Source organism: Pseudarthrobacter sp. B4EP4b, assembly GCF_006680095.1.
Classification (GTDB): domain Bacteria; phylum Actinomycetota; class Actinomycetes; order Actinomycetales; family Micrococcaceae; genus Arthrobacter.
Map to the genome: position 1 here is coordinate 56,681 of NZ_VHIJ01000064.1, position 56,373 is coordinate 113,053.

Here is a 56,373-nt window from a genome sequence, read left to right on the forward strand (position 1 = left end):
CCGCTTCGGCGATCCCGGACTGGCCAGTGCCATGGGCACCCTCTACCTGCTGGCCATGCTCGCCGTCGCGTTTGTTGCGGTGTCCACCATCTGGCGGCCAGGAAAGGACAGCTGATGCGCGTCGCCGAGCGAATTAAGAACGACGCCGGGAAGTCACCTGCAGCAATTGCGGGACCTTCCGTGCCAACCACCGGAAGCGGCAGCGGACGCAAGCGCCGGGGCGTCAACCGTGAAGGCCTGGAAGCAGGCCGCCGGAGCACCAGGACCCTGCTCTGGGTGCTTCTGGCAGCAGCCATGGTGCTCTACGGGTTCCCGTTCCTGTACCTGCTCTTCACATCCTTCAAGACCCCCATCGATACCATCGCGGTGCCGCCCACCATCCTGCCGAAGGAATGGACGCTGGAGAACTACGCCAACGCCTTGGGCCGCAGCGGTGTGCTGGCTTCCTTCATCAACAGCATCCAGACGGCCATCATCAGCACCCTGCTGTCATTGGTGCTGGCGGTACCCGCGGCGTACGGCATCACCAGGTACCAGACCCTCAGCGGCCGGATCTTCATCATGGCCGCACTGGTTACCCGCATGGTGCCGCCGGTGGCCATCGGCATACCGCTGGCCTCGATGATGGCGTCCATGGGCCTGGCCGATACACCCATCGCACTGTCCATCGCCCACACCACCATCTCGCTGCCGCTCTCCATCTGGCTGATGTCCAGCTTCTTCGAAGCGGTGCCCAAGGACCTGGAGGAAGCGGCCACTGTGGACGGTTGCAGCAGGCTCGGAGCCCTGTGGCGGGTGGTGATCCCGGTGGTGTCCGGCGGCATCGCCGTTACCGCGATCTTTGCCTTCCTGGCCTCCTGGAACGAGTTCCTGTTCGCACTGCTGATGACGGCGATCCGTTCCCAGACAACGCCGGTGGTGATTGCGAACTTCCAGACCCAGTTCGGCCTGGACTGGGGGTCCATGACAGCCCTGGCCGCTGTGTACTCCATCCCGGTCATCCTCCTGACCCTGCTTTTGCAGCGGAAGATCGTCGCAGGCATGACGCTCGGCGCGGTCAAGGGCTAGACCACCAATAACCAGTAGCCTACTGATGACGCCCAGGGGCATCACCGACCATAAGGACGTGGGAGACAGATGAGCAACAAGAACATCGGGATCAAGGACGTGGCCACCGCCGCCGGCGTGTCCGTGACAACTGTCTCCCACGTGCTCAATGAGGTGTCCTATGCCCGGATCAGCCCTGAAACCAGGGACAAGGTGCGGTCCGCCGCGGAACAGCTGGGGTACGGCCCAAACCGCCTGGCCCAGGCTCTCCGCACCCAGAGGACAGGCATGCTGGGCCTGGTGAGCGAAGATATTGCCACCACGCCCCACGCCGGCCGGATCATCCTGGGCGCCGAGGAGGCTGCCAAAGCGCGCGGGTACAACCTCATGATTATCAACACCTCCGGCTCAGCCAGCCTCGAATCCCGGCGGGACGATGTTCAGGCCCTCCTGGAACGCCGGGTTGACGGCATCCTCTACGCCACCATGTACCACCGCATCGTGGAGCTGCCGGCCAATCTCGGCAGCGTCCCCTCCGTCCTGGTGGACTCGGTGGCCGCCGGCGGAAACATCACCGCCGTCATCCCGGATGAGGAAGGCGGTGCCCGCACCGCGGTGGAAGCATTGCTCGGGTCCGGGCACCGGCGGATCGGCTTCCTTAACAACACCGACGATGTCCCCGCGACCCGCCAGCGGCTCCATGCCTTCCGGACCACGCTGAAGGAAGCAGGGCTCGACGGCGAAGCGGCACCCGTGGAGTCGGAGGTGTCCGAGGTGCACGGCGGCTATGCGGCGGCCCGCCGGATGCTGTCCCGGGATGACCGGCCTACCGCATTGTTCTGCTACAACGACCGGATGGCCATGGGCGCCTACCGCGCGGCTGCGGAACTGGGTCTCTCCATCCCCGCCGATCTCTCGGTAGTGGGCTTTGATGACCAGGAACTGATCGCCGCCAACCTCCACCCCGGCCTCACTACCGTGGCCCTTCCGCACTACGAGATGGGTGCCTGGGCCACCGAGCACCTGATTGACGCCGTTGAAGGCAAGACCGATCTTTCCCTCATGGCACTTCACCCGACTATTCTCAGCTGCCCGCTGGTGAGCCGCGATTCCATCGCGGCTCCCCGGCAATAGGCAGCCAGCCCCTTCCCTTTACCACTTCCCACTTCCCACTTCCGCAAGAGGAACGCCAGACATGACCAGTTACCTTCATGCCGCACGCCAGGAAACAGCCCCGGCCGGGACCGCCGGGTACCGGCCTGCCATCCACTTCACGGCAAGGGATACCTGGCTGAACGATCCCAACGGCCTGGTTTTCCACGACGGCGTGTACCACCTCTTCTTCCAGAACAACCCGTTCGGCAACGTTTGGGGCAATATGTCCTGGGGCCACGCCACGTCCCATGATTTGCTGCACTGGACCGAGCATCCTGTGGCCATTGCCTGCGACGAGACAGAGGACATCTTTTCCGGAAGCGTTGTGGTGGACCACGGCAACACGTCCGGTTTCGGCACGGCGGACGCACCTGCCCTCGTAGCCATCTACACCAGTGCCTTCAAAGCCGCGTCGGAACACAGCGGCACCCAGGCCCAGTCCCTGGCCTACAGCACAGACGCGGGGTTGACATGGCAGAAGTACGGCGCAAACCCAGTCCTCACCCGCAACTCAGCCCACTTCCGCGATCCCAAAGTGATCCGCTATCAAGGGCGCGATGGGGGGTTCTGGGTCATGGTCGCCGTCGAAGCGCAGCACCAAACGGTGGTCTTCTACCGGTCGGAGGACCTCAAGTCCTGGGAGTTCCTCAGCGACTTCGGCCCGGCCAACGCCGACCAAGGCGAATGGGAATGCCCTGACCTCTTTCCCCTGGCAGTGGACGGCGAGCCGGAGAACATCAAGTGGGTCCTGATCGTGAACGTCAACCCCGGCGCGGTGGCCGGCGGGTCCGGCGGCCAGTACTTTGTGGGCGGTTTCGACGGCGTCCACTTCGCCCCGGATCCCGGTTCCGTGGTGGCGCCGGCAGGAGTGGCGGCCATCGGCGACCCCACGGCGGCCGCTGAAGCCTTGCAGGAATGCCTCTGGCTGGACTGGGGACGTGACTGCTACGCCTCCGTGTCCTTCAGCAACGCCCCGGATGACCGACGCATCATCATCGGCTGGATGAACAACTGGGACTACGCCAACCAGCTGCCCACCGCCCCCTGGCGGTCCTCAATGACCCTTGCGAGGGAACTGCGCCTCACCGCCGTCAACGGTGCAGCCCGCCTGATCCAGCAACCGTTGCTGGCCGGCCCCGGCACCGGGAACGAGGTTCCTGCTGACAGGGACCAACTGACCTGGGATGCCTTTGAGCTGCGGGATTCGAACCTCCGATTGCCAGCGGCCGTAGCGGGCAGCGCCCACATCATCGAGGCGGAGATCCTGCCGGGAAGCACCGGGCACGTGGCCTTCCATCTCTTCGCAACTGAGGACGGAAGCACGGGGACCGTGCTCAGTTACAACGCCGCCACCGCCCAACTCGCCCTGGATCGCAGGCAGTCCGGCAACACGGGCTTCCACAAGAAGTTTCCTTCCGTGGAGTCGGCCCCGCTGGTCCTTGAGGACGGCGTGCTCAAGCTGCAGATCGTCGTCGACCATTGCTCGGTGGAGGTCTTTGCCCAAGGCGGCAAGGTGGTCCTGACTGATCTCGTCTTCCCCTCAGCCTGCAGCCAGGAAAACTGGTTATCGGCTGAGGGAGGCGCAGCGGCAATACTGAAACTCGCGGTCTCAACACTCGCCTAACCGCAACCCAAGGGGAAAACCATGTCAAGCAACAACTACTACGACGTGACCACGTGGCCGGTCGGCAATGCATCCAAAGACGTCGGTGAAGTCATCAACAGCATCATCGCTGACATCAAGGACCGGCAGTCCGCCACCGATGAGAACAACGGAGGAAAGCCGGGCGCGGTGATCTACCTTCCGCCCGGCGACTACCACCTCCGGACCCAGGTGGTGATCGACATCAGCTTCCTTCGGATCCAGGGCTCGGGACACGGCTTTACGTCCTCGAGCATCCGGTTCAACGTTCCCGAGGACGAATGGCCCGGCCTTCATGAGCTGTGGCCGGGCGGCAGCCGCGTTATCGTCGACCTTCCCAAGGGCGCAGACACGGAGGAAGCCAAGGGAGCCGCCTTCTACGTTGAGCGGACCGGGAGCCCGCGGATCAGCTCGGTGGAGTTCTCCAACTTCTGCATCGACGGGCTGCACTTCGAGGCGGATGGCTCAGGCATGCATCCGGAGAACACCTACGTCAACGGCAAGACCGGCATCTTGGTCGCCAACGAGAATGACTCATTCCGCGTCAACGGCATGGGCTTCGTCTACCTTGAGAACGCCCTCACCATCTACAACGCGGACGCACTTTCCGTGCACGACAACTTCATCGCCGAATGCGGCAGCTGCATCGAGCTGCGCGGGTGGGGGCAGGCATCAAAGATCACCGACAACCTGGTGGGAGCGGGCTTCAAGGGCCATTCGATCTACGCTGAAAACCATGGCGGGCTCCTGATCACCGCGAACAACGTCTTCCCCCGCGGGGCGAGCAGCGTCCACCTGGCCGGCGTCACGCGGTCAAGCATCACCAACAACCGCCTGCACTCGTTCTACCCTGGGATGCTGATTCTCGCAGCGGACAGTTCGGAGAATCTCGTGGCCACAAACCACTTCCTGCGTGACCACGAACCCTGGACACCCTTCGTGGGAGTGGGCAACGGACTGGATGACCTTCACGGGCTCCTCAGCGTCACCGGCAGCAACAACTCAGTGATCGGCAACCACTTTTCCCACATCATCGATGCAGAGAGCATCCAACCGGCCGGTGCTACGCCGGTAATCATCCGGCTGGTTGCGGGGGCCGGAAACTTCGTCTCCAACAACCACGCGGTGGCGATGGACGTCCACGCCACATCAAGCGACTCCTGCTTCTCCGCGCAAGTGGACGCCCTGCTGACCACCGAGGCTTCGAAAGTCCTTGCCGTTACGGCGGTCTCGGTGGATCCCGCATCGGCACGGAATACCATCCTGGATTCCGGAAGCGAGGCCCAGATTGTTGCGGACAGGGCCGTGAACGCCATCAGGGCCACACCCGCCATCGGCTCCTGACCAACAACGAAAGGTACATCATGCCCACAACCCAGCAGCCCAAATCCATAGATGTGGTGGTGGTCGGCGAAGCCTTGGTGGACATCGTGGTCTCCCCCGCCGGCACCGTGGAGCACCCGGGTGGATCACCTGCGAACGTGGCCTACGGATTGGGACGGCTGGGTGTGGGCACCGCCTTGCTGACTTCCCTCGGCGATGACCCCCACGGCCAGGCGATCGAGCGGCACCTCTCGAGTGCCGGCGTCGACCTCCTGCCCGGCTCCCGGGGCGGCGGCCGGACGGCGACGGCGACGGCCGTGCTGGCTTCCGATGGCTCAGCCAGCTATGACTTCGACGTCCGCTGGGAGCTGCCACGCACCGTTCCCGCGGCGCTGCCCAAAATCCTCCACACAGGCTCCATCGCAACGTTCCTGGCACCGGGTGCGGCTGCGGTACGGGATCTCCTGGAACAAGCACACGAGCGATGCCTGGTGACGTACGATCCGAACGTCCGCCCCGCATTGCTCGGCAGCCAGGCGGAGGCACAGCGCATTTTCGAGGACCTGGTCCCCCTCACCGACGTGGTCAAACTCAGCGACGAGGACGCGCGGTGGCTCTACCCCGGGCTGCCGGTGGAAGACGCCGCCCAGCGCATCCTTGGACTCGGCACCGGACTCGTGGCCGTCACCCTGGGATCGGATGGATCCCTGCTGGCAGCGTCAGGGACGCGGCTGGCCATTCCCCCGGTCAGCTCGGCCGTCGCCGACACCATCGGCGCCGGCGATTCCTATATGGCGGCTCTGATCTACGGCCTCCTGATGCGCGGAACCGACGGGCTCACCCCGGCAGCGCTGGAGTCGCTGGGCCGCCTCGCCTCGAAAGCCGCTGCCATCACGGTCCGCCGCCCAGGGGCCAACCCGCCCACGTTGGCGGAACTGCAGGGGGAGCTACCCGAGCACCAGCCCGTCCCATAAATCCATGCGGTGTGAAGGGTGTACCGCCAGTACCTGTCCAGGACGCGCAAATTGGGGTTACCTAGTGGTTGGGCCTGGATGCAGGCCCGCAGTCCCATCCACACAACGAAGAGGAACCACCGATGGCTACCTGGCTCATTACCGGCTGCTCCACAGGACTCGGCCGGGCACTGGCCCAAGCGGTGCTTACCCACGGGCACAACGCCGTCGTCACAGCCCGGAACCCCGCCACCGTGCAGGACCTGGCCGACGCCTTCCCGGACACCGCACTCGCCCTGCCCCTCGACGTCACGGACCGCCCCGGGATCAGCTCGGTGGTGGAAGAGGCGAAGCAGCGCTTCGGCGGCGTGGACGTCCTGGTCAACAACGCCGGCTACGGGTACCGGGCCGCCGTGGAAGAAGCGGACGACGCCGATGCGCGGCAATTGTTCGACACGAACGTTTTCGGCGCTGTTGACATGATCAAAGCGGTCCTTCCGGACATGCGCGAGCGCAGGTCCGGGTCCATTGTGAACATCTCCTCGATCGGAGCCCGCATCACCCCCGCCGGGTCCGGCTACTACTCTGCAACGAAAGCTGCGCTGGAGGGCATCTCCGGCTCGCTCCGCAGGGAGGTGGAACCGCTGGGCATCAACGTCACCGTCATTGAACCCGGCGCCTTCCGCACCGACTTCGCCGGGCGCTCACTGACCCAGTCCGCCTCGCCCATCGGTGACTATGCGGAAACGGCCGGGAAGCGGCGCAAGGAGAACGACACCATGGACGGCAACCAGCCGGGCGACCCGGCCAAGGCCGCCGAAGCAATCCTGACCATCGTGCAGAGCCCCAACCCGCCGTCGCTCGCGGTGCTTGGTGAGGACGCGTTCGGCGCCTTTGCCGCAGTAGCCGACGCTCAGCGTGCGGAACTGGACCAGTGGCGGGACCTCAGCCTCAGCACCGGCCTGGACCAGTGAGAACCAGGAACCGACGAAGGAAACCATGGACAACGTAACCCTCAACAACGGCGTCGAAATGCCCATCCTGGGCTTTGGCGTCTATCAGATTCCGCCGGAGGAAACCCAGGCCGCCGTCGAAGCCGCCCTCGAAGCCGGTTACCGGCACCTGGACACCGCCGCAGCCTACGGCAACGAGGAGGCGTTGGGTGCCGCTGTCAGGGCAAGCGGCATCGCGCGGGACGAACTCTTCATCACCACCAAGCTCTGGGTCCAGCACGCGCCCGCCGGCAGCGTGGAGGAGGACAGCCGCCGGGCTTTCGAGAACTCCCTCACCCGGCTTGGACTGGACTACGTGGACCTGTATCTGATCCACCAGCCGCTCGGAGACTACTACAGCGAATGGCGGGCCATGCAGAACCTCAACAAGGAAGGCCTGGCCCGGGCGATCGGGGTCTCGAACTTCCACTCTGACCGGCTGGTGGACCTCATCGACCACAACGAAATCGTGCCCGCCGTCAACCAGATCGAGACCCACCCCTTCCACCAGCGCAGCGCCGAGCAGGACCTCATGCGGGAACGCGGCGTCCAGATCGAGTCCTGGGGCCCGTTCGCCGAAGGCCGCAACAACCTCTTCACCGACCCCCTGCTCAGCGAAATCGCCCAGGCACACGGAAAATCCGTGGCGCAGGTGGTGCTCCGCTGGCTCATCCAGCGCAGCGTCGTCGTCATTCCCAAGTCCGTGCGCCCCGAGCGCATGGCAGAGAACTTCGAGGTATTCGACTTCGCCCTGAGCGACGAGCAAATGGGCAAGATCGCCAGCCTGGACACCGACGAAAGCCTCTTCTTCGACCACCGCGACCCCGCAATGGTGAGCCGGCTGGGCGGACACAGGGTGGACTGATCGCACGCCCTCCGCCGGCGTGAGAGGCCCGCCTAGCCCGTTGAGGCGGTGTCGTCGTGGGCAGCGCCCACGGGCTTGGACTCGGGTGAGCCGCGCTGGCGGAGGTAGATGGACAGGACCACCATGGAGCCGACGGCGAGGAATTCCGACTGCCAGTTCTGCAAGGTGCGGTTCCAGAACTCTGCAGACGTCACATACTCGGTCCAGGTCACGGGTTGCTGGAAGTTGCTGATCTGCTCTTCGTTGTAGGCGCTGGTGCCGGCAAGAGACTGGACCAGCCAGCACAGGACAAAGATCAGCCCCATCGTTGTCCCCAGCGAATTCGAAAAGACCGTGCGGCGCCAGCCGCTGGCCCTGGCCCAGGCCGGCGATTTCGGGTTGCTGTACTCCCCCACCAGCTGGTCCTTGTCGGATTCGATTCCGGTCTGGTCCACTTCCTTTGATTCGGGTGATCCTTTTTGCACCAGCCAGATGGTGGCAAGGATGTAGAGCAGGAACTGCAGGTACTCGGACTGCCAGTTTTCCGAGACGTCCACGGCGAAATTGGATGAGGTCAGGTACTGGCCCAGGCTTATTTCCTCAAGCCCGTTCGTAACCTGTTCCTGGTTGAACAGGGCATGGCCGGTCAGCCCTTGTCCCAGAAGGGCCAGGAGGAAGATCAGCCCGAAGAAGAGGCTCAGTCCGTTGTTCCTGAGTGCTTTTTTCACTGCTTCCTCCTATCCGTGGACGAGTCCGACGACAGCCATGTAGGCCAGTCCGCCGAAAATCAGGATCAGGTACAGGGCAAAGCTCCACCGCATGACTACTTGCCTCCCACTTCGCAGGTATAGGGCGCGTCACCGTTCGGCGTGCACCCGGCTGCCGTAATCTTCCAGCCGCCTTCAGCGGCAGCCAGGAAGACTGCGTCGTTCTCGAATTCCACGAAAGCGCCCCGTCCGTATACTTCGGTGCGCGTCACTGTTCCGGGTTCCTGGACATGCAGGTTCCTCAGGTGGTCCTCGCAGCTGCTCTCCTGCTCCCGGGCAGTCTTCTCGCGTGTATCGGACGCCAGCATGGAGCAGGCTGCGGACCATTCGGAGCCCGACAGGGCCTGGTGGAACTCCCGGGCGGCATCAGCAGCAGCCGTTCCTTCCGGGGCACAGCCTGTCAGGGCCAGCAGGGCCGCGATACCCACCAGGGCCATAACGCACACGCGGCGCCGTGTCTTCGTCAGCGGGACCATGTCAGCCTTGTTCCTTCCCGGGACGCACTCCAAAAAGGAGGTTCAGTCCCCAGCCCACCACGGTGATGAGCACGATGGCGCCGGCCATGGACGCCAGTTCCGCCGGAGCGGTCAGGATGCCCAGGCTCACGATCAGGGTGGTTGCCCCTGCCGGTGGGTGCGGGGTCTTGAGCAGTGTCAGCACCAGTGTGGTCAGCGCCACCGATAATGCGCCGGCCAGCAGGTAAGCCGGGGTGAGTCCGCCCACCGGGGCCGGCGGGCTGTCTTGTAATCGGAAGGCGTAGAGCATGGCGACGCCGGCCAGCAGGCCAACGGCGTGGCCAATCAGCGCGTTGGCCGGCCGCGAGGCCTGCTGGGACGGGGACTCGAAAAACAGCATCACCGTAGGTCCGAGGCTGGGGAAAAGCCAGGGCTGGCGGAGCACCAGGCCTGCTGCGCCGGCGGCAGCCAGCACCACCAGGGACAGCACGGCCGCATACAGTGCGGCTGCGGGGCGGCTTTTGGTCAACCGTGAAGCGTCGGGCACTGGGCGCCTCCTCTGTTGCGGGTCCGGGGAATGTTCTGCACGGTCATTCGGCGACGATCAGGGCCTGGGGTGCGGCTTGTTTCATGCGGGTGGACAGCCACTCGAGCTGGGTTTTGGTCTCGCCCTCGCAGCGGGTGACCACCTCGAGCAGCTCCGCGTCGCGGAGCCCCTGGGCGGCCTGCTTGACGGCGGTCCAGGTGATGTCGACGAGGGATCCCAGCAGATAAAGGTCCTGCAGATCGCGCAGCAGTCCCACCGCCCCGAAACGGGTTTTGGACAGCCCATCGGCATGCAGCCGCTCCGGTTCGTCGTCTTTTTCAACCTCGCCGTAGCGTTCCACGATGGGCAGCAGGGCTTGCTCGTGATTTTCGCACTGATCGGCCAGTGATCGGCAGAGGAAGTACACGTCCGGTTCATCGCCGTGGCCGTCGGCCACTTGCCGGAAGGACTCTGCCAGGGTGTGTTCGGAGCGGTGCAGCAGGCCGAGGTAGATGGGGAGCTTCATGACCTCACCTCGTCCCGGGGCGCCGCCGGCGGTTCTGTGGGGGCGATTGTCTCGCTCACCTCACCGGCTGCGCCGCCCACCGTCGCCAGGACGCGGCCGGCCCGGGCGGGACGGGACGCCGTGGTGGTGGGGGCGGGCGCCGGACCGGTGGCATCGGCGACTTTGGTGACACGCACCGCGGCGGTCTTGTAGACGGGCTGCTTGGACACCGGGTCCCACTCCGTCAGGGTCAGCTCGTTAGCCGCGCGCGGGCGTTGTTGCGGATCGGCCTCGGCTGGATCCGCAGCGTCCCAGTACCCGTAGTGGAAGGGAGCAAAGACGGTTCCGGTACGGATGTTGGCTATCCGCACGGGGGCGAAGAGGTGCCCGCGGCGGGACTCGACGCGGATCATGTCCCCCTCGCCCAGGCCCAGCGCCCCGGCGTCGCTCTCCGCCATTTCCACCCACATGGCCGGGGCGGCATCATGCAGCTGCGGGGAGCGGCCGGTCTTGGTGCGGGTGTGGAAATGGTAGGCCGTCCTGCCTGTGGTGTAGCGGAAGGGGTATTCGCCGTCGGGGGTTTCGTGCGCCCCCTGGTACTGCGCCGTTTTGAAGATGGCGCGTCCGTTCGGCGCCATTGCCTTGTAGGCCTGCTCCCCCACGGTGGCTCCGGTGGCGAGGTCGTGCCCGTAATCTTCGGCGGCATCAGCTTGGGTGGGAAAGACCCCGTCGCCGTACAAGCGGTCCGTCCCGTTGGGGTGTTTCTCGTTGACCGGCCAGGGGATGCCGCTTCCGCCGCGCAGCCGCTCGTAGCTGAGGCCGGTGTAGTCGCACAGGCGGCCTTTGCTGCATTCGCGCCAGGCGTTGAAGCCGTCCTCCGGGCCCTCCCAGTCCAGCAGCGGACGGCCAGACTTGGTGCGGAAGTCCATGCGCCGTGAATAATCCAGGAAGATCCGGAGGTCGCTCCGGGCCTGGCCGGGCGGCTCCACCGCTTGCTCGGACAGGTGGACAGTGCGGTTGACGTTGGTGAACGTCCCGGTCTTTTCACCCCAGGCGGCGGCCGGCAGGACTACGTCCGCATACTGCGTTGTCTCGGTCAGGTAGAGGTCCTGCACCACCAGGAACAGCTCGGGCTTGGCCAGGATCTCGCGGATCCGGGGCAGCTGGGGCATGGACACCGCCGGGTTGGTGGCCGAAATCCACAGGAACTTGATGGAACCCTGTTCGGCATAACGGAAGATCTGTGCTGCGTGGGTGGGCGGGGCCCAGTGCGGGATGACCAGTTCGTCCACGTCCCACAGTTCGGCAAGCTGTTTGATGTGCTGTGGGTTCTCCCAATTGCGGAAGCCCGGCAGATCGCCGTCGGCCCCTGCCTCGCGCGTGTTCTGTGCGGTGGGCTGCCCGTTCATCTGCAGGATCCCGCAGCCCGGCTTGCCGATCATGCCGCGCAGCAGGTGCAGGTTGTTGACCTGGCAGGACGAGGCGGTGGCCTGCGCGGACTGGTAGAAGCCCTGCAGCACCGTGGAGAGCACCCGCTGCGAGGTCCCGAAAATCCGGGCCGCCTCCACCACCGCGGCTGCGTCCACCCCGCACTCGGCGGCCACCGCCTCCGGCGTCCACGGCTCAATCTTGTCCGCCAGATCCTCGAAGCGGAGGGTGTGGGCGGCGATGTACTCCTCATCGATCCACCCGTTCCGGATCACCTCGCGGATCAGGCCGTGCATCAGGGCCAGATTGGTGCCCGGCCGGACGGGCAGGTGAACGTCTGCATGCCGGGCCACTTCCGTGGAGCGCGGATCCACACACACCACCATCGGCCTATTGGGCCCGGCAATCCGGTCCAGGACCCGGGCCCACAGCACGGTCTGGGTCTCGGCCATGTTGTGGCCGTAAAGGAAGATGGCGTCGCATTCGTCGATGTCGGTGTAGCTGCCGGGCTGACCGTCCGAGCCGAAGGACTCCTTCATCGCCGCCGCTGCGGTGGCCGTGCACAGCCTGGTGTTGCCGTCCATGTGGGGGGTGCCGAGCCCGGCCTTGCCGATGATGCCCAAGGCGTAGTACTCCTCCAGGAACAGCTGGCCGGAGGTGTAGAAGCCGTGGCTCAGCGGCCCCTTCTCTTCCAGCAATGCCTTGCTGCGCGAGACAATCCGGTCCATCGCGGTGTCCCAGTCAGTCTCCACGAGCTCACCGTTTTCGCGGATCAGGGGCTGGGTCAGCCGGTCCTTGTTGCTCACCCCCTGCCAGGAGGCGAAAAGCCCTTTGGGACCCAGACGGCCGTGGTTGACGATGTCCATCGCCCGGCCCCGGACACCCACCATCGTGCCGTCCTTGACCGCGATGTCGATTCCGCAGCCGTTGCTGCACAGCACGCAAGCCGACTGCACCCAGCGGTCCACGTCCTGCTCGCTCAGCCCCTTCGCAAGGACCTGGTCCACCCGGACCGGCCACCGGTCCCCCTGCGCGAATGGTGTTCGAGTCCCCCAAATGTCAGCAATCCGGTCCACCATGGCCGTTTTCCTTTCGTCCGGGACAGCTTTGTCCGAGTTCCGCCGTACTGCTGGATGACGGGTTGAAAGTACTGTTTATGCAGGTCAGCCGTGAGGTCATCCTTAGATCGACAGTAGCCTTACTATTCCGGCGAGTAAAGCGCCGCCATGTCCCACGTGACTGGCGGCGGCGGAAGGTTACGTGGGCGTTCTGTTCATGCGCGCAGGGCAAGCAGTAGGCTTCTCGAGTACTGACCTGTTGGGGCGGGGCTGGGGGAAGACGATGTTGTTTGAGTGGATAGCGCGCTATTTTCGGACGCTGGGGCCGAGGGGCCGGACGGTGATGTTCCAGCTTCCGCTGTCCATCACCATGCTGCTGGTGGTGGTCCTGGCCGCGATTCTGCATCCTGCTTTCGAGTGGACCGAGCCCTTCCTGTACACCTTGCTGGGCCATCTCCTCCTGCTGGCTGTCTGCGCCCTGGTGCCGTGGGAACGGCTTCCGGAGCGGGCAACGCTCAGCATCCCGATGCTGGACTGCCTTGCCATTGGGCTGACCCGCGAAGCAGGCGACCAATATTTGTCGGTCCTGGGCTTCCTCCTGGTCTTCCCGGTGGTCTGGCTGTCCTACGGGCCGCAGCGCAGCGGGGTAATCATCGCCGTACTGGCTTCCTTCGTGAGCGTCGCACTGCCGCCGGCGATCCTCGGCACGGGCTACACAAGCGCCTCCTTTATCCGCATCGTGCTCCTTCCTGTGGTCCTGGGAGCGATGGCACTCACCACCTACGGAGTGGCCAAGGCCCTCCGCCAGCAGCGGCTCCGGCTTGAGAACCAGGAAGCCGAGGTCCGGCGGCTGCTGGCGGCCAGCGAAAACCGCGAGCAGCTCCTGGGCACTGTTATGGATACCGTCAGCGTGGCTGTCTGCGCCCTCGACGACAAAGGCAGGACCATCCTCACCAACCAGCATCCGGGAAGCGGCCCCGCCGGCACGATCTTCATGGATACGCCGGCAGACGGGGGCGCGGGCCTTCCGGTCTATGGCATCGACCGCAAACAGCCCCTTCCCCCGGAGCGGCATCCGCGCCTCCGCGCCGCCCGGGGTGAGCCCTTCACCGACGAACTGGTATGGGTCGGCAGTGGGACCGGTCAGCGTGCGTACTCAGCCACCTGCAGGCTGATCACCACGGCGGAGGGCCGGCATTCCGGTGCCGTCATGGCCTTAACCGACGTCACTGCGCTGGTGGAGGCCCTCTCTGCCAAGGACCAATTTGTCGCAAATGTTTCCCATGAACTTCGAACGCCGCTGACGTCGATCCTGGGCTACCTGGCCCTGGCGCTGGATGAAGGCCTCGATCCCGACGTCGAACATTCCCTGGGGGTTGCCAAACGCAACGCCGAACGCCTGCTGACCCTGGTGGGCGACCTGCTCAGCACTGCCTCCGGCACCGTGACCATCACTCCCCGCCCCGCCGACCTCGCCGAGGTTGCCGCCCAGAGGGTGGAGGCCGCACAGTCGCGGGCCAAGTCCGGCGGCGTGACGTTGAATCTGCAGACGGACGGTCCGGCCACGGGATGCTTCGATCCCGACCGGATGGGCCAGGCCATCGACAATCTGGTGTCCAATGCCATCAAGTACACGTTGGCAGGCGGTACTGTCACAGTCCGCGTCAGCACCAGCGGAGAGAACCTCACCTGCGAGGTGGCCGATACCGGAGTCGGGATGACAGAAGAGGACCTGGCCCAGGCCTTCACCCGCTTCTTCCGCACGGCCAAAGCCCACTCTTCCGCCATTCCCGGTGCCGGCCTGGGACTCGCGATCACCAGGACCATCATCGAAAACCACCGGGGAAGCATCACCCTCAGCAGCACCCACGGAAAAGGGACCACCGCAACGATTACCCTTCCGGATGCGGATGCGGTGGCCCGGCCCTTGGTTTCATCCGAGCCCGGAGCAGGTTTGAGCAATTCTTGAGCGAGTCTTGACCGTATGCGCGCTGGCCCTTGAGGAATTCAGTGCACAGTATTCCGTGTAAGGCCTGAAGCGCGGCGCAACTGCAACTGGGATCTGGGCCCGGTAGCGCCAGGGCCTTGATTCGGGAACAACCGAAGGTCTTAGCGCTTGGCGGTGTCTAGAAGCTGGCACCGCCAAGCGGATCTTCCACCCACGGGCTCCGCAGCGGCCTCAATCAGCTGCAGTCATCCAACGGGATCATGCGGAGGCCCGGCTGGTGCAAACCATGTTTAGTCCCCGGTGAGCTCCGCGTGGAGTTTCTGCACACGGGCGTTGATGTCGTCCCGGACCAGGCGCATGCGCTCCATTCCCTCGATCCCGCGCTCGGAGGGCTCGTCCGTTTCCCAGACCTCGAAGCGCTTGCCTTCAACCGGTTCAAGCTTGGCCTCGGTGCCCAGCACGATGACAGCGTCCACGGTGTCCAGGACTTCGTCAGTGACCGGTTTAGGGTATTCACCGGTGACGTCGACGCCCAGTTCGGTCAGGGACTCCACTGCCTGCGGGTTCAGGTCCTTGGCCGGCTTAGTACCGGCGGAATAGACAGCAATGGCGTCTCCGGCAAGGTCTCGCATGAGGCCGGCGGCGAGTTGGGATTTGCCGCCGTTTTTGCTGCAGACGAACAGCACTGACGGAGTCTTTTTCTGGGTCATGGGTGGCATGTTTCCTTTTCGGGTGAGATGGCGGGTTAGTTGTTGATGCCGGAGCGGCCGTGGGCCAAGCCTGTGGGGAAGCCGACCAGCACCGGTTCTGGTGCAGCGCAGCAACCGGACTGTGCATCCGCGGAGGCGCCGGCTGCCGAGGCGGTGGCGGGGGCGTCGCAGCTGGTGCCGGCGTCGGTGGAGCAGACCCCGGTTTCCGGAAGTTCAAGGTGCACGGTGTCGGCGGATTCGTGGTCACCGGCAAGGGCGGCGGCGACGGAGCGGACCTGTTCGTAGCCGGTGGCGAGCAGGAAGGTGGGAGCCCGGCCGTAGGACTTCATCCCAACAATGTAGAAGTCTTTGTCCGGGTGGGCCAGGAGCTTGGCACCGTGCGGCGGGACAGTGCCGCAGGAGTGGAACTCCGGGTCGATGAGCGGGCCCAGTTGCATCGGAGCTTCGACGGCGGGGTCCAGGTTCAGGCGGAGCTCGCCCAGGATGTCCAGGTCAGGCCTGAAGCCCGTGCAAGGGACCACGACGTCGGCCTCAAGGGTGCGGCCGTCGACCGCACCAACGGTGACGGATGAGTCCAGGGATTTGATCGAGCTGATACCGAAACCGGTGTGCAGCTCGATCTTTCCGGCCGCGACCAGCCGGCGCACCCGGCCGCCGAGCTGCCCGCGGGCGGGCAGTCCGTCGAGGTCTCCTCCGCCGTAGACTTTGTCCGCACTTGCCCCCCGGACGGCCCACAGGATCTGGGTGTCCGGCTCTTCCCTGGCGAGGTCAGCGAGGTTGATCAGCATGGTGGCGGCCGAATGGCCCGCACCAACCACCAGGACACGGCGGCCGGCAAAGGCGGCCCGGTCGCGGCGGGTGACGTCGGGCAGCGGCGCAGAGATCCGGTCCCCTGCTGCCTGTTCGCCGATGGCAGGCAGGCCCGAGGTGCCCACCGGGTTACGGGTGGACCAGGTGCCGGAGGCGTCGATGACTGCTGCGACGGTGTGGTCCCGGGTTTCGCCGTCACTGTGTTCGATCCGCACCACGAAAGGCGTGGTATCGCGGCCCTTGATGTGGGTCTTGTCCAGGCCCTGCCGGGTGACGGCCGTGACGCGGGCGCCAGCCTGCAGGCGGGAAGAAATCTGAGGCAGCGCGGCCAGGGGTGCCAGGTAGTTGTCGACCAGCTCCCCGCCGTAGGGAAGCGCGGTGGGGCGGGGTGCTTCCCAACCGGCGGCCTCGAGGAGGCGGACGGCGGCGGCGTCGGTGTTGAACCGCCACGGTGAGAAAAGGCGGATGTGACGCCAGTGCTCGATGGCCGCGCCCGCCGTCGTGCCGGCTTCAAAGATCAGCGGTTCCAGGCCCCGTTCGAGGAGGTGGGCGGCCGCGGCCAGGCCCACAGGGCCGGCGCCGATCACGGCAACCGGGAGGTTCTTCGCTGAATCCAAGGTGTCCTCTTTCATCCGTAACGGTGGTCCGGTTCAGTTAGCGGCGGGGTTGCCCAACTAGGTAGCAGTAGGTGTCGTTTTGAGGCCCCAAAACGACAGTTACTGCTACCTAGTTGGGTGGGAGGGGTTAGCAGCAGCCCTCGTCGTCGCGGCAACCTGAGTCGCCGCAGCATCCGTTGGTCATGAGGCTCACCCCCTCCCCTGTTTCGGTTTAGGCGCGGGTCACTCTCGACAACGGCACGGCTACTTGGCGGCCGGGATCAGGGAGTCGATGAGGCCCTCGATGCGGGTCTTGATCTCGTCACGGATGGGGCGGACGGACTCGACGCCCTTCCCGGCCGGGTCCTCCAGGACCCAGTCCTCGTAGCGCTTGCCGGGAAAGTAGGGGCACTCATCGCCACAGCCCATGGTGATGACCACGTCAGACTCTTTGACGGCCTCCGTGGTGAGGACCTTCGGAACCTCCAAGGACATGTCGATACCCAGCTCTGCCATGGCTTCCACGGCGGCGGGATTGATCTTGTCCGCCGGCTGGGACCCGGCGGACCGGACCTCGATCCGGCCCTTGCCGAGGGTGGCGAGGAACGCGGCGGCCATCTGGGAACGGCCCGCGTTGTGGACGCAGACGAACAACACGGAGGGCTTCTTGGCGGTTTCGGTGCTCACGGGTCTCTCCTGGTATCGGTGGCGGTGGACTGTAGCCAGACAGCTCCCCACACCGAACATTGATGTTGATCGATATAGCGAGTATCTGGCCATACATTGATGAATGTCAATCTATGTTTTTTGAAAGCCGCTTGAAGGCTTCAGGCGGCGGTGACGCGTGGAGCAAGGTCGGTGACGCGACGGGCGATGTCCTCGAAAGTCGTATCAAACGCTTCGTCGGTGCCCAAGCGCAGGGGATCGGGAATGGACCAGTGGATCCCGCCCAGTCCGGCCAGTTCCTCGTGGGCGCTGTCGCATACTGTGACCACGAAGTCCGCGGCTCCCGCGACCTCATCCAGGGAGCGCGGGGCCTGGCTGGGGAGGTCCAGTCCGTGGCGGCGGGCAGCCTCCACAGCTCCGGGAGCGATGTGCTCCGCCGGGTGCGTCCCGGCAGAGATTGACGGGATACTGCTGGCGTGTCGCCACAGCGCCGCAGCCAGTTGGGAACGTGCACTGTTGCGGGTGCAGACGAACAGGACACGCTCCGCGCTCTGCACCGCACCCGGCACGAGTCCATCCAGTGCGCCCGCCGCCAGTCGGAGGTAGCTGCGGCGCTTATCCCCCTCAGAGCGGTGCCTGGTGGCCAGTCCAGCATCCTCGAGTGTCCGCAAGTGGTGCGCGAGCAGGTTGGAGGACATGCCCAGCTCCGCCTGCAGCTCCGTAGGGGAAAAGTCGCCCAGGGTCAGCAGATCCACAATGCGCAGGCGCGCCGGATCGGCAAGGGCAGCATGTCTCGCCACGCGCGCTTCAAAGCTGGAAGCCGACTCAATATTCATTGATTCAATTTTGACTGAGGTAATTTCGTGCGTCAAGCTTAAATCATGACTTCACACCAACCAGCCCTGTGGCGCCGTGCCGTCGCAGAGCTGCTAGGCACCGCCTTGCTCGTTGCCATCGTCGTCGGCTCCGGGATCGCCGCCCAGCAGCTCTCGCCCAACGACATCGGCCTGCAGTTGCTCCAGAACAGCACGGCCACGGTTCTTGGCTTGACGGTGCTGATCCTGGTGTTCGGCCCGGTCAGCGGCGCACACTTCAACCCCGTGGTGTCCTTGGCCGACTGGTTCCTGGGCCGGCGCACGCGCTCGGGCCTGACCCTGCCGGAGGTTGGCGTCTATGCAGCAGCCCAGGCTGCCGGGGCCGTCGGCGGCAGCATGCTCGCGAACGCGATGTTCGACGTCGGGACCTCCATTTCCGTCAAGGACCGGGCAACTGCAGGGCATCTTTTAAGTGAGGTGGTGGCCACCGCGGGCCTCATCCTGCTGATCTTTGCCCTCGCGGCCACCAACCGGGGCGCCCTCGCCGCACCCGCAGTCGGCGCCTACATCGGAGCCGCCTACTGGTTCACCTCGTCAACCTCGTTCGCCAACCCCGCGGTGACGGTGGGCCGCATCTTCAGCGACACCTTCGCCGGCATAGCCCCGGGCTCAGTTCCCCCGTTCGTGATCGCCCAGCTGGTGGGCGCCGCCATTGGCCTGGGCCTGCTGCTCCTGCTGTTCCCCACCGCCGCGCACGCCGCCGACGACGTCGTCATTCCACACGGCAGCCAGGCCGGCAAGCCCCAGGCGTAGGGCCACACAGCCCTATATTGATGAATGTCGATACTGCGGCATAATGGGTGGATGACCTCACTGCCCGTGCTTGAACCGGCTGTCGACACCGCATGCTGCCCGCCGGCAGCGCCCGCACTGGGTGCTGCCGAAGCAGTAGGCACCGCCGCCGTGTTCAAAGCCCTGGCCGACCCCAACCGGCTGCGGCTCCTGTCCATCGTCAAGGCTGCGGAGAGCGGTGAGTCCTGCGTCTGCGACCTCACCGAACCGCTGGACCTTGGCCAGCCCACCGTGTCCCATCACCTGAAAATCCTGGTCGACGCCGGGCTGTTGCACCGCGAAAAACGTGGCACCTGGGCTTACTACTCGCTCGTCCCCGGCGCCCTCGAGCGTATCGGGGAACTGCTGGAGAGCCTGTGACACCAGCGGAGCCGGCGACGACGATCCGCTCCATGCGCCCGGAGGATTGGCCGGCGGTCCGAAGCATTTACCAGGAAGGGATCGATACCGGCCACGCCACATTCGAATCCGAGGCGCCCGACTGGGACAGGTTCAACCTTTCCCGGCTTCCCGGCCACCGGCTCGTCGCGGAAACTGCGGCTGGCTGGATCGTTGGCTGGGCGGCCGTCTCCCCCGTGTCGGCACGTCCCGTTTACTCCGGAGTCGTCGAACACTCCGTGTATGTTGCAGGCGAAGCACGTGGCCTCGGCGTGGGCACAGCCCTGCTGCAGGCTCTGGCCGCATCAACCGAAGCGGATGGGATCTGGACCATCCAGGCCAGCGTTTTCCCCGAGAATGAAGCAAGCCTCAAACTCCATCTCGCCAACGGCTACGTCATTGTGGGACGCCGTCAACGTATTGCGCACATGGGACACGGGCCCCTGAGCGGGCAATGGCGGGACACGATCCTGATTGAACGCCGCTCCCCCACTGCCTGAACCTGCCGGACAGGCTGACGGGGCGGGTGTCAGTTCAGCCTGCGCTGCGGGGCGCGAACATGATGACCGCGACTCCCAGCAGGCAGATCACTGATCCCGCGATATCCCAGCGGTCCGGGCGGAAGCCGTCGAAAACCATGCCCCAGGCCAGGGATCCGGCGACAAACACGCCTCCGTAGGCTGCCAGGATCCGGCCGAAGTGAGCGTCCGGTTGCAGCGTGGCCACGAAGCCGTAGATGCCCAGGGCCACCACGCCAAGGCCTGCCCACCACCATTGCCTGCCCTCGCGGACGGACTGCCACACGAGCCAGGCACCGCCGATTTCGGCCGCCGCAGCCAGGATGAACAAGAGGACAGATTTTGAAATACTCACGGACCAATCTTGGCAGGGCCTGAAGATCCCGCTTCCGCCGGGGCCGGGCAAAGACTAGCGTGCTGCGTCGTCGAGCAGTTGGCGGAACTGCGCCTCGCTGTTCAGCGTGAGCTTCTGTCCGTCAAGGAAGAAGGTGGGGGTCCCGCTTACGCCCAGGCTTTTTCCGTCGGCGATGTCCCTGCGGATCCGCTCCTTGGTTTCCTCGGCGGCTACGGCGGCGTCAAATTTCCCCATGTCCAGGCCGATCTCTTCGGCGAATGTCCTGAACAGGGCTGCCTGGGAGTCCTGCTTGTCGCCCCACTGCGGCTGGGTCTCGAAAAGCCTGGCTGCCATGGCGTCGTACCTGCCCTGCTGGGCGGCCGCCTCAACGGCGAGTGCGGCTACTCCGGAGTTCGCGTGGCCCGGCAGGGGGAAGTACCGGTGAATGAACGTAATCCTGTCTCCGTACTCCGCCTTGAGCTCCTGGACGAGCGGCTCGGCGGCACGGCAGGATTCGCATTCGAAGTCCAGGAACTCCACCAGTTGGGCTTTTTCAGTGACGGGGTTCGTGACGCGGTGGCTGTCCTCCCGGACCAACTGGGCATCGACGGCCTGGGGCGCAGCGGGAGACGGTTTGTTGGCAGCGGACACGGCGTACCGGACCAGGCCAGCAGCGACGAGCGCCGCGAGGATGGTCCAGATGGCAATGCGGACGTTCCGTGCGGTGGAAACAGCGCTCATCGATCAGCCGGCCTCGTCCCGAGGGTGAGGCTCACCGGCGCCGGCCCGGCAGCGGCCCGGCAGCCGGGGCAGCAGGCATCTTCCTGTTCTCCAACAACCGGAGTTTCCGCCGCGGCGGGGGTTTGTGTGGCTGCTGGTGCACAGCAGTCATCGCCGGCTTCGCCGTGACCGCTCGCGTCGCTGGCGTGGGGAACTGCACAACACGCCTCACCCCTCCACGCGCTGATACCTTCACGGACCGCGATTCCGGCAATAACCAGGGCGGCGCCGGCATCGGCCCACCACCACCCCAGGGTGCCGTTCAGGACCAGGCCGATCAGCAGGACGGCGGAAAGGTAGGTGCACAACAGGGTCTGTTTGGAATCGGCCACGGCTGTCCTTGAGCCCAGTTCACGGCCCGCGCGGCGCTGCGCCCAGGACAGCACGGGCATGGCGGCCAGGCTCAACGCGGCGATGACAATACCGGGAGTGGAGTGCTGGGCCTCTTCCCCTCCGGTCAGGGCGCGTACGGCGTCCGTGGCCACGAAGGCGGCCAGGGCGAAGAACGAGATGGCGATGATGCGCAGCGTCAGGTGCTCACGGCGTTCCGGATCCTTGGACGAGAACTGCCACGACAGAGCCAGTGCGGAACTGACCTCGATGACCGAGTCCAGCCCGAACCCGATCAACGCGGAAGAATCAGCCACGTTGCCGGCCCAGAGTGCCACCACCGCTTCAATGACGTTGTAGGTGATGGTTGCGGCGGCGAACAGCCGGATCCGGCGGTTCAGGACGTTGCGGCGTTCCACGGTGGAGGCTCCCGGCAGCGCGGTCATGCGAAGCACTTCCCGTCCGGGGCGCAGCAGGCAGGATCTACGGCCAGGACAACACCGATCAGGTCGCTGATCGCGTGCCCCAACCGCGCGTCGGCAAGCTCGTACCGGGTCCGACGCCCGTCCGGAACGGCCACCACCAGGCCGCAGCCGCGCAGGCAGGTCAGGTGATTGGACATGCTCTGCCGGGAGACGCCCAGGGAATCAGCCAAGTCGGAGGGGTAAGCCGGGGCGCCGGAGAGTGCCAAGAGAACCCGCGCGCGGGTAGGGTCCGAGACCGCATACCCGAAGCGGGCCAATACTGGCGCCTGCGTGAGTGTTTCCATGCCACCAAAGTACAAGATCGGCTGTATTCACGCAAAGCTGTATCGAGACGGCCCGGACATCGCAGCCCGCCAAGTCGGACCTCCTAAAAACTACTTTTCGGTACGCCTAACTTTCGGTTATCCTCGTATCAGAACGCCCCGATGATGAGGATTGCCATGGCCGCACCCACTCTTGAACTCCGCCCCGCACCCCGCAAGGTGTGGTCCCGGCTCCTGCTGCTTGGCCCTGCCTTCGTCGCCGCGATCGCATATGTGGATCCCGGAAACGTCGCTGCGAACCTCACCGCTGGAGCCAACTACGGTTACCTGCTGGTGTGGGTCCTGGTGGTGGCCAACGCCATGGCCGTACTCGTCCAATACCAGTCGGCCAAGCTGGGCCTGGCCACGGGCATGAGCCTTCCAGAAATAATGGGCAAGCGGCTGGGCACCAAGCGTCGGCGCCTGTACTGGGTGCAGGCCGAAATCGTTGCCGGTGCTACCGACATGGCCGAGGTCATCGGCGGCGCCGTAGCTTTGAACCTGTTGTTCGGGCTGCCACTGCTGGCCGGCGGGGTGATCATCGGCGTGGCATCGATGCTGCTGCTGGCGCTCCAGTCCCAACGGGGCCAGCGGTCCTTCGAGTACGCAATCCTGGTGCTGTTGGGCGTCATCGCCGTCGGATTCATGACCGGACTGTTCGTCAACCCGCCCGACGGCGGAAGTGCTTTGGGCGGTCTGTTGCCCCGTTTTGAAGGTACTGACACCGTCCTGCTCGCGGCCAGCATGCTCGGCGCCACCGTTATGCCGCACGCGATCTACCTGCACTCCGCCCTGGCCCGGGACCGGCACGGTTTCTCAGAAGACGCCGCCGTCCGGACACGGCTGATCCGTGCCACCCGGTTCGACGTGGTCGGTGCCCTGCTGCTGGCGGGGGTGGTGAACATTTCGATGCTGCTGCTGGCCGCGTCCAGCCTGCGCGGCATCGAGGGAACCGACACCATCGCCGGCGCCCACGCTGCTGTCACGTCCGCGCTTGGCCCCGCCGTCGGTATCATTTTCGCCATCGGCCTCCTGGCCTCGGGCCTGGCCTCGACGTCCGTGGGCTGCTACGCGGGTGCCACCATCATGGGCGGGCTGCTGAAGGTCCGCATCCCCCTGCTCACCCGCCGTATCATCACGCTGATTCCGGCCTTGATCATCCTGGGAGCCGGGATTGAGCCCACCCTTGCTTTGGTGCTCAGCCAGGTGCTGCTCAGCTTCGGTATCCCGTTTGCCTTGATCCCGCTTATCCGTTTGACCGGCAAACGGGAGGTCATGGGCATCCATACGGACTCCAAAGCCCTGAAGATCGCCGGGTGGACCAGCGCCACGCTGATCGTGGGCCTGAACATTGTCCTCATTACCCTCACGCTCACCGGCCAGTCCTGAGCCGGCGCACATGTACCGGCCCCAGGCCACCGCAGTAATGCCCTGCTGAAAAGTCGAGTACCGGTTACTCGGGCGTTCCCTCTCCCCCACCCCGTATCGTGCAGCAAGAGATATCCTCGGGGACCGCTGCTGACGGGAGCAGGTTGTGGGAATTGAGCTGCGCCTGAAGCGGGCGCCCCACTTAGCGGGGGCCGGTGACGGCAGCAACGGAACGGCGCGGTTCCACAGCCGGTCAGCGGCCCCGCCCAGGCTCGGCGTTCTTTTGGACCTGCGTGCCAACACTGACGAGGCCTCCCTGCAACTCCTCGCCCTGGCCGCAACATCCGCCCTGTCGGAGCTGGCCGGATGCACCCTGGACTGTGCCGTGACACTGGTACGCCCACGCCATGCGGCCTTGACGGCAGGCACCAGCAGCGGCGCCACCTTCCTGGCACAATCCGATCAAAGCCGAGGGGACGGACCGGTATCCCACGCCCTCGCCGGGCATCTGGCGCTCATGGCCAACAGCTACTCGGCCGATCCGCGGTGGCCTTCGTACTGGCGCCCTCTGGGCGAGGCCGGCTACAGGTCGCTCCTGTCCGTGCCGCTGCAGCTTCACGCGGACAGCCTGGCAACCCTGACGCTTCTGGCCCCGCAGGACAACGCCTTCACCCCCTGCGTTATTGTCGCGGCCGGCGCCTTCAGCAAACTGGCAGCAGGCAGCTACCTTTCGGCAGCTGAGTTGCGGGCAGCACTGGCCAGGGCCGAACAACTCGAGGCGGCCCTGCAGGGCCGTACCTCGATCGACGTCGCCTGCGGGGTGATCATGGGACAAAACCGGTGCTCCTACGACGACGCTTTCCACATCCTTGCCCAAGCCTCCAGCCACCGGAACGTCAAAGCCCGCGTCGTAGCGGAAACCATGCTGCGGGAACTGCCGGGCGGCCTGCCCTCAACGCATTTCAAGGAATGAAGCGCGGCCGTTTGATGTCGCGCGGGCTCTAGCCGGCACATTACGACGACGGCACGCGCCGCTGCTGATCAGCTCCACCTGATCGAATCCGCGTGGGTTCGCGTCCAGGAACCGCAGCAGGGCTTCGCAGGCCAGCGAAACGGGGGGCGGGCGAGGCGACGCCGAAGGTGGCCGTAAGGATGGTTCCCACCCCTGGTGTGGAGCGGACTTCGAGGGCGCCTCCGGCCTGCTGGATGGTGTCCCCCAGGATCCGCAAGCCAAAGTGGCCCTCGGGCCGGGGCACGCTCGGGTTGAAGCCACAGCCGTTGTCCGAAACCGTGATCTGGGTGATCTGGCCGGCCTGCCGGATCCGGATCGTCACGGACTTCGCCGAAGAATGTTTGGCCGCGTTAACCAGGGCCTCACGCGCCACCCGGTACACAAGCACGGCTCGGTCCCGGTCCAGGACAAGCTTGTCCGGGATATCAACGGTCAGCCTGATGCCGCGCTCCACGAGGGGCGCCTCCAGCCTCGTGAGGGATGCCTTCAGCCCGAGCTCATCGAGGTCCGGAGGATAGAGCTCACTGGTCATGGCACGGAGGGTGCGGATGTTCTCCTGCAGCATGGTGCGCGCTTTTGAGAACACGGGACCTTGCTCAGCCGGGCCGCGTCCCTCGACCGATTCCAATGCATACGCGAGCCCGGACAAGTCCTGGATCACCTCGTCATGAAGTTCGCTGGCGATCTGCCGGCGCTCGTGGTCCGATGCTTCGATCGCAAGATGCAGCATGGAGTTGCGTGCGGCCTGGTGGACCTGAATCCTGCGGGCCAGCCGCACTGCCGGGATCAGCTGCGCCACCTGGAGGATGGCCAATGACAAGAGCATCGGTGGGATCATCCCCATCAGGACTTCCTCCTGTTCGCGTCGAACTCCCTCGCCCGGCGAGTAAGTTTCGAAGATCATTGGCGCTCCGCTTTGGGAGGCCGCACGTGCGTAGACCTCCACGAGTTCGCCGGCGCCGGCTTCATACGCATTCTCTTCAGCGTCCTGGGGTTCCAACGTGGCCGTGGCCGGCCCGCCGTCGAGCAGCCTTCGAGCCCATTCCTCTTGCTCGAACACCTGCCCTATGAGTGATTCGGCGTCCGAGTAGATCACCTGGCCGTGCTCGTCCCACACCTTGATCCTCGTTACGCCGCTCTCCGCCAGCCACGGCTCGAGCCGCTGATCCAGCAGTTGCAGTGCGGCAGGATCATGGGCAATGAGCTGGTCCGTTATCAAGGGCCCCACCACCCGGTCGGCCAAACGCTGGGTGACGTCCCTGGCGTTGTCCAAAGCGTGCCTTTCGGCAGCGGCCCGGATCCAGAAGGCAACGGGGGTGGCTACGAGGACAAGTGCTATGAAGCCTGCGGTAAGAAAACGCGCAACAGCAGCCCTGACCTCACGCCGCTCGGCGCTTCCAGCACCAACGCGGGCCGGAGAGGCCTCCCCGGAGTTTTGTCCTGGCATGGCGGGCCTTCTGGGCTACGCCGAAAGTCCCGGTGCCTGCGCCCCCATGCTGCCCAAGCCGGCAAGGAGGGACGGGTGCACAATCAGATTGCCGGGACGGGCGTGCCTCAAGGTGTCCAGCATGATTGCCAGGGCGCCGTCCTTCGGAAGGAATGCACACACCCCCATGCCGGCGGCCTCACGCAGGGCTTCCTGTGACGGGTTGCCTGTCAGCATGACGATCCTGGCGTCGGGGGCTTCAGCGAGAATGCGTTCGGACGCCGTAAGCCCCGAACCGTCAGCCAGGTGCAGGTCCATAATGACGACGTCGGGCTGCAGTTCATGGAACATGCTCACCGCTGATGCCACTGACTTGGCCGCTCCCACACTCGCGAGGTCCGGCTCCCGGTCCAGCGCTCCGGCCAGCAGGTCCGAAAACGTGGTGTGATCGTCAGCGATCAGGATCCGCATGCGTTCCGTTTCCTGCCGGGCGGCTGCGGGGGCAGGGTCGCGGCTTTCCTTGACCACATGAATGGGGCCCCGGACTTCCGCCGGTCCTGACGCTGCCGCGGTGTTTGACAGGAGCCTGGCCTGTGCCTCCCTCAGCAAAGGACCGGGGGCGCAGCCCAGTTCCTCATCCATGACCCTCCGGCAGCGGTCGTACGTCCGCAGGGCTTCGGTGTTCTCCCCATTGCGTTCCAGTCCAAGAATCAGGGCCGTCCATGCCCGCTCGTTGAGGGGATCTTCCTTCACCGCCGCGTTGCTGAAGGTCATCGCCTTGGCAACGTCACCGACAGTAAGAGCCGCTTCTGCAGCCAGCACGCGGGCAACGTTAACCTGGTCCGCATGCAAGGCCCGCTCTTGCTCGGCCCAGGCCGGCAGCAGTTCGTCCCCGAGCAGCGGAGCCGAAGCCAGCTCAAGTGCATTGGTGAGCAAGGCGAGCGCCTCGCGCGGTTCGGCCTGGCTGGCCATTTTTGTCAGAGTCTCAAAGCGGTCCAGATCCAGTTCCACGAGCGAGCGGTCGATGGCGTAGCCGCCTGTGACTGTCCGCAGGGGGCCCGTCCGGCCGGCGCCGGGCTGCAGGTGGCGTCGAAGCACGCTGACGTAGCTTTCGAGGGTTGGCAGTGCAACAGCGGGATGATTGCCGTCCCAGAGCAAATCCATAATGCGGGTCTTGGACACGGCCGTGCCAAAGCTCAACAAGAGGATTTCGAGCACCTGACGGGGCTTGGGTCCGCCGAGGTCCTTGGCAGTCAGTTCCTTGCCCCCACAGCGGATCGTCAGCGGGCCGAAAACCGAAATCTGAAGCGCCGGCATCTGCGGCGACACTGCAGAAAGCGGGGCTACAGAAAGGGTACGGGCATCGGCCGCTCTCTTCGCCAGTTCCAGAGTAATCACGAAGGTCTCCCCCAAATACAAATAGGTCAATGCGTGAGTCCCATTGAAAAGGGTGGGCAAACACCCGGACAACAGTGTTGAGTACTCAGTTCTTGGAGTACCCATACTTGGGTTTTGCGGCCCCTACGCACAGCCGGTTTTGCCACCCCACGCCGTGACCTGAAGGAAGAAACCGGCGGGGAAGCGTTTCCGCTGGTTAGCCCAACGATTTGATGCTCGTGGGGATGTTGGGAAAAACCTAGGTAGCCTCTTGGGAGCGCGATGGGCAGAGCCAAAGCTTTCCCCAACCGGCCTACCCTATTTTTCCTTGTATGGGCACACTGGCGGTTTGTGACGACAGCTCTGGTGCCGGCGCCGATGGGAGGGGAATCCAGATGAACGTATCCACCAGGGCTTTCCTCAATCTCCCTTCGATGATGGGCAATCTGTCACTGGCTGGTGGTTGGCAGCGGCTGCGGGCAGGACTGCGTACTGTCCGCTTTCGCGTTCTTGCCACTGTCCTGGCTTTCCTGGCGGCGGGCCTGCTGGTTGCCGGCATCACCACGCTTGCCCTTGACTTGCGTAGCCTCAACAGCCGGGTCAGCGAGGATCTCCTGCTCCAGTCCGAGCGGCTCCAGACCATCGCGGAACAGGATGTTCCGGGCGGCGGCCCCTTCAGCTCCCTGGAAGTACTGTTCACCGTCTTCCTCCAGGGCGACACCCCGGGCCGGTATGACTCCGTGATGGCCACCATCAACGGCGGCAATACATTCCTGCCCGCGGGAGGCCAGCCAACAGATCTCGCAGCTTCCGCAGTGCTGGAGACTGTCCGCGCGGAGCACCGGGAAGGACGCACCGTGTTCCATGACATGACCCTGGACGGCCGGCAGGTGCGTTTGGCCATCACCTCAGTATCGATCGGTGACGGAACGGCGGGCGGGCTTTTGGTGGCAGCCAATGAAATTGGGCGGCAGCGGGAGCAGGCCATCGGGTCCTTCGGAACTTTCGTGCTGGTCTCGCTGGCCACCCTGCTGCTGGCAGGCGCCGTGGGCTACATCATCACGGGCCGGTTGTTTGTTCCCGTCCGGCGCCTGCGCCAAGCCACTGGATCCATCACCTTTGACGATCTGAGCAGCAGGGTCCAGGTCCCGGCCGGAGATGACGACGTCTCGCAACTGGCCACCGACTTCAACCGCATGCTCGACAGGCTGGAAACGGGCATCGCCGACCAGCGCCGGTTTGTGGATGATGCCAGCCATGAACTCCGGACACCCCTGACCATCATCGGCGGCCACCTCCAGCTGCTTTCGGCGGCAGACCCGCAGGACGTCGCCGAAACCCAGGTCCTGCTCCTGGAAGAACTGGACAGAATGCAATCCCTGGTGGATGAGCTCCTCCTGCTCGCGCGCAGCGGGCGTCCGGATTTCCTCAGGCCGGACTGGATCGACATCGACTCCTTCCTGCAGGCTGCGATGAACAGGATCAAGGTCCTGGCTGACCGGCAGTGGCGGATCGACGCCATGCCCGGGGGCCGCATCCGCGCAGACCGACACCGCCTCACCCAGGCGGTGGAACAGCTGGCAGCGAATGCTGTGCAGTCAACGCGGCCGCACGATGTGATTTCCCTTGGTGCAGCATGGACCGGAACGCCGGACGGCACGGCACTGCCGGGACAAACCGGATCTTCCGGAGCGGGCCTGGACATCTGGGTGGCGGACACAGGGTGCGGCATCAGCCCAGCAGACCAGGAACGGATCTTCGACCGCTTCGCCAGGGCGGGAGTTTCCCGCGGCACGGAAGGATCGGGGCTGGGCCTGCCCATCGTCAAGGCCATCGCCGAAGCACACAGCGGCGCGCTTCGGGTTACTTCACGGATCAATGAGGGCAGCCGGTTTGTCCTTTCACTGCCAGGAAGAATGACATGCCAAGGATCCTGATCGCCGACGACGAACCACGGATCGCGAGCTTCATCACCAAGGGCCTCACAGCCGCAGGTTTCACCACCACTTCCGTGGAGGACGGCATCCGGGCGCTGGACTACGGCAGCTCCGGGGAGTTCGACCTTCTCATTTTGGATATCGGCATGCCCAGGATGGACGGGCTGGCTGTGCTTGCGGCATTGCGGTCAATGCGCTGCGAGGTTCCAGTGATAGTGCTGACGGCCAAGGACTCACTCCAGGACACCCTTGCCGCGCTCGACGGCGGTGCGGACGACTATATGACCAAACCCTTCCGCTTCGAGGAGCTGCTTTCGCGGATCCGCCTGAGGCTGCGTGACGGCGCCGGCGCGCAGGCGCCGCCGGTCCCGGTACGCGGGGACATCAGCCTCGATGTCGACCTCCGCTGCGCAACCGTGCGGGGCCGGACGGTGCCGCTGTCCGCCAGGGAATTCGCCATGGCCCGGGCGTTTGTGGAGAACGAGGGCAAACTGCTCACAAGGGAACAGCTGCTCAGCCGGGTATGGGGATACGACTTTGACGGGTCCTCCAACGTGGTGGACGTCTACGTGGGGTACCTGCGCAACAAGCTTGGCCCGGAAAAATTCCTGTCCGTCCGCGGTGCGGGATACCGCTTTGTAGCTGTCCCGGCTTCCCCTTCGCAGGCATCTTCGGCTGGATGAGAAGTCTCTCATAAACATCTCATCCCCCTCTCACGGGCCCCGGGCACAGTGGATGCACAACCAAAAGCGGATACACCACCAAGAAAGGCGAACCGATGAAGAAGTTCTGGTATCTTCCCGTTGCAGCTGTTATGGGCGCGGCGAGTCTCACGGTCTGGACCCAGGCCAACGCAGGCCCGCCCCCGGCTGTGTCGCCGGGCGTGGTGGTCGCGGACGTGAAGTCCGGCGACGACAAACCCAAACCCGAGGACCGGCCGGCGCAGCTGCCCGCCCCAAGCCCCAGCGCCAGCATCACAGCGGTTCCCGAGCCTGTGGCCGGTCAAACGCAGCTCGTGCCGGCCGAACCGCAGACTGTTCCACCCGTCGTCGTCGATGACAAAGGCGGCCTCCGGGCACCCGGCGTCTCGGACGACCCCGTCACCCACGACCTCGGCGACGACAAGGGCGGGCTCAGGGCACCTGGCGTCACCGACGACCCCGTCACCCACGACCTCGGCGACGACAAAGGCGGGCTCAGGGACGCAGGCGTTTCAGACGACGGCCCCAGCCATGACGCCGGCGACGACAAAGGTGGTCTTCGGGAAGGGGACGACGATTAGGGCAGCGACTGCCAGCACCTGACCGCCCGGCACAAGGTTTTCCCTAGAAGGCCATAACACCATGGCCTTGTTTCGCCGGCTCTACTGGGGAGCCGGCCCTACGGGGGGAACCGATTAAGGATGAAGGCTTTAACGCGCCAGTCACCGTCCATGCCACACCACAGGCCAAACCACGGGACCGCGAGCGCACGCCTGCGGTTCCTGGCGGCTTCCGGAGCGCTGGCTTTGGCGGCTTCCATGGGCCTGCCGCCTCTCCCTGCCAACGCCGTGCAAGCCCCACCAGGCGCGGGCTTCACCATCACACCTGCCGACTTGTCCTTCATCCTGAAGCAGATCAAGATCGCTGAAGCCCACGTTGCCAACACCACCTCCGCAACGGGGCCATGCGGTGCCCTGGTGGGAACCGGCCCCAACCAGCTGGCCAGCCCCCTGCTGTCCCACGGCCTCCGCACGGTGGATGGCAGCTGCAACAATCTCCAGCCCGGCCAGGAAAACTTTGGCGCCTCGGACCAGGTGTTCCCGCGCCTGGGCTCCAAGTCCTTCGGCGCCGCGGAAAGCGGATCCTTCGGCGGACCCCCGATGGCAACGGGCTACACCCAGAAATCCGGCAGCGTCTTCGATTCGCGGCCGCGCACCATCAGCAACCTCATCGCCGACCAGACCTCCACCAACCCGGCAGCTGTCACGGCCGCCGGATTCCCCGCGCGAAGCCAGGGCAACGAGGGCGTGGTGCCCTGCACCACGGACCCCGATCCGGACGCCGATCCCCCGGTGAAAGCCGCGCCGGACGGCTGCGTCCCCTCGCACAACACGTTGTTCATCCCCAACGTCACCACCGACGTCGGCCTCTCCCCGCCCTACAACTCCCTCTTCACACTGTTCGGGCAGTTCTTCGACCACGGCATCGACCAGACGGTCAAAGGCGGTGGCACCGTCTACGTTCCGCTCAAGGCCGATGACCCGCTGATCGCAGGCCCGGACCATGTCTTCGGCAACGCCGATGACCTCAACCCGCACATGCGCTTTATGGTCCTGACCCGGGGCCAGAACCAGCCGGGCCAGGACGGCGTCCTGGGAACCGCTGACGATGTCCAGGACGCGCTGAACACCAACTCGCCGTGGGTGGACCAGAGCCAGACCTACGCCTCGCACGCCTCCCACCACGTATTCCTGCGCGAGTACGTCAACAACTCCGCGGACCGGCCGGTGGCTACAGGCCGGATGCTGGGCGGCCCGGCGGGCACGCCCACGGAAGGCGGCATGGCCACCTGGGCCGATACCAAACGGCAGGCCCGGGAGCTGCTCGGAATACAGCTGCTGGACAGGGACGTCCTTAGCGTCCCCATGCTCGCCGCCGATCCCTACGGCAAGTTCATCCCCGGCCCTAAAAACGGTCTCCCGCAGTTCGTCACGAAGTCGGGCCTGGTGGAGGCGGACCGCACCGCGAACGACGGCCGCGGAACGCTGGTCCCGCAGGACGTGCTGTACTTCAACACCCCGTTCCTGACGGACATCGCCCACAATGCGGACCCGTCCCCGCAGGACTCCGACCACAACCCGGCCACCCCGCCGGCAGCGCCCACCCCCGACGGCGACAAGGCCGCCTCCGCGGATTTCGCCAGCCAGGCGCCGGGCACCTACGACGACGAAATGCTGGACGCGCACTTTATCGCCGGCGACGGCAGGGTGAACGAGAACATCGGCCTGACCGCCATCCACCAGGTGTTCCACTCCGAGCATGACCGCCTGGTGGGGGACATCAAGCGGGTCCTCGCCAATGACACCTCGGCCAGGGGCACCGCAGCCCTTGCCGAGTGGAAGCTGGCGGCGGGCGCCGGGGGCTGGAACGGCGAGCGGCTGTTCCAGGCCGCACGGTTCATCACCGAGATGGAGTACCAGCACCTGGTGTTCGAGGAGTTCGCGCGGAAGATCCAGCCCGGCATCAACCCCTTTGAGCCCTTTGCCTTCGCGCAGACGGACATCAACCCGGCAGTCAGCGCCGAATTCGCCCACGCGGTGTACCGCTTTGGCCATTCAATGCTCACGGAGACCATTTCCCGCCGCAACGAGGACAGCCCGGGGGCTGACAAGGTGTTTGGAACGTCCGACGACGTCCGGGGCTCCCGGAATGACATTTCCCTTCTCGAGGGGTTCTTGAATCCGCCCGCCTACACCGACGGCGGCCCGGCCGGCGCGCTCACCTCCGAGGAGGCCGCAGGCAGCATCATCATGGGCATGTCGGACCAGGTGGGCAGCGAACTGGATGAGTTCGTCACCGATACGCTCCGCAACAAACTGCTGGGCCTGCCCATGGACCTGGCCGCGATCAACCTCACCCGTGCCCGGTCAGAGGGGCTGCCCACGCTGAACGCGCTGCGCCGGGAACTTCACGGCGCCACCAACGACAGCCAGCTCAAGCCGTATGCCAACTGGATCGATTTTGGCGAAAACATCAAACACCCGGCGTCCCTGGTCAACTTCGTGGCCGCCTATGGCCAGCACCCCTCCATCCTGGCAGCCACCACGCTGGAAGCCAGGCGCACGGCAGCCCGGCTTATCGTCAGCCCGGACGCCCTTGCCGGCGAGGTGTCCCCCGAGGATGCGGTGGACTTTATGAACAGCACCGGCGCCTGGGCCAACAAAGGGACTACGTCCATCACCGGGCTCGACGACGTGGATTTGTGGATCGGCGGCCTGGCCGAACGGACCAACCTGTTCGGCGGCCTGCTCGGCAGCACCTTCAACTATGTCTTCGAGAGCCAGATGACCGATCTGCAAAACGGTGACCGGCTGTACTACCTGGCACGCACGCCCGGCATGAACCTGATGGCACAGCTCGAAGGAAACTCCTTCGCCGAAATGATGATGCGCAACACCAACGCGCAGGCGCTGAAAGCCGATGCCTTCGCCACTGCCGACTGCAAGTTTGAGATGAAGAACCTCAATGGAACGCCCGCGGGCTTCGCGGCCGCCGGCAACGCCGTCGCGGACGATCCCCAGTCCGAGTGCAACGAGTCCGCGCTGCTGATCCGCATGCCCGACGGCACCATCAAATACCGCGCATCCAACGGTGTTGACCCGGCCGGCATCAACGGCCAGGCCGTCTACAACGGATCGGTCAATGCAGACCGCATCCACGCCGGCGTGGACAACGACACCATGTGGGGCGGCGCGGGCAACGACGTCATCGAAGGCGGCGACGGCGCCGACACCGTGTTGGGCGGCGATGGCAATGACGTCATCACCGACTCGAACGGCGACGACATCCTCAAGGGCGGCCCGGACAATGACGCAATCGACGGCGGCCCCGGCCTGGACCTGCTCCTGGGCGGAGACGGGCGGGACTTTATCAATGGCGGCGCGAACTCGAACGAAACGTTCGCCGGCGAAGACGACGACTTCGTGATCGCCGGTGAAGGCCTGGACGCCGTGTTCGGCGGCGGCGGGAACGACTGGGCGGAAGGTGGCGACGGCCCCGACCTGCTCATCGGCGACTCCAGCAACCTGTTTTTCCTTGACGATTCCGAGAAGCCCGGCAACGACATCCTGGTGGGCCAGGGCGGCGACGACGACTACGACATGGAAGGCGGGGACGACGTCGGAATTGCCGGGCCCGGCGTGGAAAAGGTGGCTGGTGCGTCCGGCTACGACTGGGAGAGTGGCGAATATGATCCCCAGCCGCAGGACGCGGACCTTGACCTGCCCATAGCGCCGCTGGACATCCTCCAGGTGGGGGTCCGGGACAGGTACAACGAGGTGGAAGCGCTCTCCGGTGGTCCTTTCGACGACAAGCTCAGGGGCGATGACATCATTCCCAAAACCAGGGGCGGCGCAGGCTTCATCGGCTGTGACGTGCTGGACCAGGCCGGCGTGGACCGCATCAAGGGACTCAGCGAGCTGATCCCGTCGCTGCCCACACCCCTGGCCGACGTCGTCAATGCCTCCGCCTCGAAGGAATGCCCCGTGCTGGCCGGCCCCTCGGTCTGGGGTGAGGGCAACATCCTCCTGGGCGGCGGCGGCAGCGACCTCCTTGAGGGCCGCGGCGGCAATGACATCATCGACGGCGACCGGTACCTCAGCGTCCGGCTCAGCGTCCGCACGGATGCCAGCAACGCAGCCAGTGAAATCGGCAGCGCCACGGGAATGAACGCGCAGTACCAGCACACCTCCGACGGCGCGCTAACCGGACCGACGCTCCAGCAGGCCGTGTTCGCGGGCACCGTGGACCCTGCCAACATCATCGTTGTCCGGGAAATCCTCAGCTCCAGCGAGGGAACCGACACCGCGGTGTTCTCGGACTTCGAGGCCAACTACACCGTCACCACCACCGGCGGCGACGGCACCCTGGGCTCCCCGGGCTCCGTCACCACCGTCCAGCACATCACCGGCGGGGACGGCACGGACACCTTGTCCAACATCGAACAGCTCGTCTTTGGTGACGGAACCGTTGCAGCGGGCGACGACCCGGGCGAGGAGGCCGAGGATGAGGTGGACGAGGTTGAGGACGGTGTGGATGCAGGCGTCGAGGAGGAAGTCGATGACGGAATCGACGAGGTCATTCCGGGCGACGGCGAGGTGGTGGTAATCATTACGCCGATGCCGGACACGGAGCCCGTACCCGGTCCTGCGCCTGTGGACCCCGCACCAGCCAACCCTGCGCCCGCTCCTGCGCCCGTGGACCCGGCGCCAGCGGACCCGGCCCCCGTTCTCCAGGCACCCGCCGATCCCGCACCGGCATACCAGGTGCCCGCGGATCAGGCACCTGCTGATCCCGCACCCGCCGATCCCGCACCGGCCGGCTTCTTCGTCCGAACCGTTGATTCGATGGGAACCCAGGTGGGCGAGATCCTGGCTGCCGAACCCGGTGCCACTAGGGTGGTGGTTCCCGGCTTGGAGAACGGCACCCCCTACAGGTTCCAGGTTGCACCGGCCGACGGCGGTGTTCCCGAATTCTCCGAATTGAGTGGTGCCGTTGTGCCCGGGGCCACCGAGGAGGACCGCCGCACCTTCAACCAGGACGCATTGCCGCTGGAGGCCGGGACGGACCAGCTGCCGGCGGCAGGAGCTGCACCGTTCGGCGGAGTGTTCGGAACGGCACCGGTGGTCACCCTGGCGGCACTGGCCCACTACCTGTCCACCAGCCCCGGAACCGCGGCCCTGGCCCTCACCACAGGGGGCCTGCTGGCGGCCTGCGCTTTGCTGGCCTACAAGCTGTACCGCGCCCGTGCCAACACCAGCGCCAGCGCCCGGAAAGCAGCCACCAAGGAGCCCACCAAAGCCTGACTGGCGGGGAGCACGCCGGCCGGCGTGCTCCCCGCTTGGCTAAAGAGACTCCCACCTTGGGAAAGAGGGAAACACTAAGGCTGGCTGCACATGGTTCCCACAACATGTCAGCAGTAACTTCACTTCATGGTTACTTGCTCAGTCCTCCGATGCACCAATCCCGGCTCCGCCTTTACAGTAGGCAGCCAACGCCTGGTTCCCGGCTATCACGAGGCCTACGTCTGTGCGGAGCACAAGGCGTTGATCGAAGCCGGCGCCCCCTGGGATATGGAAGGGAACCTGGTCCTGATGGGCACAGACCTTGCGCCCATCCTCGCGAATTGGCGTGCCCGCCCCAGCGTTGGGTCTGAGGGCTTCACCCTCACCCTTGAAATCGCCGGCCAGATAAAGCCGGTGGAAGTTTTCCTGATGCCCAGCGAGGCCAGGACGCTGTCCAGCTTCATCGATGCGGCAAACAGCGACGGCGGTGTGTGCGCTTAGCGCTCCAAGCTTTTTCCAAGGCCAAGCGGGGCGGCAATCTTCGAGCATTTCGGCTGCTGCACACTCCAAGGCGGGCACAACGTATCTCCAAGCCCCATGCCGAATATTGGAGGCCATCAGCACCCCTTTCTGAGGAGAAAAAATGGTACCCACACCAGCTGAATCCACAGGCATCCGCCTGAACCCAAGAGTTGCTACCCGCCGTGGCGTCGCCGCTGCTGCCGCCGTCATCCTGACAGCTGCAGGGCTCAGCTCGGCCGTAGCAGCCACCCAAGTAACAGTTAAGAACCCGGGCCAGCTGACCGCCGTCGGCCCCGTCAACACCGAACACGGCTTCCCGTCCTGGTACGAGGACAGCACCAAAACCCGCGTGGAGTTGTGCCTTGACGCGGAAAACCCCTTATGCGGATTCCTTCCCGGCGACGTACCGGACGAAACGGCACCCATCTCGTTCCCGGACAACTTCCCGGACGAGGCTTTCTACATGCTCGCCGGCTCGGAGCTGGACCTTCCCGGCGGTGGACGGGCAGTGCTGGTCCTCGGTTTGGAAGCCGCATTTGCGAATACGGTTACCGCCGGCGACCAGGTGGTGTTTGGCCGCCAACGCATTGTGGTCAAGGGCGGACCGGCGAACGCCGCGCTGGAGTTCAAGCACCCGTACGGCACCATCACCATCGACACCGACGCTGCCGGGGACGGCAAGCTGGTGGAAGACATCTCACCGGCAGCCGGTAACTTCACCACCGCCCTGAAGAGCAACGTGGGGCCCTTCCTGAAGTGGGATCCGGCGGTCGCTCCGGCGGCCCCCGAGGGCTACCTCGGAGACCCGAACCAGGAACACGCGGTGACGGGCAGCCCCATGAAGTACAACAAGTTCTCGGTCACCGGGGGCGGGCTTTCCCTTGAAACGGACCAGTTCGGCCTTCAGGGCAAGATTTCCACCAACCGTGGAGTCAGTGCCGATGGCGCGGTCCACAACGGGGACATGATCGACGTCTTCGCCACCAGTGGCCCCGACTCGCAGCTCCAAGTGGACGGACAAGGCTCCGCTTTCGCGACCACCCCCATGATCAGCGACCCGGGCAGCGGCCGGTACTACGCACGGATCAAGCTCAACGGCACTGCCCCGGAGAGCATCAAGGTCACCAATATTGGCGACAAACCCGCCAGCAGCAGCATCGTCAAGCTGGCCAAGCCAAGCACCATTTCCGTCACCAAAGCAACGTTCGACGGGACATCCCTGACAGTCGGCGCCGTATCCGGCGAAGACGGAGCTTTGACCGTGACCGATGTGGGTACCCTGGACAATCCCGCTCCGGGCACACCCACCGAGAAGTCCTTCCCGGTCAAAGCACCTCCCGCAAATGTCACCGTGAAGTCTGCTTCCGGCAGTTCAGCGTCCCTGCAGGTCACAGTCAGCGGCGGCCCGGCAACCCCGGCGGGACTGGATCCTGTCACTCCGCAGCCGGACCCGGGTCCGGTGGTGGAGACGGGCGGCGGTTCAGGAACCGTCACCCCGGCTCCTGACCCCACCCCCGCCACCACCGCAACGGCCACCGCAGCCTCTCCCACGTTGACCCGTGGCGGCAGCGTCCAGCTGGATGGCAGCGCCTCCACCGGGGCCGCCACCTACAAGTGGCGCCAGGTGGGCGGTCCCGCTGTGACCCTGTCCAGCGACACGGCAGCAAAACCCGTGGTATCCCTCCCCTTCTACGCCAAGACCACGGACACGGCGCCCCTGCCGGCCGTCACGGAGGGTGCGGTGCGGATCGAGCTGGTGGTCACCGATAAGGCCGGTGTCAGCAGCGCCCCGGCCTTCGTTGACCTGGCCATCCAAACGGACACCGTGGCCGTTGACCCCGGATCCCGCCACCGCCTCGGGACGGAGATGCGCATTGAAGGCACCTCCACACTGGGCACCACCACCCTGTTGATTCCGGCCACCACCGTGGTGGTCTACGACACCACTCCCGGCCGGCCGGTGACCAAACTCGGTACGGCGCAGGTTGACACCCTGGGCGCCTGGTCCCTGAGGGCCAAGCCCGGACCCAACCGGCAGATCACCAGCGTGCTGGTCCAGACCAGCCGCGGCGGCACTGCAACGGGAGCTGTCGCCACCCGCTAGCCGCTCTGGATGCTAAGAAGTCCAGGACCCTGTCCGCTGATGCGGGCAGGGTCCTGGCCTTTGTGCTGAGAGGGGCTGATACGGGGCCGCGGCGACGGTGCTTAGCCGAGCAGGGTGGTGATGAGCCTGAAGGAGGAGGCGATGATGGCGATAAGTCCGATGGCGGCGAACAGGTTGTGCCACCACTTGTTGCGGAGGTCTCCCATGACTTTGGACTTGTTGGCCATGATGACGATCAGGACGCCCAGCAAGGGTGCGATAAGGACCGTCAGGGACTGGGCGATGACGATCAGTCCCACAGGTGAGGATTGGAAGGACAGGGTGATGATCAGTCCGAATGCCAGGATCATGCCGGTGACGATGCGGGCTGCTGGTGACCCGGCTTTGGCCCCACGTCCAAGAGCATCGGAGAGCATCGTGCCGCCTGCCGTGGCATTGGCAATCATGGATGAGAAGGCAGCGCCGGAGAGGCCGAGGGCAAAGACCATGGCCCCGACGGGGCCTGCCAGCGGCGTGAAGATGGACGCGAGGGCGTTGATGGTGCCGGCTTCGGCCCCGGTTTTGCCGAGGACGGCGGCTGCGACCATGATGACGAGGGCGGTCATGATGCCGGGGGCCACGATGCCGGGGATGGTGTCGACGAGGGTGATGTCGCGGTAGTCATCGCGGGTGCGGCGGTGTTCCTTGACGCCGTAGGAGGTGTAGAAGGCGGCATTGATGGAGAAGTTCGTACCTACGAGCGCCACGATGAGGATTTCGCTTCCGGCGGGCAGTTGCGGCACCATGCCTTCCACGGACCGGTACCAATCGGGCTGGGCGACGACGGTGCTGGCGATGAAGGCGATACCCATGAGGACGACGATGACCAGGAGGGCCTTCTCGACGATTCCGTAGACGTTCTTGAAGGCCAGGACGAACCCGACGGCGGCGGTGCAGGCTACCGTCCACAGCACCGGTGAGCCGCCGAAAATAAGCGAAAGTCCCAGCCCGGATCCGACGGCATTGCCCACGGAGAACATGAGCGTGATGCCGAAGACCCCGAAACCGGCGAGGATGCCGACCGGTTTGCCGAGGTGTTCCTTGATGGAGGTGATCAGGGAGGTGGGAGTGGCGATGCCGAGCCGGACGCTCATGTCGGTGAAGAAGATCATCAGGATGGTGGAGACGGCGATGACCCAGACGAGGCTGTAGTCGAACCGGCTGCCGGCCTGGACGGCGGTGGTGAGGTTTCCGGGGCCGAATTGCCAGGCTCCCACCACGAAGGCCGGGCCCATCAGGGCAAGGTAGCCCAGGAAGGTGCGGTGCTTCTTCGTGGTGCCTTGTGCCGGGTTTCCTTGCTGGGTTGCCATCTGTTCTTCCGTAGTTCCGGGGCGGGTGATGGTCTTATTCTGCTCGCGCATCGGCGAGTCCTCCTTATACAGCGACGTTGCTGGGGGTCGTCATCGACCGGGATGGAGAGTAGGAGCTTGGAACGGGTGGCGGGCCTTCAGCCCGCCACCCGGAAGGATCTGGGAAAGGATCAGGCGCTGACGGTGACTTTGCCGATGTTTGCGGCGGCGAAGGCTTCGGCGATTTCGGTTTCGGCGCCCTCGGGCAGGGGCAGGAGCGGGGTGCGCACTGTGGCGTGGTCCAGGATGCCGCGGTTCACGAGTCCCCACTTCAAGGCGACGGTGCCCTCCATGTGGGAGCCGCGGTGGTAAACGTTCTTGGTCACCGGCAGCAGCCGCTCATGAATTGCGTGGGCACGCGGGTAGTCCTGCGCCTTCCCGGCCTCGATCAGTTCGACGAGCAGTTCGGGGGCGATGTTGCCGTAGCCGACGAGCAGGCCGTCCACATCGAACATTGTCGGCAGCAGGTACTCGTCATGGCAGGACAGCACCTGCAGTTCGGGGTACGCGGCGCGCAGCGCGGGGATTTCGGTGTACCAACGGCGCATGTTCCGGACACCGTTCTTCGTGGCAAAGACGCCTTCCTGGCCGGCGATCTCCAGCTGGGTTTCGAGGTCATAGGTCGCCTTGGTGTTGTCGGGGTACTGGAAGAGGATCAGCGGCAGACCTGACTCTTCGTAGATCTCCTGGTAACGCGACTGCGGGGCGCCCTTCTGGTATCCGAAGCGCAGCCACCCGTGCGAGGGGTAGACGAGACCAGCTGACGCGCCGGCCTCGACGGCCTTCTTGGCCTCGAGAGCCGCGGTCTTGTTGCCTTCCTTCGTGATGCCCGCCACGACCGGTACGCGGCCGTCGGTGGACGCCACGAATGCGCGGATAACGTCCAGCTGCTCCTCTTCGGTAAGGAACGTGCCTTCGCCGGCGTGCCCCAGGACGACGAGGCTCTTCACGCCATCAATCGATCCAAGCCATGAACCCAGGCGCTGGATCGCAGCGAAGTCGACAGCGCCATCTTCGGTGAACGGGGTGACAGGTGCGGGGCTGAGTCCGCGGAGGTCGAGTGTCATTACAGCTACCTTCTTTTCTTCTTTGAGGATCGGTAGTTCCGCGGTTCTGAGAACGTTTGCGGGAACGTTTTCAATATTGCAACGTGTCCCACCTCACTGTCAAGAGAACGTTTGCAAAAGGGTGGAATAGAGTGTCTCGTACGCCCCTTTTGAAAGAGGAGAACCGCCATGGAACCGGCCGCCCCCGGGACGATCGTCACGCTTAAGGACGTTGCTGCGGCCAGTGGCGTGAGCATCTCAACGGCCAGTCGTGCCCTGGATGAACGCACCACGTCGCGTTCCGCTTCTGCTGCCCGGGTCAGGAAAATTGCCGAGGACCTGGGCTACCGCCGGAACTCGTTCGCCTCCAACCTCCGACGGGGTGAGACACGGACCCTCGGAGTGCTGGTGCCCCGGCTCAGCGACACCGTCATGGCCCTGATGTTCGAAGAGCTGGAGCGGGCGGCGTCGGACCGCGGCTACTTTGCCATGGTCGCCACCAGCGGCGATGATCCCGACGATGAACGCCGGGCAGCGGAAACACTCCTTGACCGGAATGTGGACGGCCTGATCCTCGCGACTGCCCGGATCGACGACGAGCTGCCCAGGCATCTGCGGGAACGGGGCATGGCGCACGCGCTGGTGCTGCGTACTGACGGGATCAGCCCGTCGGCCCTTGGCGATGACGAGGTAGGCGGATACCTGGCGGTCCGGCATCTGATCGATCTCGGGCACCGTGACATCGGGATAGTGACCGGCCCGTCATTCACCTCCACCGGGCGGGGCCGTCTCGCCGGCGCCCGCAGAGCCTTGGAAGGAGCAGGCATCGAAGCCCGGGAAGACTGGCTGATCGCAGCAGGCTATGGCATCGAAAGCGGGTTCTCGGCCGCAGAAAAACTCCTGCCCAGCGATCCCGGACTACGTCCCAGCGCCGTATTCGCCGCCAACGACAACCTGGCCCTGGGAGTCATCGCGGCCGCCCACCGCCGCGGTATCACCGTGGGAGAAGACCTGGCATTGGTTGGCTACAACGACATACCCCTCGCATCCCGCCTTTCAACTCCGCTTTCCTCTGTGCGGGTGCCCCTGGACCAGATTGCCGCCAACGCGATTGACCTCATCGTGAACCCGGGTAAGGAACCTAGAATCCGGACTTCCATTCCCACCCTCATACCCCGGCAGTCGAGCGGCGGGCCCCAGGCGCAGCAGAGGCACTAAAGGCTGGAATGCCACCACCAAAACTTGATCAATTGGGGAAGGGCCTACTTCTGGCCCGTCAGCAGTGTTCCCTGGATCGCCGTCAACGGTACAGCCCCGTAGTCCCGGGAATCGATGGACACACCGCGGTTGTCCCCCAACACAAAAACGCTGCCGGCCGGCACTACCTCCGGCCCGAAGTAGGTGGCATCGATGCGGCTGTGGTCGATGAAGGGTTCTGGTACGGGGACGTCGTCGACGTACAGTTCGGAATCCCGGATGGCCACAGTCTGGCCCTCCACTGCGATGATCCGCTTGATGGCCGTGTGGCCGTAAACGGGGCTGGTAAAGGCAACCACCACGCCGTTCCGGATCCAGCCTGCCGCAGCGGCCGGCTTGTACAGGAGCACCACGGTGCCCTCGGCAATGGTGGGCTCCATACTGTCCGAGGACACGGTGAAGGGTTCCACCAGCCAGGCGCGGGCGGCGAATATGGCCAGGGCGGGAATCAGCGTCCTGGCCAGGAGGCGGGAGTGCTGTCCCTTCAGGACATGGACTTTTGGCCGCAGCAGGCGGTGGCGTGGAGCCCGCCGCCTGCCGCGGCCAATGATGCGCGCCGTGGTCAGTCCTTCTCGTTGTCCCACGTGGCCTTGGCCGCCGTCATGGGATCATTCGGGTCCCAGTCGCTGTCCTTCAGTCCTACCCGGAATTGGACCATCATGTCGTGGTCCTCGTGCGGGAGGTTATGGCAGTGCATCATATAAATGCCCTGCTGCGGGGTGAACTTCATCAGGACCCGGACGGTCTCGCCTTCACCGACGTACACCACGTCCTTGGGACCGCGTTCATGGGCAAAGGGCGCCCCTCCATTGCGGCTGAGGATCTGGAAGTCCACCAGGTGGATGTGGACGGGATGGAACCAGCCGCCGGAGGAGTTCTCGATTTCCCAGATCTCCACGTCGTTCAGCGCAGGATCGGCAACCACCTTCTTGTAGCCGCTGGCAATGACGTCCTGCCAGCTGTCATCGTTGATGGTCCACAGGTTGGAGCTGTCGTTCCGCTTGACCCTGAACTTGCGGGTTTTCACTGCCTGCCCCGCTGAGAGCGACATTGCCTCGCTCTTCACAAGGGTGGTGGGGATCCGGTTCCAGGTGGGGTCCGAGGTGTCCACCGGCTCGTCCGTGACGTCAAACGCCATGATTTTGTTGGTGAAGTCGTAATCCACGTTGTTTTTGTTGGACAGGTTCCGGAGTTCGATCCGCTGCCCGGTCTTGTACTTCCGGAAGTCGATCAGGACCTCGTAGCGCTCCGCACCGCCATGGCGGTAATTCGCCACGCTTTGCGCAGCCGGCATCAGGCCGCCGTCGGTCCCCACCATCACCAGGGGATCCCCCGTGCTGAGCGTCGGCCGCAGCGAGCGGGAGATGGAACAGTTAAGGATCCGGAAGCGGTATACGCGTTTCTGCACCTTCATGACCGGCCACGGCTTCCCGTTGACCAGGATCACGTCGCCCCACAGGCCCGAGTGGGTGTTGTCGTCGTACCCCAGGGAGCCGTCGGCGGCGAACATCGCATCACTGACCGTCAGCGCCACATCGTACCGGCCCTGCGGGAGCAGCTGGCGTTCGATCGGATCGTGCATGTGGTACTGCGCGGCAAGGCCGGAATAGGCGTTGAGGGCCGTGAAGTGGACACCATGGTCGTGGTACCAGAGGGTGCGGGCCGGCTGGAAGTTGGGGTAATGGTAGTCCTTGTAGAAACCCGGAAGCGTGATGTCGCTGGCGTAGCCGTCGTACTGCGGCAGGGACGCTGAACCGTGCAAGTGGGTGGACGTGGAGAGGGAGTGCCCGTCGAGCGCGTGCTGGGCCGGAAGCTGGTTGCGCACCCTCAAGACGGCTTTTGTGCCCTGGTCAAGGCTGATGGTGGGACCGGGGAACAATCCGTTGTAGCCGAGGATTGGCGTGGTGAGCCGCGGAAGGATGTTGGCCGTGGCGGCCTTCTCCGTCACCCGGTAGTAGTTGACCGGCAACCCGTCTGCAGGGTCGATGCCGGTGGAATAGGGTTCGAGGATCGGGGACTGGACAAAGGATGACTGGAACGGCCGGGGCATATCCCTGTCGCTGAGCCGGCTGGCCGACTTGGCCTCCACCGATCCTGTGGGCAACATGGCAGCCCCTGCTCCCAGGACTCCGAGTCCTCCGAATATTAGAACCTGTCGGCGTGAAATGGTCATGGCCGGCCTCCTTCGTTGTTGTGTCCGACTGTGCCGGAACCAGCTTGGAGATTTCCTGCGCAGGATTTGCGTGCCCTTGGAGAAACCATGAAGGCCGGCGCGCATCCCGGAAATCCGGCGGACACGCTACTTCCCTCCCCGGTGGTGTCCGGCGCCCAGTGACAGCCCTGGTCCTCCTGGCAGTTCCAGCGCCAGGTCGATTGCTTTATCCGGGAGCTCGTACACGAGCGTGGCGTTGATGCTTTCCCCTTGGCGGGCCTTGGCTGGTCCGGGAGAAAACCAGACCGGCTTCCAGGTCCCGGTGCCAAGGGCCGAGACGGTGTACCTGGACGGGTCGAAGGACAGGCCGTCCTGCTCCATCGCAGTCAGCTCCACCAGGATGCGTACCCGGTGCACTTCGTTGCCCGGCGGCTTGGCGAGCGCAGCCGACGGCGTGGGGGGCATCCATCCATCCACTTCGAGGGGTATCACGCCGTGGATGCGTGCCAGCCCGCCATCAAGGCTTCCTGATGCCCCCAGCATGGCAGGAGGCGTCCGCGGGGTGGCCAGCAGGATGCTGGCCAGCAGGGCCCCGACGATCGTGAGCAATATTGCCGGAACAAGATACTTGGTGCGCGTGCGCAATGCTGTTGGTGCCATACCGGCAGTGTCCCCACGGCTCCTAGGGAATCCCTAGGAGCGGGAAAAAGCACCTTTCCCCAGCAAGTGAAGAACTTGAGCAAGTCCTGCGCCGTCCTTGATCATCTGCTCACCGGTCCTTGATCAAGGAGGTGCACAGTAGTCCCAGCGAGCGCAGTAGGTGTGTCCTGAATAGTTGAGTACTCATTACTCGTGCGCTCCAAATATCCCGCCCCGTAACGTGCAGCACAGAGTGCCGTTGTGGTCACTCGCTCAGGGTTTCGAAACTGTCAGGCGGGCAGGTTATGCGGATAAATTTCCGGGTGCGGACAGGGCATCCCAGGACCGGGGCCGATGGCGGAGGCGGCGGAACAGCGTTGTTCCGCAAAGAGCCATCGGCCCCTGCACCCTCCCGGCCGCGCCCGGGCTACGCGGCTTCATCCCCTGACCGCGCCGTTGGCAGCGCCCGGTGGGACCAGCAATGACCGTCGCTGAGTACGACGACGAGAGCGCACCGCTGCTGGACGGTTCAGTACTGGACAGGTTGCGTGAGGAGCTGGATGACGACGAAGGTGTGTGGAAGGTATTTATCCAGGACTTCGTTGCCCAGCTGCCGGCCAGGACGGAGAAGCTGCGCCTGGCGCTGACCACAGGAGACAGCGTGGGCGCCATGGTGGCAGTGCTGAGCCTGAAGACTTCGAGCCAGATGGTGGGGGCCGAACGGCTCGCGGACCTTGTGCTTGAGCTGGAGAACCTGCTCCGCGTCGAATGCTCCGGCCGCGACCCTGCTGTTGTCCTGCCCCGGCTCGCGGCAGGCCGCCTGGTGCAGATCAAGGAGTGCGCGCAACAGACCAGGTATTTCCTGCAGCGGCACCTTTAGCGGCCAGGCGTTCCCATGGTGTCCGTTCCCGGGCGGACGGTTTTGCAGTCCGGACCAAAAATGACATCAAGAAACTTGAGCGGACCTTGAGACTTTTGCTCCGGCAGGACCTTAGGATCGGGTCAGTGCCGCTGGCACCGGACTGACGGCTGCCGGACTGGCAGCCCCGACGATTGCGGGGACCGATCGCTGTGTTCAAGTTTGTAAAAGTACTTACCGCTGCCCTTGCCGTCAGCGCAGGCCTGGCACTGGCAGGGGTTCAGCCGGTCCAGGCAGCACCAGCGGCCCAGGTTACGCTCAGCCCGGCCACGGGGCCGGCGGGATCTTCCGTCACTGTCAGCGGGGCCGGTTTTAAGGTTTCCACGTCCGGAACGGTCATAGTCGGCTCCGCGACGTTCCCTTTCCGGACGGCCTCCAACGGAGCGTTCAGCACGGCGATCACCATACCGGCGGCCGCAACGGGAAAACTGACCATCACCGCCAAAACCTCCTCCATCCAGGGGTCCTCGGTATTCACCGTGGCTCCCCCGGTGCAGGAGCTCCCGCCGGTCAGCACTGCCCGCCTGCGGTTCGGGGCGGCAACCCCAAATGGGCCCCTGGCCAGCGCTGAGCTGGACGAGGTGGCACGGCTGGCAGGGGAAAGCCCGTCCAGTGTCCTCTTCTACAAGGACTTCCTGCAGGCTCCGCCGATCAGCGAAATGAACGCGGCACGGGCACGTGGCGCAGTGCCGTTGGTGACGTGGGAGCCGTGGGCATGGGGAGGCGGGCTGGATCAGCCCGCTTACGCCCTGGACAGGATCGCTGCAGGCGATTTTGATGCCCGGATCGTTGAGTGGGGGCAGGCACTGGCTGCTTGGGGTTACCCGGTGCAGCTGAGGTTCGCCCATGAGATGAACGGCAACTGGTATCCCTGGGCAGAGGGCGTCAACGGCAATGGGGCCGGGGACTACGTCCAGGCATGGCGGCACGTGCATGATGTGGTGGCTGCCACGGGCGCATCCAATGTCTCATGGGTATGGAGTCCGAACGTTCCCTACTGGGGTTCCACTGACTTGGCCGGCTTGTTTCCCGGCGCCGGATATGTCGACGTCGTAGCCTTGGACGGATACAACTGGGGCACGTCAGCCTCGTGGAGCGGCTGGATCTCGCCGCAGGATCTTTTTGCTCCGGGTATTGCCGAACTGAGGGCGCTGGCCCCGGGCCTGCCGATCCTGATCGCAGAGACCGCCTCCAGCGAGGCCGGCGGGTCCAAAGCCGCCTGGAACACGGACCTGGTGTCCTACCTCGCGGCCCAGCCGGACGTGATCGGTTTCGTCTGGTTCCACATGCAAAAGGAAGCGGACTGGCGCATTAACAGCAGTGACGCCTCGGCGGCCGCCTTTAAGTCAGCGTTGGCGGCCCGCCGGACGTCGTAGGGCTTGGGGCCGGTTACGGCCGGGCGGCGGGGTTCCGGCGTACCAGGGCGATCAGTGCCACACCGATCAGCATGATGCCGAGTCCGGTGAGTATGCCGGCTCCAACGTTGAGTCCGGTGTAGGCCAAAGCGGCGCCGGACGCGGGGATGGAGGCGTTCATTCCGTACATTGTTAGTTGATTTCCTCTGCTGTGTATTGCGCTTCCCAGCGGTCGATGCGCCGCCGGGTGATCTTGGTTTTCAGGACGGCGCCCCAGGAAGCCAGGAACCATCCGGAGCGCAGCCACATGAACAATTCCTGCGGGAAGAAGGTGGCCGCGATCAGGATGTCCTTCCAGTCCCTATGGGGGATCCGCAGCGCCCGTTTGATGTCCAGCGCCACAAACAGGATGGGCACCAGCCACCAGAACAGGACCACGTGGAACACGTTCAGGGCCACGGCCAGGACGATCACGGCGATCCACAGGAGCTTGAGGAAGACGCCCAGCAGGCCCATGGCCTGCTGGACCCAGTCCCGGAGCGTCAGCCGGTTGACTCCCAGGTCCAGCAGGTCCTCCACCGTGCCCACCTGCCACTTCATCCGCTGGCCCCAGAGGGCTTTGATGGACTTCATGGAATCGGTGTAGGCCCTCACGTCGGGTGAAACCTGGCAGATGTAACCGAGCTCGCGGATGCGGTAGGTCAGTTCGAAGTCCTCAACCTGGGAGGTGTAAACCCACGGCCCTTCCCTGTCATCCCGGCCAGCGATCTGCCGCAGGACGGCATTGTTGATGGCGCAGCCGGTTCCGGCCAGCACGCTCGTTCGCCCCCGCCGCAAGGCTGTATCGGTCCAGGTGGCGAACTCGGCCTTTTGCAGCCGGCTCAGCAGTCCGGGATCCTGCATGGTGAATTTCGACGACGACCCGCCCAGGAGTGCCCCCGTTTCGTCAGCAAATTCGCGCCCCCAGGCAGCCAGCGCGTTCGGCGGCAGCACGGTGTCCGCGTCCAGGCAGACCACCACGTCAGCATCGGAGGCGTATTCCGCCCAGGCACGGTTCAGTGCCTCGGACTTGCGGTGCTCCAGCCGGGGCAGTTCCATCACCGTGACCGGGTACTTGCGGGCCTCCCATGCCGTGGCATCCGTGCAGCCATTAGGGACCACCACCACCAGGTCCGCAGGCCGTTCCTGGCCCATCAGCCCATCCAGGGTAGCCCCGATGGAACCGGCCTCGTTATAGGCAGGTACCAGCACCACTACACGCAGGCCCGGACCCGCCGCTTCACGCGTGGGGTCGTCAGCCGTGCGCACCCGCTCCCGCAGGGCAGGCGCGCCGGAACGCACCACTTCTTCAGCTGCCGGGGGCAGGGCAACGGACACGGGAATCTCCTTCTGAATTTCATTCGTCCCAACGGGACGCAAAATCCAGCTAATAGCCCCCGCCGCAGAATTAGCCCCCGGGCCGCATCAAGGTTCAGTCAATTACTCTCAATTCTTCATCAACAGACAAATTCAGGCACCTACACCAATAGTTCGATTTTGCGAAATCGTACTCCAAGAATAGCCATTTCACTTCCAGAAAACGCGTCTGACCAGCACCTTCTTCGAGCACCACCGCACTCAAAACCGCGCTGCGGGTAATTTGTGTCACATTATCCCGCACTATGAAAATAGACCTTTCCTGATTCTTGAGCGTGACCGGCGGCTGCCCTTGATGTATTTCCGCTAAATGTAGAGATAGTCGGGCTAGCACTGCCTGCATTTTTCAAGGCAGTCCTCAAACGGGGCACGCCAGTAACGCAAAGGACAGCTCTTGGGCACCAGCATGGCCACCACCCCGGGTACAGATGCCCATCACGGATGGCCGCAGGCTGCCCTGATCCTGCGGGCTGCGCGGAACCTCGCGGATGAGACCGGCAGCTCCCGCATCGCCTTGCAGTTCCTCAGCGACTACCTCGACATGCTTCCCGCCCGGTTGCAACGGATACTGCTGGGCCTGCAGGCAAGCGACGTGGAAACATCCATGGACGCCATCCTGAGCCTGAAAATCGCTTCCGCCATGGCCGGGGCATTCGACGTCGAGGACTGCTGCCATGGCATTGAGGCCCTGATCCGCCGGGAACAGTTCCCTACGGCCCGTGAGGACGCCCTGGCCCTCACCATCAACGTCCTCTGCCTGATTAAGAGGACGCCGGGGCTGCTCGCAGGCGCCCAGGACGCCCTGTTGCCAAAAAGTTAGCTCCCGGGCCACCCGTGGCTGTGACGCCGCCAGAGTCCTCCCAATGTGTGGCTTCCCCCAATGACCTGCAGTTCTATCCCATCCTGGTTCCCGGCAGGCATAGGATTTCCCCATGAGGATTGCCGTTGCAGGGGGAACCGGAATTGCAGGGCGCCACGTCGTGGCCGTCGCGAGGGAGCGCGGCCACGACGTGGTCAGCCTCAGCCGTTCAGAAGGGGTGGACCTGGTCAACGGCCGCGGCCTGGTCCAGGCGCTGCAGGGTGTGGACACCGTCATTGACGTTTCCGGCCTCCAGACAATATCCACCAAAAAGGCCGTCGATTTCTTTACCAACGCCACCCAGAACCTGCTGGCGGCGGAGAAGCTGGCGGGCGTCAAACACCATGTTGCCCTGTCCATCGTGGGCATCGACAAAGCTGATTCCGGCCTCTACGCCGGAAAACTGGTGCAGGAGGACGAAGTCAGGCACGGTGGCATTCCCTGGACCCTCCTGCGGTCCACCCAGTTCCACGAGTTTGTGCCCATGACCGTCAATGCCGCTTCTGCAGGCCCGCTGGTTTTCGTTCCCAGGATGTTTACCCAGCCGGTGGCCGCAAGGGAAGTAGCTGTTGCCCTGGTGGATGCGGCCGAGGCCGGGCCGAAGGGCCGCCTTCCGGACCTGGGCGGCCCACGGGCGGAAGTGCTGAAAGCCATGGTGGAGGCGTACCTCGCCAAAACCAGTCAAAAGAAGAGGATCGTCCCGCTGCGCATTCCCGGCACCATGGGGAGGGCGATGCGCAAGGGTGCGTTGATCCCGGTGGCGGGTGCCGCCGTCGGACGCCAGACGTTCCTGGAGTGGCTGGAAGCCGGCGAAGGCCTGTAGCCGCCGAAAAGCCAAGGGGACCGTCCAGCCGGCACCGCCAATCAGGGCACATCACCCGCGCCCCTGGCCGCCCAAGGCACAACTACTTGGTTTCCCACGCGCCCAAATTCGAGTACACGCTACTCGTGCCCCTGCCCCTGCTCCCCCGTTACGTTCGAGGGGCAACGCGCGGATGAACCCGCGCGGGCGCCGTTCATGAGGGGGAACGTCAATGACAGTACCGGTGCAGGGCACCAGCAGAAGAGTGATCAAGTCCGGCGATGGCAACCAGGAGGCCGCTGGCTTCCCCGACGGCCCGGCCTTTGAGCCGTACGGCTTCCTCTTGGACCTGGTCACGGATACCGATTCCGAAGCGGCATCCCTGAGGCGGCTGGCGGTGGCAGCGTCCGTGGCGCTCACACAGGCCATGGGGGTCCAGGTGGACTGCACCGCAATGCTCGTTGCGGGCCACAGGGCTCCTATCCGCGCGGCGAACAATGGCCGGGCCGCGGGCCTGGGCTACCTGGAACAGGAGCTCGACGACGGCCCCCTGGCCCAGGCCGCGGCGGCGGACACTCCGGTGGTGGTGGAGGGCGCCGCGGCCTCGCTGCGGTGGCGGGCCTACCAGCGCAGGTTCCTTGACGCCGGCTACGGTGAGGTGGTTGCCGTTCCCTTGCGGCTTGACCCCGGCACCACCGCCGCCCTGGCCTTCTTCGCCCCGCTGGACGTGCGGTTCGATGCCGATGCCGTCAGCCACGCCAGGTGGTTCGCCCGGGTTGCGTCGCAGAGCCTGAAACTGGCGCTCGAGGTCCGGAGCGTCCGCTCGGCCGGGGATAATTTGAAGGCACTGTTGGAGAGCCGGACGTCCATCGACGTGGCATGCGGCGTGATTATGGGCCGCAACCGCTGCTCCTATTCGGACGCCTTTGGCATGCTGGCAGGGGCGTCGAGCCACCGCAACAAGCAGGTCCGCGAAGTGGCCGAGGGACTCCTGAAGAACCTCCCCAACGGAACCCCCGGGACACGCTTCGAACTCTGAGTCCGATTTTGCCCGGCAGCGCAAGGGGTTTCTGATTTTTGGGCCCGGAATCTGCGGAAAACCACATAGTTACAGTTCGCATGGTTTCCTTTTGGCCCGGTATCCGTATTATTCATCCATGTGGACTAAACAGCATCAGTCGTTCTGCAATGCCTGCGGCAGAAGCACCAAACACGTCACACATTTCCAGAAGGACGCCACCGGCGCCCTGATCGCTGATGCCCGGTGCACTGAGTGCCCTGAGTCCTCAGAGGTGGCCGCCTAGGACCGTCCGGCCGCGGCCGCCAGTTCCCGTTCCACCTTCCGTTCCGGCGCGGGTGCGGCAGTGGAGCGGCCGACGGCGGCGTCGAGCCTTTTGTTGGCCCAGCGGCGCACGGGCGTTTCCACCACGCGGAAGGATGCGTAGGCGAGCAGTACCGTGAGGGCTGCGGCCAGCGGTACGCGGAGCCAGAGTGACGGGACCAGCGGCATCAGCAGCAAGTAGACGGGCATGTGCCAGAGGTACAGGGCGTAGGAGAGGTCCCGCCCGGGGCCCGCAAGCCACGGATGGCTCAATATCCGTGCGGTGAAGCCGGCCGGGGACAGCACCAGCCAGCCTATGGCCAGTGCCGCCAGGAGTGCCAGCACGGTGGGCCCGGCAGTCCAAAAAACGCTGAACCAGAGCCCGGGGGTGTCCGGTTCCTTCAGCAGGAAGACGGCGGCCAGCAGGATAAAGGATGCGGGCGGCCCGGCCCATCTCGCTGCGGCAAGCAGGGACGCGTGGGACCGGGATCCCTGCCGGACAACCGTGAGGACCAGCGACAGGGTGCAGCCGATCAGCAGCTCATCGGCCCTGGTGTCCGGCCCGTTGTAGAGCCGGTTCAGCGGCGCCCCGGCCAGGACCAGGAAGAACCGCTCCAGCAGGAACGCCGCGGCCAGGCCGGCGGTGATCCAGGCTACCGTCCGCACCTTCCAGAACCGCAGCAGGACCAGGAGGAGCAACGGCCATACCAGGTAGAACTGCTCCTCCACGGCGAGAGTCCAGGTGGGGCCGAGGGTTTCACCGGTGATGGAGCCGCCGAACGTCCCAAAATGCGCCAGGTTCATCACGTATCCGGCGGCGGGCAGGACGAAGCCTTCCTGGCCGCCCCACTTCGACGCCGGAAACGCCACGCCTACAGTGACAACCACTGCGCACACCGCCAGGAGCGCGGGCCACAGCCGGGCCAGGCGCTTGGCGTAGAAGATGCCCAGGCGCAGCCCGCCGGTGGCGAGGTACTCCTTCATGATCAGGAGGGTGATTACAAAGCCACTGAGGGTGAAGAAGACGTCCACACCGATGGATCCGCCAGGGGCCAAGCCTGTGGCCGCATGGAAGAGGAACACAAACGCCACGGCAATGGTCCGGAGCCCGTCCAGGGCGTGTTTGCGCCCGGAAATAAGCCCTGCTGGGGGCACGTCCGGGCGTTCGGGAGCTGACACATTTCCACTGCTTGACGTAAAAACCACTAAGCAAGCATATATAACGTTTCCATAACTGCGCTGGGTGCAGGCTGGGTGGAACCTCCAAAAGCACACCTTGGAAAACACTAGGACTGCCCTTGGCAACGGCTGCAGGGTTCCCCCAACATCCGCCCAATACCGTTCCAGCATGAGAGCAACCACAGCACCGCTGCACACGCTGGTTGGCCCCGAAACGGGCGGGACTTCGCCACTGGCGGGCTTCCAGGAACCTGCCCGGCCCTTCCTGGACAGCGTCCCCCTCCTGGACCATGCAGTCCTGGACAAGCTGCGCGCGGACCTGGATAACTATGAGGAAGTGTGGCGGGTGTTCGTCCAAAACTTCGTCGCTGCCCTCCCCCTGAGGATCGACAGGTTGCGGCTGGCGTTGACCACCGGAGACCTCCCCGGTGCCATGGATGCCGTCCTCAGCCTCAAGACCGCGAGCCTGCAGGTAGGGGCCGAACGCCTTGCGGCCCACGCCCGGGATCTGGAGCTGGCGGTGCGTGAGGGTACCCGTGACCGTGACCCGTCCGGCGTCCTGCCCTGGCTGGCTGCGGAGCACCTGCCGCAGATCAGGCAGCGCGCCGGGCAGACTACCTACATCCTCGAAGCGCACCTCAAAAAGGCCAGCGCAGCTTCCCCGTCAGAAACGCGCGCGGCCAGCTGAAAGGCGCCTCCCCATGCCAACTGCACGCCACCGCGCCGCCGCGAGGACCGCTGCCGCCTTCACCGCGGCAGCCGGACTCCTGCTGGCCGGCGCAGGCCCGTCCTTCGCGCACGTCAGCGTGGATCCGTCGTCGCCCGCTGCCGGCGGCTACTCGCAACTGACCTTCAGGGTTCCCAACGAGTCGGCCACGGCCAAGACCACCAGGATTGCGGTGGCGCTGCCCGCCGGGACACCGTTCACCTCGGTGTCCGTCAAACCCATGGAGGGCTGGACAGCGGAGATCACCGAGGCCGCACTGCCCTCCCCCGTGACCATCGAGGGGGCCACCATCTCCAAGGCCGCCTCCGCCGTCACATGGACAGCGGACGCGGCCCACCAGCTGGGCCGGCGCGAATACCAGACCTTTTCGATCTCGGTGGGCCGGCTCCCAGCGGCCGGAACCACCGTGGCCCTGCCTGCAACCCAGTGGTATTCGGACGGAACGGTGGTGGACTGGGCAGATCCGGCAACCCCCGGCCAGGAGGAACCGAAGCATCCGGCTCCCTCGTTTGTCACCACAGCAGCCCAGGACGGCCACGGCCCCGCGGCCCCGGCTGAACCGGCAGGCCTGTCAGCAACCACGGAGGTGTCACCCGCCGCGGACAACACCCTTGGCCTGGCCGGGCTGGGCAGCGGAATCCTGGGCCTGGCGCTGGGAACCGCGGCGCTCGTCCGTACGCGGGCGCCGCGGAAACCGCAGCCTAGCGGGATACAGCCGGGGACTCGTCGTCGGCCGCTATGAGGATGTTGCCCTCGCTGATGGACTCGGAGAGGACGTCGTGCTCCACGGCCGTAGCCAGCGGCTTCTCCTTGACGAAAAGCAGCACGACGGCGGCAATCAGCGCCAGCGGGACCATCCAGATGAAGATGGGGGTCAGGGCGTCGTTGTAGGAGGAGATGATCAGCTCCCGGATCTCCGCCGGCAGCTGGTTGACCAGCGCGGGGGTGAGCGAGTTCGATCCGCCGGAGGCGTTGCCGCCGGACGCGGAGGCAGGCATGCGCTCGGTGAGGAGTTCGGCGAGGCGGCTGGCGAACAGGCTACCCACCACTGCTGAACCCAGGGTGGCGCCGATCTGGCGGAAGAAGTTGTTGGACGCGGTCGCGGTGCCCACCTCGCGCAGGGCGAAGGAGTTCTGGACCACCAGCACCAGGATCTGCATGCTCAGGCCCAGCCCGAGGCCCATCACGGCAAGGTAGGCGCAGATCTCCCAGAGCGGCTGGCCGGGCTTGAGGGTGGAGAGCAGCACCAGGGCCACCGCCACCAGCAGGGAACCGGCGATGGGCATCCATTTGTACCGGCCGGTCCGGCTGACCAGCTGGCCGGATCCCACGGAGGCCACCAGCAGGGCACCCATCATGGGAATCATCAGCAAGCCGGATTCGGTGGCGTTCACGCTGAAGGCCATCTGCAGGTAGGTGGGCAGGTAGCCGATGGCGCCGAACATGGCCACGCCGATCAGCAGGCCGGCGAACGTGGAGAGGTTGAAGTTCAGGTCCTTGAAGAGGTGCAGCGGAATGATGGGTTCAGCCGTGCGCCGCTCCACCAGGACGAACGCCACGGCGCTGGCCACGGTGCCTGCGATCAGGCCGATGATGATGGGATCGGACCATTCGTACTTGCTGCCGCCCCAGGTGGCGAACAGCACCAGGCAGGTGGTGGCGATGGCCATCAGTACCATCCCGCCAAGGTCCAGTTTGGGCTTGCCGGAGTGCTTGGGCAGTTTGAGGAAGAACGCGGCTCCGGCCAGGGCCAGCAGGCCCAGCGGGATGTTGATCCAGAAGACCCAGCGCCAGCCCGGACCTTCGGTGAACCAGCCGCCCAAAAGCGGGCCGGCCACGGAGGCGATGGCGAAGACGCCGCCCATCATGCCCATGTATTTGCCGCGTTCCCGGGCCGGGACCACGTCGGCGATGACCGCCTGCGAGAGGATCATCAGGCCGCCGCCGCCCAGGCCCTGGATGACGCGGGCGATGATCAGCACACCCATGTCGTTGGCGAGCGCACCCACAACGGAGCCGATCATAAACAGCAGGATGGCAGCGATCAGGAGTGATTTGCGCCCCATCAGGTCACCGAGCTTGCCGTAGATGGGCATGCTGATGGTGGAGGTGAGGATAAACGCGGTGATCACCCAGAGCATGTCGCTGACGCCGTGGAGTTCGCCCACGATGGTGGGCAGCGCGGTGCTCAGGACGGTCTGGTTGAGGGCGGAGAGCAGCATGGAGAGCATCAGGCCCACAAAAAGCAGCACCATGTGCTGCTTCTGCGGGGCCTGCGCTGTTTCGGGCGGAGGGGCCGTGGTCATGAGAGTTTCCTTTGCAAGTGGTGGAAGAGCGCCACCGCGGGCGCTAGGTCTTTGGGAGTGAGCCCGGTGGCGGGATCGAAATCGGTGGATTTTGCCCGGAACTTGGCGGGGACTGCCGCGAGCATCACGGTCATCCGCGCGGTTTCCTCCGGGCTGAAGCCTCCAGCACCTGCGGCCCAGTCCGGGTCACGGCTGAAGTGGCCGGCCACGGCCTGGCACACCAGGGCTTCGGCCTTGGCCATGTACTCCATCTGCCGCGCAAACAGGTGCGGGTGCCGCTTCAGGATGAGCCGGCGCCGGGCGTTGTCCGTGTCCCGGATGGAGGAACGGGCGACGGCGACCAGCAGCAGGGTGACCTGCTCCAGGAAGTCTTGTGCCCCGCCCAGTTTCGCCGCCTCAGCCGCGTCCAGGACCGGCTCGTGGAGGCCGAGCACGGCGTCCTCTTTCGACTGGAAATAGTTGAAGAATGTCCGGGGCGAGACCCCCGCGATCTCCGCG

Annotated in this window: 54 protein-coding genes (2 of these 54 only partly in view); 28 read left to right on the forward strand and 26 right to left on the reverse strand. The window is 65.1% G+C overall.

The window, feature by feature from the left end; all coding sequences use genetic code 11:
* From FNL14_RS20525 to FNL14_RS20560, 8 genes are all read left to right on the forward strand, one after another.
* On the forward strand, positions 1-115 hold the 3' portion of the coding sequence (locus FNL14_RS20525) for a carbohydrate ABC transporter permease (RefSeq protein WP_091416348.1). The gene continues 773 nt to the left of window position 1, outside the view; 115 of the gene's 888 nt are visible here — the last part of the coding sequence; its start codon lies beyond the left edge, outside the window; the stop codon is at positions 113-115.
* Positions 115-1,068, forward strand: a complete 954-nt coding sequence (locus FNL14_RS20530; RefSeq protein WP_142063975.1) for a carbohydrate ABC transporter permease — start codon at positions 115-117, stop codon at positions 1,066-1,068. The genes FNL14_RS20525 and FNL14_RS20530 overlap by 1 nt, the downstream gene beginning before the upstream one ends.
* Positions 1,069-1,137: 69 nt before the next feature.
* Complete coding sequence (locus FNL14_RS20535; protein ID WP_142063978.1) at positions 1,138-2,181, forward strand: LacI family DNA-binding transcriptional regulator; 1,044 nt, start codon at positions 1,138-1,140, stop codon at positions 2,179-2,181.
* A gap of 61 nt (positions 2,182-2,242) precedes the next feature.
* Positions 2,243-3,826, forward strand: a complete 1,584-nt coding sequence (locus FNL14_RS20540; RefSeq protein WP_142063981.1) for a glycoside hydrolase family 32 protein — start codon at positions 2,243-2,245, stop codon at positions 3,824-3,826.
* 21 nt (positions 3,827-3,847) lie between these two features.
* Complete coding sequence (locus tag FNL14_RS20545; protein ID WP_142063984.1) at positions 3,848-5,188, forward strand: NosD domain-containing protein; 1,341 nt, start codon at positions 3,848-3,850, stop codon at positions 5,186-5,188.
* Positions 5,189-5,208: 20 nt separating this feature from the next.
* The gene (locus FNL14_RS20550; protein ID WP_142063987.1) at positions 5,209-6,141 is read left to right on the forward strand and encodes a carbohydrate kinase; all 933 of its coding nucleotides are present in this window, start codon (positions 5,209-5,211) and stop codon (positions 6,139-6,141) included.
* A gap of 122 nt (positions 6,142-6,263) precedes the next feature.
* On the forward strand, positions 6,264-7,094 hold the full coding sequence (locus tag FNL14_RS20555) for an oxidoreductase (protein WP_142063990.1): 831 nt from the start codon (positions 6,264-6,266) through the stop codon (positions 7,092-7,094).
* 25 nt (positions 7,095-7,119) lie between these two features.
* Positions 7,120-7,977: an aldo/keto reductase gene (locus FNL14_RS20560; RefSeq protein WP_091416369.1), complete on the forward strand. Its 858-nt coding sequence runs from the start codon at positions 7,120-7,122 to the stop codon at positions 7,975-7,977.
* Between the two features lie 32 nt (positions 7,978-8,009).
* On the opposite strand, the gene FNL14_RS20565 is transcribed toward FNL14_RS20560, so the two are convergent.
* The 5 genes from FNL14_RS20565 to FNL14_RS20585 all read right to left on the reverse strand — a co-directional run bounded on the left by FNL14_RS20565 (position 8,010) and on the right by FNL14_RS20585 (position 12,716).
* Entirely contained in the window at positions 8,010-8,684 is a 675-nt protein-coding gene (locus FNL14_RS20565; protein WP_142063993.1) for a DUF6766 family protein, read from the reverse strand.
* Between the two features lie 95 nt (positions 8,685-8,779).
* Positions 8,780-9,199 (reverse strand): hypothetical protein, encoded by a 420-nt coding sequence (locus FNL14_RS20570; protein WP_142063996.1) that lies wholly within the window; start codon positions 9,197-9,199, stop codon positions 8,780-8,782.
* 1 nt (position 9,200) lies between these two features.
* Entirely contained in the window at positions 9,201-9,725 is a 525-nt protein-coding gene (locus tag FNL14_RS20575; protein WP_142063999.1) for an HPP family protein, read from the reverse strand.
* 43 nt (positions 9,726-9,768) lie between these two features.
* On the reverse strand, positions 9,769-10,230 hold the full coding sequence (locus tag FNL14_RS20580; protein ID WP_142064002.1) for a hypothetical protein: 462 nt from the start codon (positions 10,228-10,230) through the stop codon (positions 9,769-9,771).
* On the reverse strand, positions 10,227-12,716 hold the full coding sequence (locus FNL14_RS20585) for a molybdopterin oxidoreductase family protein (RefSeq protein WP_142064005.1): 2,490 nt from the start codon (positions 12,714-12,716) through the stop codon (positions 10,227-10,229). Before FNL14_RS20585 ends, FNL14_RS20580 begins: the two co-directional genes overlap by 4 nt.
* 322 nt (positions 12,717-13,038) lie before the next feature.
* Between FNL14_RS20585 and FNL14_RS20590 the strand changes: the two genes are divergently transcribed.
* Positions 13,039-14,664, forward strand: a complete 1,626-nt coding sequence (locus FNL14_RS20590; RefSeq protein ID WP_255470949.1) for a cell wall metabolism sensor histidine kinase WalK — start codon at positions 13,039-13,041, stop codon at positions 14,662-14,664.
* A 269-nt stretch (positions 14,665-14,933) separates the two neighbouring features.
* On the opposite strand, the gene FNL14_RS20595 is transcribed toward FNL14_RS20590, so the two are convergent.
* The 4 genes from FNL14_RS20595 to FNL14_RS20610 all read right to left on the reverse strand — a co-directional run bounded on the left by FNL14_RS20595 (position 14,934) and on the right by FNL14_RS20610 (position 18,261).
* Positions 14,934-15,353 (reverse strand): low molecular weight phosphatase family protein, encoded by a 420-nt coding sequence (locus FNL14_RS20595; protein WP_142064011.1) that lies wholly within the window; start codon positions 15,351-15,353, stop codon positions 14,934-14,936.
* Between the two features lie 35 nt (positions 15,354-15,388).
* Positions 15,389-16,780, reverse strand: coding sequence for an FAD-dependent oxidoreductase (locus FNL14_RS20600; protein ID WP_142064014.1), 1,392 nt, complete (start codon positions 16,778-16,780; stop codon positions 15,389-15,391).
* Between the two features lie 243 nt (positions 16,781-17,023).
* A complete protein-coding gene (locus FNL14_RS20605) occupies positions 17,024-17,446 on the reverse strand; it encodes an arsenate reductase ArsC (RefSeq protein ID WP_142064017.1) in 423 nt (140 codons plus the stop codon).
* Positions 17,447-17,586: 140 nt separating this feature from the next.
* Positions 17,587-18,261, reverse strand: coding sequence for a helix-turn-helix domain-containing protein (locus FNL14_RS20610; protein WP_142064020.1), 675 nt, complete (start codon positions 18,259-18,261; stop codon positions 17,587-17,589).
* A 45-nt stretch (positions 18,262-18,306) separates the two neighbouring features.
* Here FNL14_RS20610 and FNL14_RS20615 point away from each other — a divergent pair, with 45 nt between their 5' ends.
* The 3 genes from FNL14_RS20615 to FNL14_RS20625 are packed head-to-tail and all read left to right on the forward strand — an operon-like array spanning position 18,307 to position 19,970.
* The gene (locus tag FNL14_RS20615) at positions 18,307-19,053 is read left to right on the forward strand and encodes an aquaporin (protein WP_142064023.1); all 747 of its coding nucleotides are present in this window, start codon (positions 18,307-18,309) and stop codon (positions 19,051-19,053) included.
* A 51-nt stretch (positions 19,054-19,104) separates the two neighbouring features.
* Entirely contained in the window at positions 19,105-19,452 is a 348-nt protein-coding gene (locus FNL14_RS20620; RefSeq protein ID WP_142064026.1) for a metalloregulator ArsR/SmtB family transcription factor, read from the forward strand.
* Positions 19,453-19,484: 32 nt separating this feature from the next.
* On the forward strand, positions 19,485-19,970 hold the full coding sequence (locus tag FNL14_RS20625) for a GNAT family N-acetyltransferase (RefSeq protein ID WP_142064119.1): 486 nt from the start codon (positions 19,485-19,487) through the stop codon (positions 19,968-19,970).
* Between the two features lie 34 nt (positions 19,971-20,004).
* Here FNL14_RS20625 and FNL14_RS20630 read toward each other — a convergent pair whose 3' ends face one another.
* Genes FNL14_RS20630 through FNL14_RS20645 form a run of 4 tightly spaced genes read right to left on the reverse strand, consistent with a single transcriptional unit; the run spans position 20,005 to position 22,201 of the window.
* On the reverse strand, positions 20,005-20,343 hold the full coding sequence (locus FNL14_RS20630) for a YnfA family protein (protein ID WP_091416408.1): 339 nt from the start codon (positions 20,341-20,343) through the stop codon (positions 20,005-20,007).
* 54 nt (positions 20,344-20,397) lie between these two features.
* A complete protein-coding gene (locus FNL14_RS20635) occupies positions 20,398-21,063 on the reverse strand; it encodes a thioredoxin domain-containing protein (protein WP_142064029.1) in 666 nt (221 codons plus the stop codon).
* Positions 21,060-21,878 (reverse strand): cation diffusion facilitator family transporter, encoded by an 819-nt coding sequence (locus tag FNL14_RS20640; RefSeq protein ID WP_142064032.1) that lies wholly within the window; start codon positions 21,876-21,878, stop codon positions 21,060-21,062. The genes FNL14_RS20635 and FNL14_RS20640 overlap by 4 nt, the downstream gene beginning before the upstream one ends.
* Positions 21,875-22,201, reverse strand: a complete 327-nt coding sequence (locus tag FNL14_RS20645) for a helix-turn-helix transcriptional regulator (protein ID WP_142064035.1) — start codon at positions 22,199-22,201, stop codon at positions 21,875-21,877. The genes FNL14_RS20640 and FNL14_RS20645 overlap by 4 nt, the downstream gene beginning before the upstream one ends.
* Positions 22,202-22,357: 156 nt before the next feature.
* Here FNL14_RS20645 and FNL14_RS20650 point away from each other — a divergent pair, with 156 nt between their 5' ends.
* The gene (locus FNL14_RS20650; protein WP_142064038.1) at positions 22,358-23,608 is read left to right on the forward strand and encodes an Nramp family divalent metal transporter; all 1,251 of its coding nucleotides are present in this window, start codon (positions 22,358-22,360) and stop codon (positions 23,606-23,608) included.
* Between the two features lie 145 nt (positions 23,609-23,753).
* On the forward strand, positions 23,754-24,560 hold the full coding sequence (locus FNL14_RS20655; protein ID WP_142064041.1) for a GAF and ANTAR domain-containing protein: 807 nt from the start codon (positions 23,754-23,756) through the stop codon (positions 24,558-24,560).
* 40 nt (positions 24,561-24,600) lie between these two features.
* Here FNL14_RS20655 and FNL14_RS20660 read toward each other — a convergent pair whose 3' ends face one another.
* A complete protein-coding gene (locus FNL14_RS20660; protein ID WP_142064045.1) occupies positions 24,601-26,046 on the reverse strand; it encodes a sensor histidine kinase in 1,446 nt (481 codons plus the stop codon).
* Positions 26,047-26,061: 15 nt separating this feature from the next.
* A complete protein-coding gene (locus FNL14_RS20665) occupies positions 26,062-27,423 on the reverse strand; it encodes a BTAD domain-containing putative transcriptional regulator (protein ID WP_255470944.1) in 1,362 nt (453 codons plus the stop codon).
* A gap of 374 nt (positions 27,424-27,797) precedes the next feature.
* Here FNL14_RS20665 and FNL14_RS20670 point away from each other — a divergent pair, with 374 nt between their 5' ends.
* The 6 genes from FNL14_RS20670 to FNL14_RS20695 all read left to right on the forward strand — a co-directional run bounded on the left by FNL14_RS20670 (position 27,798) and on the right by FNL14_RS20695 (position 38,509).
* Entirely contained in the window at positions 27,798-29,339 is a 1,542-nt protein-coding gene (locus FNL14_RS20670; RefSeq protein WP_142064048.1) for a cell wall metabolism sensor histidine kinase WalK, read from the forward strand.
* Positions 29,324-30,022, forward strand: coding sequence for a response regulator transcription factor (locus FNL14_RS20675; RefSeq protein ID WP_142064051.1), 699 nt, complete (start codon positions 29,324-29,326; stop codon positions 30,020-30,022). Before FNL14_RS20670 ends, FNL14_RS20675 begins: the two co-directional genes overlap by 16 nt.
* Before the next feature lie 95 nt (positions 30,023-30,117).
* A complete protein-coding gene (locus FNL14_RS20680) occupies positions 30,118-30,621 on the forward strand; it encodes a hypothetical protein (protein ID WP_142064054.1) in 504 nt (167 codons plus the stop codon).
* 150 nt (positions 30,622-30,771) lie between these two features.
* Positions 30,772-35,904: a peroxidase family protein gene (locus FNL14_RS20685; protein ID WP_142064057.1), complete on the forward strand. Its 5,133-nt coding sequence runs from the start codon at positions 30,772-30,774 to the stop codon at positions 35,902-35,904.
* Between the two features lie 126 nt (positions 35,905-36,030).
* Positions 36,031-36,384 (forward strand): hypothetical protein, encoded by a 354-nt coding sequence (locus tag FNL14_RS20690; RefSeq protein WP_142064061.1) that lies wholly within the window; start codon positions 36,031-36,033, stop codon positions 36,382-36,384.
* Positions 36,385-36,526: 142 nt separating this feature from the next.
* Positions 36,527-38,509, forward strand: coding sequence for a hypothetical protein (locus FNL14_RS20695; RefSeq protein ID WP_142064064.1), 1,983 nt, complete (start codon positions 36,527-36,529; stop codon positions 38,507-38,509).
* 101 nt (positions 38,510-38,610) lie between these two features.
* Here FNL14_RS20695 and FNL14_RS20700 read toward each other — a convergent pair whose 3' ends face one another.
* Together FNL14_RS20700 and FNL14_RS20705 are read right to left on the reverse strand one after the other, a co-directional pair.
* Positions 38,611-39,909 (reverse strand): Nramp family divalent metal transporter, encoded by a 1,299-nt coding sequence (locus tag FNL14_RS20700; RefSeq protein ID WP_181762726.1) that lies wholly within the window; start codon positions 39,907-39,909, stop codon positions 38,611-38,613.
* Between the two features lie 119 nt (positions 39,910-40,028).
* The gene (locus FNL14_RS20705; RefSeq protein WP_142064067.1) at positions 40,029-40,964 is read right to left on the reverse strand and encodes a dihydrodipicolinate synthase family protein; all 936 of its coding nucleotides are present in this window, start codon (positions 40,962-40,964) and stop codon (positions 40,029-40,031) included.
* 168 nt (positions 40,965-41,132) lie between these two features.
* Between FNL14_RS20705 and FNL14_RS20710 the strand changes: the two genes are divergently transcribed.
* The gene (locus tag FNL14_RS20710; protein ID WP_142064070.1) at positions 41,133-42,161 is read left to right on the forward strand and encodes a LacI family DNA-binding transcriptional regulator; all 1,029 of its coding nucleotides are present in this window, start codon (positions 41,133-41,135) and stop codon (positions 42,159-42,161) included.
* A gap of 44 nt (positions 42,162-42,205) precedes the next feature.
* Here FNL14_RS20710 and lepB read toward each other — a convergent pair whose 3' ends face one another.
* The 3 genes from lepB to FNL14_RS20725 all read right to left on the reverse strand — a co-directional run bounded on the left by lepB (position 42,206) and on the right by FNL14_RS20725 (position 45,012).
* Positions 42,206-42,784 carry a signal peptidase I gene (gene lepB / locus FNL14_RS20715; protein ID WP_255470945.1) on the reverse strand — a complete coding sequence of 193 codons (579 nt, stop codon included), beginning with the start codon at positions 42,782-42,784 and terminating at the stop codon, positions 42,206-42,208.
* Positions 42,763-44,373, reverse strand: a complete 1,611-nt coding sequence (locus FNL14_RS20720; protein WP_142064073.1) for a multicopper oxidase family protein — start codon at positions 44,371-44,373, stop codon at positions 42,763-42,765. Before FNL14_RS20720 ends, lepB begins: the two co-directional genes overlap by 22 nt.
* Positions 44,374-44,499: 126 nt before the next feature.
* Positions 44,500-45,012 (reverse strand): hypothetical protein, encoded by a 513-nt coding sequence (locus FNL14_RS20725; RefSeq protein WP_139204862.1) that lies wholly within the window; start codon positions 45,010-45,012, stop codon positions 44,500-44,502.
* Between the two features lie 460 nt (positions 45,013-45,472).
* On the opposite strand from FNL14_RS20725, the gene FNL14_RS20730 reads away from it, so the two are divergent.
* Entirely contained in the window at positions 45,473-45,871 is a 399-nt protein-coding gene (locus tag FNL14_RS20730; protein ID WP_091416454.1) for an Hpt domain-containing protein, read from the forward strand.
* A gap of 191 nt (positions 45,872-46,062) precedes the next feature.
* Positions 46,063-47,286, forward strand: coding sequence for a glycosyl hydrolase (locus FNL14_RS20735; protein WP_142064075.1), 1,224 nt, complete (start codon positions 46,063-46,065; stop codon positions 47,284-47,286).
* Positions 47,287-47,299: 13 nt separating this feature from the next.
* On the opposite strand, the gene FNL14_RS23400 is transcribed toward FNL14_RS20735, so the two are convergent.
* From FNL14_RS23400 to FNL14_RS20745, 3 genes are all read right to left on the reverse strand, one after another.
* Positions 47,300-47,446 (reverse strand): hypothetical protein, encoded by a 147-nt coding sequence (locus FNL14_RS23400; RefSeq protein WP_181762727.1) that lies wholly within the window; start codon positions 47,444-47,446, stop codon positions 47,300-47,302.
* Between the two features lie 11 nt (positions 47,447-47,457).
* The gene (locus tag FNL14_RS20740; RefSeq protein ID WP_181762728.1) at positions 47,458-48,642 is read right to left on the reverse strand and encodes a glycosyltransferase family 2 protein; all 1,185 of its coding nucleotides are present in this window, start codon (positions 48,640-48,642) and stop codon (positions 47,458-47,460) included.
* A gap of 94 nt (positions 48,643-48,736) precedes the next feature.
* On the reverse strand, positions 48,737-49,024 hold the full coding sequence (locus FNL14_RS20745) for a hypothetical protein (RefSeq protein ID WP_142064080.1): 288 nt from the start codon (positions 49,022-49,024) through the stop codon (positions 48,737-48,739).
* Positions 49,025-49,075: 51 nt separating this feature from the next.
* On the opposite strand from FNL14_RS20745, the gene FNL14_RS20750 reads away from it, so the two are divergent.
* The 3 genes from FNL14_RS20750 (at position 49,076) to FNL14_RS20760 (ending at position 51,381) form a co-directional block, all read left to right on the forward strand.
* The gene (locus FNL14_RS20750; protein ID WP_142064083.1) at positions 49,076-49,501 is read left to right on the forward strand and encodes an Hpt domain-containing protein; all 426 of its coding nucleotides are present in this window, start codon (positions 49,076-49,078) and stop codon (positions 49,499-49,501) included.
* 112 nt (positions 49,502-49,613) lie between these two features.
* Positions 49,614-50,363 carry an SDR family oxidoreductase gene (locus FNL14_RS20755; RefSeq protein ID WP_091416464.1) on the forward strand — a complete coding sequence of 250 codons (750 nt, stop codon included), beginning with the start codon at positions 49,614-49,616 and terminating at the stop codon, positions 50,361-50,363.
* Between the two features lie 211 nt (positions 50,364-50,574).
* Positions 50,575-51,381 (forward strand): GAF and ANTAR domain-containing protein, encoded by an 807-nt coding sequence (locus FNL14_RS20760; protein WP_142064086.1) that lies wholly within the window; start codon positions 50,575-50,577, stop codon positions 51,379-51,381.
* A 261-nt stretch (positions 51,382-51,642) separates the two neighbouring features.
* On the opposite strand, the gene FNL14_RS20765 is transcribed toward FNL14_RS20760, so the two are convergent.
* A complete protein-coding gene (locus tag FNL14_RS20765; RefSeq protein ID WP_142064089.1) occupies positions 51,643-52,842 on the reverse strand; it encodes an acyltransferase in 1,200 nt (399 codons plus the stop codon).
* A gap of 169 nt (positions 52,843-53,011) precedes the next feature.
* Between FNL14_RS20765 and FNL14_RS20770 the strand changes: the two genes are divergently transcribed.
* On the forward strand, positions 53,012-53,530 hold the full coding sequence (locus FNL14_RS20770; RefSeq protein ID WP_255470946.1) for an Hpt domain-containing protein: 519 nt from the start codon (positions 53,012-53,014) through the stop codon (positions 53,528-53,530).
* Positions 53,531-53,543: 13 nt separating this feature from the next.
* Positions 53,544-54,311 carry a YcnI family protein gene (locus FNL14_RS20775; RefSeq protein ID WP_142064091.1) on the forward strand — a complete coding sequence of 256 codons (768 nt, stop codon included), beginning with the start codon at positions 53,544-53,546 and terminating at the stop codon, positions 54,309-54,311.
* On the opposite strand, the gene FNL14_RS20780 is transcribed toward FNL14_RS20775, so the two are convergent.
* Together FNL14_RS20780 and FNL14_RS20785 are read right to left on the reverse strand one after the other, a co-directional pair.
* On the reverse strand, positions 54,271-55,875 hold the full coding sequence (locus FNL14_RS20780; RefSeq protein WP_142064094.1) for an MDR family MFS transporter: 1,605 nt from the start codon (positions 55,873-55,875) through the stop codon (positions 54,271-54,273). The two genes, FNL14_RS20775 and FNL14_RS20780, sit on opposite strands and share 41 nt — an antisense overlap.
* Positions 55,872-56,373: the 3' portion of a TetR/AcrR family transcriptional regulator gene (locus tag FNL14_RS20785; protein WP_142064097.1), read on the reverse strand. Its footprint extends 125 nt past the window's final position; only the last 502 of its 627 coding nucleotides appear in the window; the start codon falls outside the window, past its right edge — the gene reads right to left on this strand; it ends in the stop codon at positions 55,872-55,874. The genes FNL14_RS20780 and FNL14_RS20785 overlap by 4 nt, the downstream gene beginning before the upstream one ends.

Excerpts from the sequence above, each read along its gene's own strand:
- FNL14_RS20580 (WP_142064002.1), bottom strand. The coding sequence starts at position 10,230 with ATGAAGCTCCCCATCTACCTCGGCCTGCTGCACCGCTCCGAACACACC.
- FNL14_RS20755 (WP_091416464.1), top strand. The coding sequence starts at position 49,614 with ATGAGGATTGCCGTTGCAGGGGGAACCGGAATTGCAGGGCGCCACGTC.
- FNL14_RS20705 (WP_142064067.1), bottom strand. The coding sequence starts at position 40,964 with ATGACACTCGACCTCCGCGGACTCAGCCCCGCACCTGTCACCCCGTTC.
- FNL14_RS20625 (WP_142064119.1), top strand. The coding sequence starts at position 19,485 with ATGCGCCCGGAGGATTGGCCGGCGGTCCGAAGCATTTACCAGGAAGGG.
- FNL14_RS20760 (WP_142064086.1), top strand. The coding sequence starts at position 50,575 with ATGACAGTACCGGTGCAGGGCACCAGCAGAAGAGTGATCAAGTCCGGC.
- FNL14_RS20610 (WP_142064020.1), bottom strand. The coding sequence starts at position 18,261 with ATGAATATTGAGTCGGCTTCCAGCTTTGAAGCGCGCGTGGCGAGACAT.
- FNL14_RS20620 (WP_142064026.1), top strand. The coding sequence starts at position 19,105 with ATGACCTCACTGCCCGTGCTTGAACCGGCTGTCGACACCGCATGCTGC.
- FNL14_RS20555 (WP_142063990.1), top strand. The coding sequence starts at position 6,264 with ATGGCTACCTGGCTCATTACCGGCTGCTCCACAGGACTCGGCCGGGCA.
- FNL14_RS20645 (WP_142064035.1), bottom strand. The coding sequence starts at position 22,201 with ATGGAAACACTCACGCAGGCGCCAGTATTGGCCCGCTTCGGGTATGCG.
- FNL14_RS20560 (WP_091416369.1), top strand. The coding sequence starts at position 7,120 with ATGGACAACGTAACCCTCAACAACGGCGTCGAAATGCCCATCCTGGGC.
- FNL14_RS20780 (WP_142064094.1), bottom strand. The coding sequence starts at position 55,875 with ATGACCACGGCCCCTCCGCCCGAAACAGCGCAGGCCCCGCAGAAGCAG.
- FNL14_RS20535 (WP_142063978.1), top strand. The coding sequence starts at position 1,138 with ATGAGCAACAAGAACATCGGGATCAAGGACGTGGCCACCGCCGCCGGC.
- FNL14_RS20650 (WP_142064038.1), top strand. The coding sequence starts at position 22,358 with ATGGCCGCACCCACTCTTGAACTCCGCCCCGCACCCCGCAAGGTGTGG.
- FNL14_RS20595 (WP_142064011.1), bottom strand. The coding sequence starts at position 15,353 with ATGACCCAGAAAAAGACTCCGTCAGTGCTGTTCGTCTGCAGCAAAAAC.
- FNL14_RS20690 (WP_142064061.1), top strand. The coding sequence starts at position 36,031 with ATGGTTACTTGCTCAGTCCTCCGATGCACCAATCCCGGCTCCGCCTTT.
- FNL14_RS20775 (WP_142064091.1), top strand. The coding sequence starts at position 53,544 with ATGCCAACTGCACGCCACCGCGCCGCCGCGAGGACCGCTGCCGCCTTC.
- FNL14_RS20725 (WP_139204862.1), bottom strand. The coding sequence starts at position 45,012 with ATGGCACCAACAGCATTGCGCACGCGCACCAAGTATCTTGTTCCGGCA.
- FNL14_RS20550 (WP_142063987.1), top strand. The coding sequence starts at position 5,209 with ATGCCCACAACCCAGCAGCCCAAATCCATAGATGTGGTGGTGGTCGGC.
- FNL14_RS20685 (WP_142064057.1), top strand. The coding sequence starts at position 30,772 with ATGCCACACCACAGGCCAAACCACGGGACCGCGAGCGCACGCCTGCGG.
- FNL14_RS20700 (WP_181762726.1), bottom strand. The coding sequence starts at position 39,909 with ATGCGCGAGCAGAATAAGACCATCACCCGCCCCGGAACTACGGAAGAA.
- FNL14_RS20770 (WP_255470946.1), top strand. The coding sequence starts at position 53,012 with ATGAGAGCAACCACAGCACCGCTGCACACGCTGGTTGGCCCCGAAACG.
- FNL14_RS20695 (WP_142064064.1), top strand. The coding sequence starts at position 36,527 with ATGGTACCCACACCAGCTGAATCCACAGGCATCCGCCTGAACCCAAGA.
- FNL14_RS20640 (WP_142064032.1), bottom strand. The coding sequence starts at position 21,878 with ATGACCGCGCTGCCGGGAGCCTCCACCGTGGAACGCCGCAACGTCCTG.
- FNL14_RS20675 (WP_142064051.1), top strand. The coding sequence starts at position 29,324 with ATGCCAAGGATCCTGATCGCCGACGACGAACCACGGATCGCGAGCTTC.
- FNL14_RS20745 (WP_142064080.1), bottom strand. The coding sequence starts at position 49,024 with ATGCAGGCAGTGCTAGCCCGACTATCTCTACATTTAGCGGAAATACAT.
- FNL14_RS20590 (WP_255470949.1), top strand. The coding sequence starts at position 13,039 with ATGTTCCAGCTTCCGCTGTCCATCACCATGCTGCTGGTGGTGGTCCTG.
- FNL14_RS20680 (WP_142064054.1), top strand. The coding sequence starts at position 30,118 with ATGAAGAAGTTCTGGTATCTTCCCGTTGCAGCTGTTATGGGCGCGGCG.
- FNL14_RS20730 (WP_091416454.1), top strand. The coding sequence starts at position 45,473 with ATGACCGTCGCTGAGTACGACGACGAGAGCGCACCGCTGCTGGACGGT.
- FNL14_RS20615 (WP_142064023.1), top strand. The coding sequence starts at position 18,307 with ATGACTTCACACCAACCAGCCCTGTGGCGCCGTGCCGTCGCAGAGCTG.
- FNL14_RS20570 (WP_142063996.1), bottom strand. The coding sequence starts at position 9,199 with ATGGTCCCGCTGACGAAGACACGGCGCCGCGTGTGCGTTATGGCCCTG.
- FNL14_RS20530 (WP_142063975.1), top strand. The coding sequence starts at position 115 with ATGCGCGTCGCCGAGCGAATTAAGAACGACGCCGGGAAGTCACCTGCA.
- FNL14_RS20540 (WP_142063981.1), top strand. The coding sequence starts at position 2,243 with ATGACCAGTTACCTTCATGCCGCACGCCAGGAAACAGCCCCGGCCGGG.
- FNL14_RS20660 (WP_142064045.1), bottom strand. The coding sequence starts at position 26,046 with ATGCCAGGACAAAACTCCGGGGAGGCCTCTCCGGCCCGCGTTGGTGCT.
- FNL14_RS23400 (WP_181762727.1), bottom strand. The coding sequence starts at position 47,446 with ATGAACGCCTCCATCCCCGCGTCCGGCGCCGCTTTGGCCTACACCGGA.
- FNL14_RS20545 (WP_142063984.1), top strand. The coding sequence starts at position 3,848 with ATGTCAAGCAACAACTACTACGACGTGACCACGTGGCCGGTCGGCAAT.
- FNL14_RS20635 (WP_142064029.1), bottom strand. The coding sequence starts at position 21,063 with ATGAGCGCTGTTTCCACCGCACGGAACGTCCGCATTGCCATCTGGACC.
- FNL14_RS20585 (WP_142064005.1), bottom strand. The coding sequence starts at position 12,716 with ATGGTGGACCGGATTGCTGACATTTGGGGGACTCGAACACCATTCGCG.
- FNL14_RS20670 (WP_142064048.1), top strand. The coding sequence starts at position 27,798 with ATGAACGTATCCACCAGGGCTTTCCTCAATCTCCCTTCGATGATGGGC.
- FNL14_RS20720 (WP_142064073.1), bottom strand. The coding sequence starts at position 44,373 with ATGACCATTTCACGCCGACAGGTTCTAATATTCGGAGGACTCGGAGTC.
- FNL14_RS20710 (WP_142064070.1), top strand. The coding sequence starts at position 41,133 with ATGGAACCGGCCGCCCCCGGGACGATCGTCACGCTTAAGGACGTTGCT.